Source organism: Roseibium sp. AS2, from assembly GCF_038900065.1.
In the GTDB taxonomy this organism is placed as follows: Bacteria; Pseudomonadota; Alphaproteobacteria; order Rhizobiales; family Stappiaceae; genus Roseibium.
The window spans coordinates 1-57,671 of sequence record NZ_JBBMQN010000013.1; the positions used below are offsets into that span (position 1 = coordinate 1).

General features: G+C 61.5%; 40 protein-coding genes (1 of these 40 running past the window's edge). 25 read left to right on the forward strand and 15 right to left on the reverse strand.

What is annotated here, in order from left to right:
* Both WNZ15_RS25470 and WNZ15_RS25475 read left to right on the forward strand, forming a co-directional pair.
* A partial coding sequence (locus WNZ15_RS25470; protein ID WP_342895860.1) for a hypothetical protein occupies positions 1-216 on the forward strand: 216 nt, incomplete at its 5' end.
* 103 nt (positions 217-319) lie between these two features.
* Positions 320-3,064 carry an EAL domain-containing protein gene (locus WNZ15_RS25475; protein WP_342895861.1) on the forward strand — a complete coding sequence of 915 codons (2,745 nt, stop codon included), beginning with the start codon at positions 320-322 and terminating at the stop codon, positions 3,062-3,064.
* A gap of 99 nt (positions 3,065-3,163) precedes the next feature.
* Here the strand turns inward: WNZ15_RS25475 and WNZ15_RS25480 are convergent, their stop codons facing one another.
* From WNZ15_RS25480 to WNZ15_RS25505, 6 genes are all read right to left on the reverse strand, one after another.
* Positions 3,164-4,621 (reverse strand): NAD-dependent succinate-semialdehyde dehydrogenase, encoded by a 1,458-nt coding sequence (locus tag WNZ15_RS25480; protein WP_342895862.1) that lies wholly within the window; start codon positions 4,619-4,621, stop codon positions 3,164-3,166.
* Positions 4,622-4,854: 233 nt separating this feature from the next.
* Complete coding sequence (locus WNZ15_RS25485) at positions 4,855-5,208, reverse strand: helix-turn-helix domain-containing protein (protein WP_342895863.1); 354 nt, start codon at positions 5,206-5,208, stop codon at positions 4,855-4,857.
* A 263-nt stretch (positions 5,209-5,471) separates the two neighbouring features.
* Positions 5,472-9,818 (reverse strand): translocation/assembly module TamB domain-containing protein, encoded by a 4,347-nt coding sequence (locus WNZ15_RS25490; protein WP_342895864.1) that lies wholly within the window; start codon positions 9,816-9,818, stop codon positions 5,472-5,474.
* Between the two features lie 5 nt (positions 9,819-9,823).
* Complete coding sequence (locus WNZ15_RS25495) at positions 9,824-11,680, reverse strand: autotransporter assembly complex family protein (RefSeq protein WP_342895865.1); 1,857 nt, start codon at positions 11,678-11,680, stop codon at positions 9,824-9,826.
* Between the two features lie 320 nt (positions 11,681-12,000).
* Positions 12,001-12,912, reverse strand: a complete 912-nt coding sequence (gene folD / locus WNZ15_RS25500; protein ID WP_342895866.1) for a bifunctional methylenetetrahydrofolate dehydrogenase/methenyltetrahydrofolate cyclohydrolase FolD — start codon at positions 12,910-12,912, stop codon at positions 12,001-12,003.
* A gap of 134 nt (positions 12,913-13,046) precedes the next feature.
* The gene (locus tag WNZ15_RS25505; RefSeq protein WP_342895867.1) at positions 13,047-14,231 is read right to left on the reverse strand and encodes an AGE family epimerase/isomerase; all 1,185 of its coding nucleotides are present in this window, start codon (positions 14,229-14,231) and stop codon (positions 13,047-13,049) included.
* Between the two features lie 272 nt (positions 14,232-14,503).
* Here WNZ15_RS25505 and WNZ15_RS25510 point away from each other — a divergent pair, with 272 nt between their 5' ends.
* The 5 genes from WNZ15_RS25510 (at position 14,504) to WNZ15_RS25530 (ending at position 20,896) form a co-directional block, all read left to right on the forward strand.
* Positions 14,504-15,598 carry a polysaccharide biosynthesis/export family protein gene (locus WNZ15_RS25510; protein ID WP_342895868.1) on the forward strand — a complete coding sequence of 365 codons (1,095 nt, stop codon included), beginning with the start codon at positions 14,504-14,506 and terminating at the stop codon, positions 15,596-15,598.
* A 76-nt stretch (positions 15,599-15,674) separates the two neighbouring features.
* Positions 15,675-17,024 carry a capsular biosynthesis protein gene (locus WNZ15_RS25515; protein WP_342895869.1) on the forward strand — a complete coding sequence of 450 codons (1,350 nt, stop codon included), beginning with the start codon at positions 15,675-15,677 and terminating at the stop codon, positions 17,022-17,024.
* 73 nt (positions 17,025-17,097) lie between these two features.
* Entirely contained in the window at positions 17,098-18,330 is a 1,233-nt protein-coding gene (locus tag WNZ15_RS25520; RefSeq protein WP_342895870.1) for a capsular biosynthesis protein, read from the forward strand.
* The gene (locus tag WNZ15_RS25525; protein ID WP_342895871.1) at positions 18,327-20,051 is read left to right on the forward strand and encodes a hypothetical protein; all 1,725 of its coding nucleotides are present in this window, start codon (positions 18,327-18,329) and stop codon (positions 20,049-20,051) included. Before WNZ15_RS25520 ends, WNZ15_RS25525 begins: the two co-directional genes overlap by 4 nt.
* Before the next feature lie 20 nt (positions 20,052-20,071).
* Entirely contained in the window at positions 20,072-20,896 is an 825-nt protein-coding gene (locus tag WNZ15_RS25530; RefSeq protein WP_342895872.1) for an SDR family NAD(P)-dependent oxidoreductase, read from the forward strand.
* Positions 20,897-20,967: 71 nt separating this feature from the next.
* Here the strand turns inward: WNZ15_RS25530 and WNZ15_RS25535 are convergent, their stop codons facing one another.
* From WNZ15_RS25535 to WNZ15_RS25545, 3 genes are all read right to left on the reverse strand, one after another.
* Positions 20,968-22,320, reverse strand: coding sequence for an aminotransferase class I/II-fold pyridoxal phosphate-dependent enzyme (locus WNZ15_RS25535; RefSeq protein ID WP_342895873.1), 1,353 nt, complete (start codon positions 22,318-22,320; stop codon positions 20,968-20,970).
* A gap of 27 nt (positions 22,321-22,347) precedes the next feature.
* On the reverse strand, positions 22,348-29,961 hold the full coding sequence (locus WNZ15_RS25540) for an SDR family NAD(P)-dependent oxidoreductase (protein WP_342895874.1): 7,614 nt from the start codon (positions 29,959-29,961) through the stop codon (positions 22,348-22,350).
* Positions 29,962-30,332: 371 nt separating this feature from the next.
* Positions 30,333-31,871, reverse strand: a complete 1,539-nt coding sequence (locus WNZ15_RS25545) for a trimethylamine methyltransferase family protein (protein ID WP_342895875.1) — start codon at positions 31,869-31,871, stop codon at positions 30,333-30,335.
* 337 nt (positions 31,872-32,208) lie between these two features.
* Here WNZ15_RS25545 and bmt point away from each other — a divergent pair, with 337 nt between their 5' ends.
* Positions 32,209-33,237, forward strand: a complete 1,029-nt coding sequence (gene bmt, locus WNZ15_RS25550; RefSeq protein WP_342895904.1) for a betaine--homocysteine S-methyltransferase — start codon at positions 32,209-32,211, stop codon at positions 33,235-33,237.
* Between the two features lie 48 nt (positions 33,238-33,285).
* Here the strand turns inward: bmt and WNZ15_RS25555 are convergent, their stop codons facing one another.
* Positions 33,286-33,783, reverse strand: a complete 498-nt coding sequence (locus tag WNZ15_RS25555; RefSeq protein WP_342895876.1) for a hypothetical protein — start codon at positions 33,781-33,783, stop codon at positions 33,286-33,288.
* A 174-nt stretch (positions 33,784-33,957) separates the two neighbouring features.
* Between WNZ15_RS25555 and WNZ15_RS25560 the strand changes: the two genes are divergently transcribed.
* The 4 genes from WNZ15_RS25560 to rpsI all read left to right on the forward strand — a co-directional run bounded on the left by WNZ15_RS25560 (position 33,958) and on the right by rpsI (position 36,991).
* Positions 33,958-35,301: a ferredoxin reductase family protein gene (locus WNZ15_RS25560; protein ID WP_342895877.1), complete on the forward strand. Its 1,344-nt coding sequence runs from the start codon at positions 33,958-33,960 to the stop codon at positions 35,299-35,301.
* A 94-nt stretch (positions 35,302-35,395) separates the two neighbouring features.
* Positions 35,396-35,848: a PaaI family thioesterase gene (locus WNZ15_RS25565; RefSeq protein ID WP_342895878.1), complete on the forward strand. Its 453-nt coding sequence runs from the start codon at positions 35,396-35,398 to the stop codon at positions 35,846-35,848.
* A gap of 196 nt (positions 35,849-36,044) precedes the next feature.
* Positions 36,045-36,512, forward strand: coding sequence for a 50S ribosomal protein L13 (rplM, locus tag WNZ15_RS25570; RefSeq protein WP_342895879.1), 468 nt, complete (start codon positions 36,045-36,047; stop codon positions 36,510-36,512).
* Between the two features lie 2 nt (positions 36,513-36,514).
* Entirely contained in the window at positions 36,515-36,991 is a 477-nt protein-coding gene (gene rpsI, locus WNZ15_RS25575) for a 30S ribosomal protein S9 (RefSeq protein ID WP_342895880.1), read from the forward strand.
* Between the two features lie 111 nt (positions 36,992-37,102).
* Here rpsI and WNZ15_RS25580 read toward each other — a convergent pair whose 3' ends face one another.
* Positions 37,103-37,537, reverse strand: coding sequence for a helix-turn-helix domain-containing protein (locus WNZ15_RS25580; protein ID WP_342895881.1), 435 nt, complete (start codon positions 37,535-37,537; stop codon positions 37,103-37,105).
* A gap of 104 nt (positions 37,538-37,641) precedes the next feature.
* Between WNZ15_RS25580 and WNZ15_RS25585 the strand changes: the two genes are divergently transcribed.
* Positions 37,642-38,832, forward strand: a complete 1,191-nt coding sequence (locus tag WNZ15_RS25585) for an MFS transporter (RefSeq protein ID WP_342895882.1) — start codon at positions 37,642-37,644, stop codon at positions 38,830-38,832.
* Between the two features lie 41 nt (positions 38,833-38,873).
* Here WNZ15_RS25585 and guaD read toward each other — a convergent pair whose 3' ends face one another.
* Positions 38,874-40,181: a guanine deaminase gene (gene guaD, locus WNZ15_RS25590; protein ID WP_342895883.1), complete on the reverse strand. Its 1,308-nt coding sequence runs from the start codon at positions 40,179-40,181 to the stop codon at positions 38,874-38,876.
* Between the two features lie 52 nt (positions 40,182-40,233).
* A complete protein-coding gene (locus tag WNZ15_RS25595) occupies positions 40,234-41,169 on the reverse strand; it encodes a cation diffusion facilitator family transporter (RefSeq protein WP_342895884.1) in 936 nt (311 codons plus the stop codon).
* Positions 41,170-41,392: 223 nt separating this feature from the next.
* Here WNZ15_RS25595 and speB point away from each other — a divergent pair, with 223 nt between their 5' ends.
* Positions 41,393-42,355 (forward strand): agmatinase, encoded by a 963-nt coding sequence (gene speB, locus WNZ15_RS25600; protein WP_342895885.1) that lies wholly within the window; start codon positions 41,393-41,395, stop codon positions 42,353-42,355.
* Between the two features lie 33 nt (positions 42,356-42,388).
* Here speB and WNZ15_RS25605 read toward each other — a convergent pair whose 3' ends face one another.
* Positions 42,389-43,030: a DUF6653 family protein gene (locus tag WNZ15_RS25605; RefSeq protein ID WP_342895886.1), complete on the reverse strand. Its 642-nt coding sequence runs from the start codon at positions 43,028-43,030 to the stop codon at positions 42,389-42,391.
* A gap of 285 nt (positions 43,031-43,315) precedes the next feature.
* On the opposite strand from WNZ15_RS25605, the gene WNZ15_RS25610 reads away from it, so the two are divergent.
* Positions 43,316-45,637, forward strand: coding sequence for an EAL domain-containing protein (locus WNZ15_RS25610; protein WP_342895887.1), 2,322 nt, complete (start codon positions 43,316-43,318; stop codon positions 45,635-45,637).
* A 60-nt stretch (positions 45,638-45,697) separates the two neighbouring features.
* On the opposite strand, the gene phaC is transcribed toward WNZ15_RS25610, so the two are convergent.
* A complete protein-coding gene (phaC, locus tag WNZ15_RS25615) occupies positions 45,698-47,503 on the reverse strand; it encodes a class I poly(R)-hydroxyalkanoic acid synthase (protein WP_342895888.1) in 1,806 nt (601 codons plus the stop codon).
* 337 nt (positions 47,504-47,840) lie between these two features.
* Between phaC and WNZ15_RS25620 the strand changes: the two genes are divergently transcribed.
* The 10 genes from WNZ15_RS25620 to WNZ15_RS25665 form a co-directional block, all read left to right on the forward strand.
* Positions 47,841-48,107 (forward strand): hypothetical protein, encoded by a 267-nt coding sequence (locus tag WNZ15_RS25620; RefSeq protein ID WP_342895889.1) that lies wholly within the window; start codon positions 47,841-47,843, stop codon positions 48,105-48,107.
* A 115-nt stretch (positions 48,108-48,222) separates the two neighbouring features.
* Positions 48,223-49,458, forward strand: coding sequence for a GGDEF domain-containing protein (locus tag WNZ15_RS25625; protein WP_342895890.1), 1,236 nt, complete (start codon positions 48,223-48,225; stop codon positions 49,456-49,458).
* Positions 49,459-49,714: 256 nt separating this feature from the next.
* Entirely contained in the window at positions 49,715-50,932 is a 1,218-nt protein-coding gene (locus WNZ15_RS25630) for an LL-diaminopimelate aminotransferase (RefSeq protein ID WP_342895891.1), read from the forward strand.
* Between the two features lie 22 nt (positions 50,933-50,954).
* Positions 50,955-52,277 (forward strand): homoserine dehydrogenase, encoded by a 1,323-nt coding sequence (locus tag WNZ15_RS25635; protein WP_342895892.1) that lies wholly within the window; start codon positions 50,955-50,957, stop codon positions 52,275-52,277.
* 49 nt (positions 52,278-52,326) lie between these two features.
* Positions 52,327-53,322: a class II fructose-bisphosphatase gene (gene glpX / locus WNZ15_RS25640; protein WP_342895893.1), complete on the forward strand. Its 996-nt coding sequence runs from the start codon at positions 52,327-52,329 to the stop codon at positions 53,320-53,322.
* Between the two features lie 11 nt (positions 53,323-53,333).
* Positions 53,334-55,151: a single-stranded-DNA-specific exonuclease RecJ gene (gene recJ, locus WNZ15_RS25645; RefSeq protein WP_342895894.1), complete on the forward strand. Its 1,818-nt coding sequence runs from the start codon at positions 53,334-53,336 to the stop codon at positions 55,149-55,151.
* A 106-nt stretch (positions 55,152-55,257) separates the two neighbouring features.
* Complete coding sequence (locus WNZ15_RS25650) at positions 55,258-55,449, forward strand: hypothetical protein (RefSeq protein WP_342895895.1); 192 nt, start codon at positions 55,258-55,260, stop codon at positions 55,447-55,449.
* Positions 55,450-55,565: 116 nt separating this feature from the next.
* Positions 55,566-56,456 carry a nitrilase-related carbon-nitrogen hydrolase gene (locus WNZ15_RS25655; RefSeq protein WP_342895896.1) on the forward strand — a complete coding sequence of 297 codons (891 nt, stop codon included), beginning with the start codon at positions 55,566-55,568 and terminating at the stop codon, positions 56,454-56,456.
* A 121-nt stretch (positions 56,457-56,577) separates the two neighbouring features.
* Positions 56,578-57,063 carry an NUDIX hydrolase gene (locus WNZ15_RS25660; RefSeq protein ID WP_342895897.1) on the forward strand — a complete coding sequence of 162 codons (486 nt, stop codon included), beginning with the start codon at positions 56,578-56,580 and terminating at the stop codon, positions 57,061-57,063.
* A 150-nt stretch (positions 57,064-57,213) separates the two neighbouring features.
* On the forward strand, positions 57,214-57,671 hold the start of the coding sequence (locus WNZ15_RS25665) for an inorganic phosphate transporter (protein WP_342895898.1). Its footprint extends 1,054 nt past the window's final position; only the first 458 of its 1,512 coding nucleotides appear in the window; the start codon lies at positions 57,214-57,216; the stop codon falls past the right edge of the window.

Genomic DNA, 57,671 nt, shown 5'->3' on the forward strand with positions numbered 1-57,671 from the left:
GGCAATGGCAATGGCAATTCCGGGGGCAACGGCAACGGCAATTCCGGTGGCAATGGCAATGGCAATTCCGGCGGCAATGGCAATGGCAATTCCGGGGGCAACGGCAACGGCAATTCCGGTGGCAATGGCAATGGCAATTCCGGCGGCAACGGCAATGGCAATTCCGGCGGCAATGGCAACGGCAATTCCGGTGGCAACGGCAACGGCGGCGAGTGATGACGGCCAGAGCGTGCCGCCGGCGAACTGAGGGGACGTTCTGAACGGTGCTGTTCAATACTCAAATCGGGCAGAGGGTGTGTAGGTGTTGCGGGGAGCACAGGTGAGACGTGTCCTGAACGCAGTCCTGATCGTAGTCATCGTGATTGCGGCCACGGCAATGGTGCGTTTTGCCGGCTTCGGCGCCGCGTTGGACAGGTTTCTTCTCGAAGCCCGGTTTCTGGCCGATGAACGGCCGGTAACCGGCGAAATCGTGCTTGTCGAAATTGACGCAAGGAGCCTGGAGCAACTTGGCGTCTGGCCGCTGCCCCGCAGGCTTTTTGCGGACCTGACGGACAAGCTCTCCGCAGCCGGCGCCCGCGACATCGTCTTTGACGTGGACTTCAGCGCCATCTCCAATCCGGAGAACGATGCCCTTCTGGCGGAGGCATTCGAACGCGCCGGCACTGTCAGTCTTGCGGTTTTTCGTCAATCGGCCACGGCCGGCTTCGAAACCGGGGAAGTGACCAATCAGCCGATCGACGAACTCATGAACGTCACATGGCCGGTCGTGGTCATGGTGCCCATGGAAAAGGACAGTCGAATCTGGCGCAATCTCTACGGGTTCGAGATTGACGGCACGGCCGAGTTGTCCGCGGCAGCCTTGCTGGGAGAACATACGGGCAGCACCGCCGGCGCATTCTGGCTCGACTACAGCATTGCCGTCAGCCGGCTGGAGCGCATTTCCCTGGTCGACGTTTTGCAGGGCAAGACACCACCTGGCGTTTTCTTCGAAAAGAAAGTGATCGTGGGAGCGAGCGCGCAGGAACTCCGGGACCTGTTTCCGGTGCCGGTACATGAAATCCTTCCGGGCAGCATGATTCAGGCGCTGGGGGCTGAAACCCTGTTACAGGGACGGGCTCTGGAAAAAGGCGGAGAATGGATTGCGTTCACCGCGGCGCTCGCGGTTTTCGTTCTTCTTCTTCTTCTGACCAATGTCGAAGGCTGGGCCGTCAAGACTGCAATTCTTGCGTTGTGCGCAGTCGCGCTGGAACTTGTCGCCATTTCCCTGCAGAAGTCTTTCCCGGTGATTGTGCCGACAGCGAGCGCCCATTTCGTACTGCTGATGGCTGCGGCCAGCGTCGTGTTCAGGGAACTCGGTCTCCACAAGCTCCTGTCGCATATCGCGACCATTCGACAGCGAAACAGCGAGCGCATGCTGGGTCTCGTGTTCGATGACAGCTTCGACGGGATCATTGTCGTCAAATCCGGCGGTCTGGTTTCGGCTGCGAACCAGACGGCCAGGACCCTGTTTCAATGCGACGATCTTGTCGGCAGAAATGCCCGGCAGGTTCTCCCTGCCGAACTTGTGGAGGAAGCGCTTGCGGTGCTGGCCGCACCGCCGGCGGGAAAGCCGGTTCCCAGTATCATCGAGGCAGCGCAAATTGACGGCAAACGCCGGTTTATCGAGTATGTCGTCACCCGGTCAGAACGGACAATCGCGAATTCTGCACGTTCGAAAAAGGTCAGGACGCAAGCAGTCGCCTGCCTCACCTGCAGGGATGTGACCCTTGAACGCGAATCTGTCGAACGCCTGTCCTACCTTGCCCGGTACGATGCCGTCACCGGATTGGAAAACCGCAATGGCTTTGAGGAAAAACTCGAGCAGGTTATCGTGTCTGCGCAGGCAACCGGTCAGGATTTGTGCGTAATACAGTTCGCGATCGTCAATCTCGATCAGATCATTGCGTCCTTGGGATTTTCCTATGGTGACCAGCTCCGGCACGCAATTGCGGTCCGCCTGAAAAATCATCCTGCACAAAAGGCACATTGGGCCGCGATCTCGGCAGACGTCTTCGCGTGTGTGCTGGACTGGCAACCCGACCTGGAATTCGGCGTGATCGAAACGGTGAAACAGGTTGTCGCAGAAGACTACAATATCGAGGGCGCCCGGATCTCGGTGCAGTTGAACTTCGGTTTCGTCGTTACCGACAATCCCGCGTCGGCGGAGGATCTTCTGAGAAAGTCCGGCAATGCCCTTGCGCGGGTTCGCCGTGACAGCCAGTCACAAACGCTGGCATTCCGGCCCGAACTTGATGAGCAACTGCAACGCAGGCGTCTGCTTGAGACCGAACTCTTCAAGGCAATCGGCCGTGACGAGATCCACCTGGCCTATCAACCCCTGGTGGATTTGTCCGACAATTCTGTTATCGGCGCGGAAGCCCTGATGAGGTGGCACCATCGCGAGCTCGGTCCGATATCGCCCATGGAGTTCGTGCCGATTGCGGAAGAAAACGGCTATATCGTCGAACTGGGCGCATGGGCATTGAACCGGGGGATGAAGGAAGCGCTTTCCTGGCCGTCTCCGCTCAGACTGTCCGTCAATATTTCCGCGGTTCAGTTCAGCCGGGGCAACCTGGTCGCGACCGTGAAGGAGGCATTTGAGCGAACCGGATTTCCCTCTGCGCGTCTGGACCTTGAAATAACAGAATCGCTGTTCATCGACGACGATCTGGATCTGGAATTCCGCATGCAGGAACTGAAGGCTCTCGGTTGCAGCTTCTCGCTTGACGATTTCGGAACCGGCTATTCATCGCTCGGCTACATCCCGAAATACTCCTTTTCCAAGATCAAACTCGACAAGTCCTTCGTCCGCCAGTCGATATCCAACAGACAGGATATCACCGTCATCGAGGCGGTGCTGCACCTGGCGAACGGATACGACATGTCGGTCGTCGTGGAAGGCATCGAGACTGCCGAACAGGCAGACAAGCTCAGGCAACTCGGATGCCAGATAGGCCAGGGCTATCTGTTCGGTCGCCCCATGAGCGCATCGAGCCTGTCGGCGCATCTCGCGAATGCTGCCTGACACTGCAGAGGACGGACCGGTGCCGATCCCTCCGGCGGCTTTGTTTGGCCGCCGGTTTAAAGGTTCGAAGCCGGGTCAGTGCTTTTCTGATTTTCCGTCTTACAGTCCGAGGCCGCCGATGCAGCTGTATTTGACGTTGAGATAGTCGTCCAGGCCGTATTTGGACCCTTCGTTGCCCAGGCCGCTGTCCTTGACGCCGCCGAACGGCGCGACTTCGGTGGTGATGACGCCTTCGTTGACGCCGACAAGACCGTATTGCAGCCGTTCCATGACACGGTACGTCCGTCCAAGGTCCTGCGTATAAAAATAACAGGCAAGGCCGTACTCGGTGTCATTGGCGAGCCGGACCGCCTCATCCTCGGTTTCGAACCTGAACAGGGCTGCGAGCGGGCCGAATGTCTCCTCGTGAGCAACTTTCATTTCCGCGGTCGCGCCCTTGATCAGGGTTGGTTCGTAAAAGGTTCCCGGACCCTGCGGACGTGCGCCGCCGGAGACCAGCTCGCCCCCCTTGGACAGGGCGTCCTTGACGTGATCGGCAACCTTGTCGACCGCGGCTTCGTTGATCAACGGCCCCTGGGTCACACCGGTCTCCAGTCCGCTGCCGACCTTGAGCTGATCGGCCATCGCCGCTTTCAGCTTGTCGGCGAAGGCATCATAGACCCCGGCCTGGACGTAGAACCGGTTGGCGCAGACACAGGTCTGGCCGGAATTGCGGAATTTGCTGGCAATGGCGCCGTCAACGGCGCGATCAAGATCGGCATCGTCAAACACGATGAAAGGAGCGTTTCCGCCCAGTTCCATCGAGATCTTCTTCATGTTCCTGCCGGCATTCGCGGCCAGCAGCTTGCCGACGCGTGTCGACCCGGTGAAGGTGAGTTTGCGCAGCGCCGGATTTTCGCACATCTCCTCGCCGATTGCGGGAGCATCGCCGGTGATGATGTTGATGACGCCGGCGGGAAGGCCGGATTTTTCGGCCATCACTCCGTAGACAAGAGCCGAAAACGGCGTGAATTCGGCGGGCTTCATCACCATGGTGCATCCGGAGGCGAGGGCGGCGCCGAGTTTGCGGGCGATCATGGAATTGGGAAAGTTCCAGGGCGTGATCGAACCGGCAACGCCGACAGGTTCCTTGGTCACCAGAATGCGGCGGTCGGCCCAGGGGGAGGGGATGGTGTCGCCGTAAATCCGCTTTCCTTCTTCTGCAAAGAAACGGATGTATTTCACGCCGAGCGAAATTTCCCCTTTCGCTTCCGCCACCGGTTTACCCATTTCCGTGGTCAGGAGCACGGCAAGGTCGTCCAGGTGGTCCATGATGGCGTCGCACAGGGCATGCATGTGGTTCGCGCGCGCCTCGGCGGTGAGTGCCTTCCAGCCGGCAAACGCAGTCTCAGCCGCCGCAATCGCTCGGGCCGTTTCCGGGCGGCCGCAATAGGGAACCGTTCCGATGGTTTCACCGGTGGCCGGATTGGTGACGCCGATCGTCTGGCCGCTGTCGGCATCCTGCCAGACGCCGCCGATAAACACCTTTTGCTGCAACAACGAGGGATTCACTGACATGAGGAGTTTCCTGTACCGTGGATGCGCCCGCACCGAGGGAGGGACTGGTCTGATAGTGATAAGGACGGCGGGAACGCTCTGACAAGGGCTTTTCGCCCTGGCAGAGCGTGATTGTTCCGTCTCCATTCATCCGGAACTGCCCACCGCGCCCCGGCGGGCCGCCGCCGGAAGCGGCAGCCTCGTCAATCGGGAGATACGTGGGCCATGAGCAGACAGCGCGGAGGCCGGAAGCATCACGCTCCGTCAAGGCGCTCCTGCAAGGTCGCGATTTCGTCCGCGAGCGCCTGGGCCTGGCGCTGCACACGGTCCAGAGCGACACGCATGCTGTCGAGATCCGACACCGCCGGCAGATCCGAAGCCGGCGGCGTTCCGCGACCGACGAGCAGCCAGGTCGGGCTCACATTGAGAATGCCGGCCAGCAGAACCAGCTTGTTCGACCGGGGTTCGGAGCGGTCGCTTTCCCAGCTTTGAAGCGTTGAGGTCTTGATACCGAGGCGGCGCGCAAGCTGTGCAGTTGACAGGCCGGAGGCGTCCCGCGCCTTGCAGATCCGCTCGCCGAGAGTGTAGTCGCTGCTGCTCGTGGACATCAATTCCCCCCCGTCATCTTCGGCTGTCTCCGCCGCCAGATAAACGGTCGTCTCCGGGTGAGACGGAGTGTTTCTTGTGTAGGATTTGGTCATGGGCCGCACATTCGCATGGCACGCAAGGAGACCGCAACAGCCCGAGCGGAATTTGTCGCAATAGGGCCCGGGCAGGCCGCGTTCCAGCGCGGTGCCTGTCAAAAATACGAGGTCGGTGTCATCAGGAGCGACACTGCCGCACGCGAGACGGCCTGCGTTCTACGCCGAAATCAGTATTCGCGCTCAAAGAAGATGCCGGCTTTCGAGGAACCGTCCGCGCCGACTTCGCCGCGCACTTTCAGGCCGCGATCAAGGTCGATATCGACCTTGACCCGGCTGGATCCCGAGCCGGTGCCCTGTTCCACACCGACATAGATATTGTCGTTGATGTATTTTCCGACCGCGACCGAAGGCCCGTCGTCGCCTTCCGTATTGATATCGATCGCATCGAGGCCGAGAGATTTTCGGATCGAGGCCAGTGGTCCACTGTCGCTGCCGCCGGTCAGCGTGGCAATGGCCGCGGCCAGCCGCGCCACCTGTGTCGCCGACAGATTGCCGACATTCTTGCCGAACAGCAGCAGGGCGAGCACTTCGTCCTGGGGCAGGTCCGGAGAGGACGAGAACGCAATCTGGGGATCGTCCGCCTCACCGCTCACCGTCACGGTGATGGTCGTGTCGCCGACCGATGTCGTGGCCGCGAAATCCAGGATGGGCGTCAGCGACCCTTCGAAGGTGGCGTTGCCGCGAGAGAACACGAGCCGGCGCGTCAGGATATCCAGTTGGCCGCGCCTGAGGCTGAAGGCACCGATCGCCTGAGGGGAGGCCGTCGTTCCGACAATTTTCAGATTTCCCTGAAGTTCGGCGTCAAGACCGCGTCCTCGGACGAAGATCTGGCCGGGTGCCGAGAGCAGTATGTCCAGCCGCGGCGGAACCGACTTTTGCTGGGTCTGCGCCCGGCCACTCTCACCGCCGAGCTCCGCAACCTGCTGGCGGATGGCCGCCGAGGCGTTGACGTGGTGCACGTCGACCGGCGGGATCGCGCCCGGCAGATATTCCGGTATGGAGACATCCGCCTTGTTGATCGTGATCTTTCCGTCGATCAGCGCGGCTGAAGACGTGGAGGCCAATGGGCCCGACACTTTCAGATCGGCATCGACTTCGGCGCTCACCAGTCCGGGATCGATGTAGCGGCCCTTGTCGAGCTTGAGGGCAAGGTTTGCAGGGAAATCGCCCGTCACGCCGACGGTTCCGGACGCGGCCAGAGAGCCGCCCGTGGCCAGGTCGCCGGTGATGCCGTTGATTGATGCCTGGTTCTGATCAACGGTTGCCGTCCCCCGGATGTTCTGCACCGTGAGACCCGTTGACAGGCTGGTGACCTTCAGCCCGTCAGGTGTCGCCGTGATCTCGTAGACAGGTGATGTTGCCGTGCCGCCGACAGTGCCGTCGAGCGCAACCGCGCCGTCAGCCCGGATTCCGGCGTTCAGCAGGGGCCGGCGGAGGACGGCAGCGGGCACCGTACCGCTCAGGGTCAGCGACAGGGCGTTGGGCTGATCCAGACCGACAGTGCCGGTGGACGACAGGTTCAGGCCATTGGGATCGCTGATCCCGGTGGTCTGGGAAATCTGGTTGTTCCTCAAGGTGCCCGATGACGACAGTCCGAGCGCGGCAAGCCCGTTGTTTCGCAACTCGGCTGCCGTCAGGTCCGATCCGGTAATGGTCCAGTCTGCTTGCGGATCGGAGGCACTGCCCGTGGCGGAAGCCTTGCCGCTGAGCGTGCCGCCGAGCCCGAGTGAAGGCACGAAGGCATTGGCCAGGTTGAGCGGTACCGATTTCAGTTCGGCGGTCAGGTCGAGCGTCTCGCCGGCCTTTCCGGCGAGCGCGAGCGACCCGTCCCCGAATTGCAGCTCCAGCGGTTCAATGGTGGCGACACCTTGCGCGTAGGAAATTGTTGTCGGGTCGATCAACCGGCTGGACACGCCCTGGTAGCGCATGGCCAGTTCCGCCAGGTTCACAAGATAGCTGCCGCTTTCAGGCTCGCTGACTTGAGCCTTCAGAGACAAACCGTCCTTGCCGTCGCCATCCAGTTGCATTTCCCCGTCTATCGAGGTGCCGCCATTGTCGGGCCTGGCCTGAAGGGTGACGCTGTGGATCGGTGTCGCATCTGTCAGAAGGTCGGTGATTTCAACATCGGCGGAGACGCTTTCGGGTGCATAGGGAGCTGTCAGATCCGCCTTGAGTTTGAGGCCGCCGACGCTGAGGGACGGCAGGTTGATATCGGCGCCGGTAATGTCGAGCGCCAGGCGCTTGTTGTCCGGATCGGCCGAGGCCGTGCCTTCGATGCGTCCGCTTATCTCGGTCAACAGAAGCGGGGAGAGCGAGCCAAGGTCGGGCGCATCGATCTTCAGATTGCCCATCAGTGTCTCGACGGGATTCTCAAGATCTGTAAAGGCAAGCGTACCCGAAACGCTGTTGCCGGCCAGCCGGACCGAAAGAGGATTGATCTCAGCGCCGCCATCCTTGCTGGTCAGTTCCACATCGACAGCAAGCGGCTGGCCGTTCAATGCGGCAGTGCCTTCAATTCTGGCCGTGGGCGCGGCAAGGTCCGCCGTGGCTTGCACCGACAGCTCAAGATTGTCGAGCGGCGTACCGGCAAGAAGGATTTGCTTCGACGCGGCTTCGGCCTTCACCACCAGCGCGGACAATGGTCCGGCGGTGCTGGCCTCAAGAGCGAGGCTTCCGGACAGTCGCGGATCGACCTTCGCGAGATCCTGGAGTTGTGCCGTCAGATCGGAGGTCAGACCCTCATCCCGATATCGGCCATTGCCCTTGACCGTCAGCTGTTCGTTGTCGAGGGCGAGGCTGGTCAGCGAGATGTCATTGGGCCCCGCGAGGGCCACCGTGGCATCGACGCGGGTTTCACCTGTCAGGAGTGCGTCAGCCTGCGCACTGCCGGTCGCCAGATCCCGGGTGATCAAAGCCGCGGTCATGGATCCGCTCAGATCTTCCGGGTTCAGGTCGGCCGATAGGGTCCCAGTGACGCTGCCGCCCAGATCGCGTCCGGCCAGAACAGAAAATTTCGCCAGGTCGCTCACCGCAATGCGGCCCTGTCCGTCGACCCGCGCCGGTGACAGTGTCGACTCGGTGAGGGTCAGGTTCACCGCTTCGCTCGTCAGGGCAAGTTCCCGGAAGTGCAGGTTTTCCGAGGTCGCATCGAGATCGCCGTTGCCCTCCAGCGCCACCGGGCCGGTCAGGGCCGCAGTTTCCGGCACCAGGCCCTCCAGATGGCCAATGTCGAGCTTCAGGGCGAAAGGTGAGGTCATTGCTGAAGGCGACACGTCGGCGTCCTTGCCGGACACGGTCAGACGGACGGCTTCCGTGCGCAGCTCCCTCGTCTGAAACGACGCCAGATCGACACGCGCGCTCCAGTCCGCGGCGTCCTGCTTGCCCGAGACCGAGATCTTGCTGTCAAGCGTTCCGAAGGCAATCCGCCTCTCTCCGATATCCAGGCCGATCAGTGCCCCGTCACCGGCGCTGACGGACAAGTCGGCGCTGACGTTCGCGGCGTTGTCCGCGAGGTCCGCGCGCGCGTCCAGTGACACCGTTCGGGTCCTGAGCGACACATCCGCCGAGTTTGGCTCGAAATCGTGCGAGAACTGCGCCGAGCCGGAGGCATTGGTGGTTCCGAGCACAAATGCCTGTGCCGCCGGCGGTGCCAGAGTGGCGAGATCGCCATCCAGGTCGAACGTCAGATGGCGCCCGGAAGCGGTCTCCCTGATCTGCGCCGATCCGGTCACCGTGGTCCGCCCGTCGAGCGCGAGTGACAGTTCGGCGGCCCAGTCCGTCAACGGGCCGTCTCCTTTCAAGGTGAGTTCGAGAGCTGGCAGGTCCGGCACCTCCAGCAACCGGGCGGCCAGTCCGCCGCGCGGTTCGGAGATGTCGATGTCGAACATCAGTTCTTCCGCAGCCGGCTGAAATTGCGCTTTCGCCGAAAGCCCGGCCTCGACACCGTCGATTCGTCCGACATCCAGATCCGCACTGATCAAGGCCGGGTCCAGAGCAAAGGAACCCGAGCCGGACGCGGTCAGGGAAATCGGCGCGCCAAGAAGGGCTTCGCCGAGATTGATCTCCTCAAGGGTCAGTTGTTGCACTCTCACGTCGAAGGGCAGGGGCAAGCTGTCGGTGTCGCCGGCGTCCTGCTGAGACGCGGTGTCGGCGTCCGGTTGCGGCGCGGGCACTCTCTGCAGGTCGATCTGGCCGGCGGAAATGGACGTAACGTCGATGTCGCCTGACATCAGGCGTGCCGGGCGCCAGACGGCTTCAATGTCTTCCGCCGTCAGCCAGACGCCTGTCCGGTCGGCTATTTCGACACGGCTGACGGCTGCGTTCAATCCGAAGCCGACATAAAGGCCGTCCAGGGCAATCTGCCGATCCGGTGTGGAGACCAGCGAGCTGACCATGCCCGATATCATGGCACGTCCCGAGGGAACCTGCAGCACGGCGATCAGCAGCACAGGCAAGGCGACCGCGAGGGCGATCAGGAATCCGAAGATCCGCAAGGTGAGATTGATAAAACGCATGTGCGTCAGAAAGCCTGGCTCAAACCGACATAAAGGGCGAAATCCGGGTCGTCCTGTCCCGGATCAAGCGGCACCGCTGCGTCGATGCGAAGCGGGCCTATGGGGGTAAAGTAGCGCAGACCGGCGCCGACGCCCACCTTCAGGCTTTCGGAAAAATCAGGCACGCTGTCTTCATAGGCGTTGCCCGCATCCACAAATCCGACAATTCCAATGGTGTCCGTCACCTTGACGCGCACTTCACCCGACAGTTCGATCAGCGACCTTCCGCCGGTCACTTCACCGTTCACACGCGGGCCGACATTGCGATAGGCATAGCCGCGGATCGAACCGCCGCCGCCGGCGATCAGCCGCCGGCTGGCCGGAACCGCCTCGACCGAAGGCGCGAGGATGGAACCGGCGGATACCTTGCCGGCCAGGATGAAGCGCTTGGAGTCATCCAGCGCCACATAGCTGGACACGGTTCCCTTGACAAAGCCCATGCCGTTTGAATTCAGCGTGTCGTAGGCGGGCTCCGCGAACAGCGCGGCGAAAACGCCTTTCGACGGATTGAGCTTGTCGTCCCGATTGTCGAAGGTCAGGTCGGCGGGAAGTCCGATGAGCAGGTACTCGTCTTCGCCGAAGGCATCTTCCTCGTCGGCGTAAAAGACCTCCGCTCCGGCACGTCCCTTGAACTGTTCCGTAAATTCCCGATTGAGATAGGCGTCGTAAGTGATCGTCCGGCTTTTGTAGGCGTCCGGGTTTTCCTGCCGCGCCTCCAGACTGGTGGAAAAGCTGGTCAGGGGACCGAACACGCCAGGCTTCTCGAAGGCGATCCGGGCGGAGTATTCCTGGTCTTCAAGACTTGCATTGCCGATCCGGCCGACGGACCCCTCGATGGACAGGAGCTCGCCGCGTCCGAACAGGTTGCGGCGGCGCCAATAGGCCTCAACCCCGAACCCTTCGGTGCTTGACCAGGAGGCGCCGGCGCCGATCACGTGACGCTTGCGCTCGCTGACCTCGATCGTGACGGGCATGGTTCCGTCCGGCCCGGCGATATCGCCTTCAACGAGCCGGATGGAAGAAAAGATGCCCAGGTCATTCAGCCGCTTGCGGGCGCGGGCAAGATCACCCGGAGAATAGACGCCGCCTTCGGGCAGCATGGCCTGCTGGACGACGAAGTCAGGATCCGTGATTTCTGTGCCGTTCACGGCAACCGGCCCGAAGCGGGCCTTGGGCCCTGAGGACGCAACAAGGGCGACGTCGAGCGTCTTTGTGGCATGATCGGCCGTGATGCGGCGCTCGGCAATTCTGGCTTTCGGATATCCACGGCCACGCAACACACTCACCATGCGCTTTTCGGCAGACAGGATTTTCCCGGAGGCGGCCGTGTCGCCGCTGGCCAGTCCCCAGAAAGACGGGTCGGACGACAGGTCACCCTCGCGTGTCGACACGGACACATTGCCGAACGTGAACACGGGACCCGGATGAACCAGGATCATGACCTTGACCGGTCGCTTGTCCGGCAGATTGCTCTGTTCGAGTGCCGTCTCCAGAGGAACGCCGGCCAGCTTGATCTCAACGGTGCCGCCATAGCGGCCATCCCCGTAGAGTTTCGCAATCAGGCGTTCCCTGTCGGACAGCGCCCGCGCGATGAGCCCTGGCTCGCCGGAAGGCGGTTTGGCCTGCTGCTGAACAAGCAAGGAGGCGGCGGAGAGTTCGTCTGTGAGTTCCTTCGAACCGGTCGAGACAGACAGCTCCGTTTCATAGGCAACGGGATCGGGAACCGCATCGGCCTGGTCCTTCGAGGATTCGAAAAATGTCTTGCCAAAAATCTCGAAGGCGTTCGCGGACAGCGCGGTCGTGGTCAGAAAGACGGACGCCATGCCGGCCATCAGTGGCTTGCGCGCACGCCAAAACGCGCCCGTCTCCCGAGAGGCAGACAGCGAGGTAAATGCGATTGCTCGCGTGCCGGCTGACGCACCGGACTTGCAGGACGGTAGACCCTTCACTTACTGCCGCCTGACGGATTGGCCGGGCCGACCGGTCACGGGATATGCTGACACGATCCGGCCCACTGCATCTGCAGCCCCTAAGCTCACAAGCCTAGGACGCCATGGTTAAGGTAATCACAACACGATAGATCATGGCACCCGGAGAAGCGCAAGCGCCAAGGCGGCCGGGTGCCCTGGTGCTGCCGGTTGTTCTAGAAAAGAGCTTCCTCATCGGGAAGGTTGTTCAGCCGGCGCGCGGCCGTGAGGGTGTTGACCATCAGCATGGCGATGGTCATCGGGCCGACACCGCCGGGAACCGGTGTGATCGCGCCCGCATGCGCGGCAGCCTCCTTGAAGGCAACATCGCCGACGAGCCGGGTTTTGCCATCGCCGAGTTCCGGCGCGGGGGTGCGGTTGATGCCGACATCGATCACCGTTGCGCCGGGCTTTATCCAGTCGCCCCTGACCATTTCCGGGCGCCCCACGGCGGCGACCACGATGTCCGCCGCACGCACGACGGCCGGCAGGTCCCGCGTACGGCTGTGCGCGATCGTGACCGTGCAGCTTTCCTGCAGCAACAGGCTTGCCATCGGCTTGCCGACAATGTTCGAGCGGCCGACCACCACGGCGTTCAGGCCGGAGAGCGTGTCGCCAAGCGTGCGTTTCAGCAGCACGAGGCTGCCCGCCGGCGTACACGGAACAAGCGCGTTCTTCCGGTCTCCCGATGTCAGCAGGCCGACATTGACCGGGTGGAACCCGTCGACATCCTTTTCCGGGCGGATCAGCCTCAGGACCTTGCTCTCGTCGATATGGGCCGGAAGCGGGAGCTGCACCAGAATGCCGTGAATGTCCGGGTCGTTGTTCAGGGTTTCGACAAGCGCAAGCACGTCCGCTTCGTCCGTATCGGCCGGCAGCGTGTGTTTCAGGGAATGAAATCCGCAGGCTTCCGCGGCCCTGTCCTTGTTGCGTACATAGACCTCACTGGCCGGGTCCGCGCCCACCAGGACGACGGCCAGACCCGGACGTGTCCCGCTGGTTTCAAGCAGTCTGGCTGCCCGGTCGGTGATTTCCTGCCTGACAGATCCGGCGATGGCTTTGCCGTCGATGATTTGCGCCTGGGACATTCGGCCTCGCTGATTGCTTGCGTCGTATCGGTTTGTTCGGGCTCAGCTATAGAGTGCCGTCCGTGATTGAAAAAGACCGAATACGTCTTTTCCTGCTCTGGTTTCGCCATTTCCCGTCAGCATGGCGCGGCGCTCTAAAGGCTGCTGGCGAACGCGTTCAGTTCCGCGATGGCGCACACGATGTGATAAAGCGAGCTGGCAGGGGCGGGTTCGGACACGAACGATCCGTCGGGTGAAAGCTTGTCCTGCCACAGCCCCTCGGGAGCGCTGTCCAGGAAAACCCGCAGGGCGCCGACGGCCTCGGTCAGATCGGACAGGTAGGCCGCCCGCTCGGGACCAGTGGAGACCTGTGCCAGGGCGATTGCGGCCTTGATCCATTCGGTCTGTCCCCACAGCCGGGCAAGCGGGTCCCGAACGGTGAAGTCGGAATTGAGTCCCATGAAGGCTACGCCGCGGCTCTCGTCGATGCCATAGGTCCAGGCAATGTCATAGAGCCGCCGCGCGGCGATGAGCGCGCCGGCATCGCCGCGGGACCGGCCCCATCCCGCCAGCAGCCAGGCCCATTCGAACTGGTGCCCAGGCTCCATTGTCCGGCCTTCGTCGCCGTTAAACGATGCCCAGTCCGGACCGAAATACTCCCGCAGTCCGCCGGACACCGGGTCGATGAAACGCGTCAGCGCCAGCTCGGCGATCTCGTCGGCGAGATCGCGCCATACCGGATCATCGCTGACGCCTTCCCAGGCAAGGCACGCCTCGAACAGGTGCATGTGCGGATTTGACCGCAACGGCAGCCGGTCGGGAACCGCCTCCCGGAACCCGGCCTCGCTGTGGCGAAGGGTGTCGCGCAGCCTGTTCAGAAGATCGGTCGCGTGTTTGGCCGCGATGTCTCTGCGCCCGGGAAGAGCCGCCGCCACCTGGGCGAACCCGAACAGCGAAAAGGCCTGATTGTAGAGATCGAATGTCGTGTCGGTCACCTGGTCAACCCTGTCCGCCGAAGCGGCATAGAAGCCGTCGTCCAGAAGATAGGTGTCGAGGTACCAGTCAAACAGGGCGGTCGCGATCACCGCTCCGGGACCCGTCCACCCGAGCCGTGTCCCTTCAAGGAAGGAGTAGATCTGCCTTGGAACCACGCGCGCCCGGCAGGTTGAACCGGTTCCGCTAACGGTTTCGAGGTTGATGGCTTCGAAACACGCGCCGGTCTCGGGGTCGACGCCGTGAGAGGCCCACAGGGGGAGCGCTGACCCCACAAGCCAGCCTGTTAAATCTGACGAGAGTGTTTTAATAAAATCTTCGGTGTCGGTCAGCTCTTTGTCTGTCATCGAAATCCCCGGAATTCATGCGACGGAAAGCAGGCGCAGGCCGTTAAATAGGGCTGAGTCCACGGCGGGCAAAAGGCGATAAATGGGAAATTAATCAATTCACTAGGAAAAGCGGTCTAGTGTTACAGCAAAGTCACAGCCTGGATGTTTCTCCGGGGGATAGCACCGAAGCGTCTTGGACATCCCGGTGTGAGGGTGCTACCAGACTGGCAGCGATAAGGGTGGAACGGGTTCTGATGCGGATTTTGTTAATATTGGCGGTTGCTGGGACATTGTTTGGATGCGCAGCTCTACCGGGTGATGGACCCGCTGCCATCAATATTACGTCCCAGGATGTCGAAGCCAGTGCCCAGTCGGGCGACTATACGGTCGTAACGGTTGGACCGGACAACATCGACATGATCAGGGCTTACCGGCCTCTGGCGTTTGCCAATCAGTTCCGCGGCGTCGGCAGCGGCGGGTCGCCCACGCTCCTCGGTGTGGGGGACACGCTGACCGTGACGATCTGGGAAGCGTCTCCCGACGGCCTGTTTTCCAGCGGTGAAAGTGGTTCCAGCAAGATCCCGTCCGTTGTGGACGAAAACGGCTACATATTCGTGCCCTATGCCGGGCGTATCCGTGCGGCCGGTCTGAGCATCGAGGGCTTGCGGCAGTCGGTTCAGAAAAAACTGGTCGGCAAGGCCGTGGAACCGCAGGTCCTGATTTCCCTGATGGACAAGCTGAGTTCCACTGCGGTTGTGGTCGGCGACGTCGCCAAACCCGGTGTTTACCCGCTTCCACTGCGCAATACGCGGCTTCTGGATCTGGTCGCCCAGGCCGGTGGCGCGCGCGAAGCGACCTACGAGACGGTCGTGACGCTCAAGCGCGGCAAACGCGCCGGCACGACGCGTCTGGAAGACCTGTTCGACTATCCGGAAAACAATGTCCTGATCTCGCCGAATGACAATATTCTCCTGTCGCATCGGCCGCGGACCTTTTCCGCCTTCGGTGCCGTCAAGGCCAACCAGCTGGTTCCTTTCCGGACCAAGACGGTCACCATGGCCGAAGCGCTCGCGACGGTCGGTGGATTGCGTGACGAACGCGCCGATGCAAATGGCGTGTTCCTGTTCCGCTTCGAAGACGCGGCCCTGGTCCGCCGCTTGAACCCCGCGCTGGCCGAAAAGATCCCCGGATCCGGGACCGTCCCGCTTGTCTACAAGGTGGGGCTCCGCGATCCAAAGGGCTTCTTCCTGGCGCAGCATTTCGAGATGCGGGACAAGGACATCTTGTACGTTTCAAATCACCCGACCGCGGAACTCGGAAAGTTCCTGCAAATCATCGCGCCGCTGATCAGCAACTACTCGAATGTTGCCAGAATTACCGATTAACCGGTAAGGGTCGGACCGAAATATGCCGCGGCCGAGGTCGGCCGGGGCACCCAGGCCAGCAGATTGGCAATTTGGTATGAGTTCAGTCAGCTCCTTGGTGGTGCTTTTTCTGCAAGGCCCGCCCGGTGTATTTGCACGCACGATCGCGGACAGTCTGGAACAAGCCGGTGCAACGACCCTGCGCGTCAATTTATGCGCCGGGGACTGGCTTGGCTGGCATGACAGCCGATGCGTCTCGTACCGGAAGCGCCTGACGGACTGGCCGGCCTGGCTCCGGGCCTATTGCATTGAAAAACAGGTCACGCATATCGTTTATTATGCGGACCGAGTTCCCTACCATGTGGCCGCCGCCGAAGTGGGCGCGGAACTCGGTATCACCTGCCTGACATATGAAAACGGCTATCTTCGGCCCGACTGGATCACGCTGGAGCACTGCGGCATGTCCGCTCATTCGCGTTTTCCGGAGGATCCGGACGTGATCCGCACGGTCGGAAGCGCGCTGCCGGAGATCGACCGGCAGCCGCGGTACAGGTACCCGTTCATCAATGAAGCCGTGAACGAAGTCAGCTGGAACATGGCCAACGTGATTTTCTCTCTGGCCTATCCCGGATTTTTTCGCGACAAGCTGTATCACCCGGTGATCGACTATCTGAGCAACATTCCGCGATTTGCGATGGCCAGGCGCCGCAACCGGCAAGCCAACCACCTGATCGACGACATCATCTCGACGGATCTTCCATACTACGTGTTTCCGTTGCAGCTGCAGAGCGACTACCAGCTGCGCTTCAATTCTCAATATGACCATATCGCGGATGCGGCCGAAGAGGTCATTCAGTCCTTTGCCCGCAATGCTCCGGGCGCGGCCCGGCTGGTTTTCAAGGTCCATCCGCTCGACAACGGCATCGAACCCTGGTCGCGGATCCTGCGCACGCTCGCCAGAAAACACGGCGTCAAGAAGCGCGTTGTGCTGGTCGACGGCGGAAATCTCAATCAACTTCTGACCCACGCCGCCGGTTCCCTGACCATCAACAGCACCACCGGCCTGTATTCCCTGCGCGCCGGATGCCCGACCAAGGTGCTGGGCATCGCGCTCTACGACATAGCCGGCCTGACCTGCCAGAAGTCGCTGGATGATTTCTGGCGCGACGGGTCGGCGCCCGACACGGATCTTCTGGATGCCCTGGAACGTCTGCTGGCTGCCTCGATCCAGGTCAAGGGGTGTTTCTATACGAAGGAAGGCCGGGAGGCTGCCGCGGCCCTGATCGCCGAGCGTATCATGAGCGGTCGCGTCAACCAGCCTCAGGCGCATTGCGATCGGCCGCCGCGCCTGGAAAAGGCACTCGAGCGCGGGATCGCGACAACATTTGCGGAGCAGATCGCAACGCGCGGCAAAACGGAACGGTGGACCTATGCCTGGCGTGGCTGAGAGCGGGCTGCAGGCAGAAACGAGAGTGCCGTCCGGGCGGCGTGTCCTGTTTCTCCAGGGACCGTTGTCCCCCTTGTTCAGACTGATTGGTGAGCACCTCAGGTCCGAAGGCATGTCGGTCTTCCGGATCAATTTCTGTGCGGGCGACTGGCTGCACTGGCACGGGACCGGCTGCAGCAGTTTCAAGGGGACCCCGTCCGACTGGCCCGAGTTCATCGAAAGCTTTCTGTCCTGCAACGGGATCACCGATCTTGTGCTCCATGGAGACCAGCGGATCTATCACCGGGCCGCCGTTGCAAAGGCCCGGGAGAAGGGCATCCACGTCGCGGTTACGGAGCTCGGTGCCCTGAGACCAGGCTGGATGACGCTGGAGCGCAACGGTCTGTCGACCCTCAGTCATTTTCCGGATGATCCCGATGCCATCCGGGGGATCTCGGACAGCGCGGGGCCGGTGGACCTGAGCCGGATGTTTCCGTCTTCATTCTGGCTGCAAACCGCCCCGGATGTTGTCTACAATCTGCTCAATGTGTTTCTGGCCCCCCTTTATCCCGCCTATGAGCGGCATACGATTTATCCTCCGATCTCGGAATATGCGCGCGGCGCTGTCCGGTTGTTCGGGGAAAAGGCGCGCACCACGCAGGCTGAGCAGGACATCCATCACCTGCAGGCGGCGGGCACACGGTATTTTGTACTGCCGCTGCAACTGGAAGGAGACTTTCAACTGCGCAGTCATTCGCCCTACGACAGCTTTGCGCAGGTTCTGGAAAGCGTGTTCGGATCTCTTGCCGAGGCAGCCCCCGCAGAGACGCACATTGTGCTGAAGAGCCATCCGCTCGACGTCGGTTTCGAGAACTGGGCGGCTGTCGTCGAAGAGCTGACAGCGAAATACGGACTGAACGGCAGAGTTCACTACCTGGACGGCGGAGGCCTGGCAGCTCCCTTCAGCGAAGCTGCCGGCGTGGTTACGCTCAACTCGACGGCCGGACTCGAGGCCTTGCAGGCCGGACTGCCGGTCAAGACCCTGGTCCCCGCGCATTACGACATTGAAGGCCTGACGCACCAGGGCGATCTGGCCGGGTTCTGGCATGCGCCGCACCAGCCGGATGCGGATCTGCTGAACGCCTATGTCAACGCGCTGGCCCTGACAACTCAGGTCAGGGGATCGATCCACAACAGCGACGGGGTCCGCGTTGCCGCGAGGAACATTGCTGCAAGGGTCGCAGCGCGGGCGCTCAACCCGTTCGGTGCCTATGTGGATCCTCCGCCGCGGCTTGAAAAGGCGCGCAAGCTCGGAGTGCCGTTATGAGCACCCGGGACCGTCGCAGGTCCGGAAAACTGCGGCTTGCCGATCCAGCGCTCAAGCCTCACCGGGCACGTCTGGTCGCCGCGGTCGACGCCGGTTCGCTGCCCCCACCACCTCCCGGGCACCTCTACCTGGCAGCCGGAGAGAACAGCCTGTTTCGCGCCCAGGCGCGATCGAACCGGTCAGGAACGATCCCGCTCCTGGTGCTCCAGGGGCCGACACCGGCAGAGGCGAACCGCGTTCCCGCGAGCCTCTTGCTGCTGCCTCTCGGGGCCGGTCAGTCTCCGGACGAGGCGGCCGCGGTGCTTGTCGATGCCATCTTGAAACAACAACAGCCGTCCGCGTTCGATTTTTGCGGCTTCTGGAGATCTCGTGATCTCTCCTGCCAATCGGCGGGCGAAACCGCGACGCTCGGCCAGGATGGACGCTGCCTTGAAGAGTATCTGTCCGGGAAGGCGGCGAAGCTGCCGGATCATCCGTTCTGGACCGGCGCGGCGACGGCCTGCGCGTCTGCCGGTCTGTCCGAGACGGAGTTTGTCAACCACGTCCTGACCTGGCGAACCGTCTGGTTCTCGCCTTACACGGGCACCCCTGTTTCACCGGCGGAAGCAGCCGGCATTTTCGCGACGATGCAGGATCAATGGCAATCCAATGCGCAGCCGTCCCATTGTTACGGCGCCCAGTACTGGAACCATCCGTCGATCGAGGCAACCTTCACCGGGACGGGCGGGGGCGTCCGGTTTCACGAAATCCAGGCCGGGGCGATTGAAGCCGCTAGCGAAGATGGCGGGCGCATCCTTTCCTGGGCGGGCCGAACCGATCCGGCCTTCGAGGCGGAATGCACGGCCAGGGAAGTTCCACTCCTGCGGATCGAGGACGGGTTCCTGCGGTCCGTCGGGCTCGGTGCAGGCCTCGCACGCGGCGCCATGCTCGCCGTCGACGATCTGGGCATCTACTATGATCCGTCCCGACCGAGCCGCCTGGAAAAGCTTCTCAACGATCACGATCTCACGGAGGCAGAACGGCAGCGCGGCGTCACCCTTGTGGATCTCATCAGCCGGACCCGTGTTTCGAAATACAATTTCGGCAAGGCGCGCCGGTACGATTTTCCCTCCGGTGCCACGAAGATCCTTGTGCCGGGACAGGTTGCAGATGACGCCGCGATCCGAAAGTCGCTCTCGCGGACCATCGATTGCGCCAACACGCCGAATGTCAATCTGGACCTGCTGCGACTGGCGCGGGAGCGCAATCCCGGCGCCTATCTGGTCTTCAAGCCGCATCCCGATGTCGAGACAGGCCTGCGCAAAGGCAAGGTGTCCCAGTCGGAAGCGCTGGAATACGCCGATCACGTCGCAGCGGATGCCAATATCATCGACCTCATCGAAGCCGTCGATGGTGTCGAGACCTTTTCATCCCTGTCGGGTTTCGAAGCCCTGCTCAGAGGCAGGAAGGTCGCCGTGCATGGAGCCCCGTTTTACGCCGGCTGGGGACTTTGCGAGGATCTTACCCCGATCGAGGGCAGAGGCCGGCAGCGGACGTTGCCGGAACTGGTTTTTCTCGCGCTGGTGAAATATGCCGCCACCATCGATCCGGTGACGCTGCTGCCGTGTTCTCCGGAGTTTCTGGTCTCGAGACTGGCGGCGCAGCGGACGGATCGCAAGCATCTGGTTGCGACGGCCTTGAAACGGCATGCCTCCTGGTTCGGGCGCAAGCTTGGGCTGTGACACAAACGAGGATAACGGCAATGACAAACGAGCATGACAGGGTCATCGTCCTGACGGGAGCCAGCGGCGGCATAGGGGAGGCGCTGGCCCGCGAATTCTCGGGGGCGGGGACTTATTTTGCCCTCATCGCACGTGACGAGACACGATTGTTGCCACTGCTTGCAGAGCTGAAGTCAACAGGGAGTGACGGCGAGGCAAAAGCGATCGACATTCGCGACCGGGATGCGCTCCATGCCTATCTCGGGGATCTGGACGCGCGCAAGCCGGTGGATCTGGTCATCGCCAATGCGGGGGTAACGGCAGGTCTCGGTCCGAATCGCACCCGGGAACCGGACGAGGACAGCGACCGCCAGATTGACGTAAACTACCGGGGCGTCGTCAACACCGTGACGGGCGTGATCGACGGGATGCAGAAGCGCGGGTGCGGGCAGGTCGTGCTGGTCTCTTCCCTGGCAGGCATGCGGGCCCTGCCGGACATGCCGTCCTACAGCGCGACCAAGGCGGCCCTGATCGCTTATGGACATTCCCTGCGCGGCTGGTTGAAGCCCTTTGGTGTTTCCGTGACGATCATCTGTCCGGGGTTCGTGACGTCGCCCATGTCCGCCCGGCACAAGGGAGCCAAGCCTTTCGAAATGCCCGCGGATCAGGCCGCGGTGCTGATGCACAGGGCAATCGCCAGACGGAAAGCGTTTTACGCTTTTCCGTTCCTGCTGGCACTTGGCATCCGCCTGCAGAATCTTCTGCCGACGCGTCTCGGCGACCTGTTCATGGGCGGTTTCGACGTCGAGATTGAACAGGATCCGAGATATCGGGATCAGAACAGGAAAGAGCCGGGCAAGTCATAGCCCGGCTCCCGTGGTGCGCGGCATCCGGATACCCGGACAATCTCGATACCCAGACGATCTGGGTACCCTGATTATCTCGCGGCCTTGATCAACCTGTCTACTGCGGACCCGTCTTCGCGCATCGCATCCAGTTCGGTGGCCGTGGTCTCGACGGCCCGCTTGATCTGCTCTTCGGTGTGATCGCTGGTGATGAAGAACCGGATCCGCGCCGATTTTTCCGGAACAGCCGGGAAAATGATCGGCAGTGCGTTGATTCCCTTTGCGAGCAAACGGTTGGAAAGCATTGCGGCACCGGCGGAATCCCCGACGATGACCGGCACCACTGCATATCCTGCACTCGGTCCGGTGTTCAATCCGGCAGCCTTGGCCAGTTTCAGGAACAGGGCTCCGTTTTCTTGTAGCCGCTGAACTCGCTCAGGTTCCTTTTCAAGCAACTCGGCGGATGCAATGGCCGCTCCGGCAAGGGCGGCGGACAGGCCAACGGAAAACACGAACCCGGGCGCGGAAACTTTCAGGTAATCGCACAGCACCTTGGAACCGGCGATGTAGCCACCGCAGGAGGAAAAGGTCTTGCTGAGCGTCCCCATCCAGATCTCGACTTCCTGGGGGTCAACGCCAAAATGTTCGGAGATCCCCCGACCGGTCTTTCCGAGCACGCCAATCGAATGCGCTTCGTCCACCATCAGCCAGGCATCGTAGGACTGCTTGAGCTTCACGATCCGTTTCAGGTCGGGGAAGTCTCCATCCATGGAGTACAATCCCTCGACCACGATGAGCACCTTGTCGAACTTGTGCCGGTGGTCGGCCAGCATCTTTTCAAGAGCATCCAGATCGTCATGCGGGAAGTTCATCCGGGTGGCGCCTGACAACCTGACACCTTCGGCGATCGAGTTGTGCACGAAGGCGTCCGTCAGCACCAGGTCACCCTTGTGCATCAGATGCCCAATGCTGGTCACGTTGGTCGCGTGACCGGAGACCATCACAATGGACGACTCCACGCCGTGAATGCGGGCCAGGGCTGCTTCCAGCTCGGCGTGAAACGGACGTTCGCCGGCAACGATCCGGCTTGCGGACACGCTGGTCCCATATTGATCCACGAAGGCTTTCGCCGCCGCATTGATCTGCGGATGCCCGTTCAGGCCCAGATAGTTATAGGACGCAAAATTGTCGTAGTCGCGGCCGTCGATCACGCTCGTCCCTGCCGCCAGTCCGTCATGCGGTCGGAAGAACGGGTTTTCGATGCCCATCATGTCTGCGGCAGCGCGGTGCATCTGCAACTGCTTGACCTGGGGCAATTCCTTGAAGTCGTAGACCTTGCGCTTGGGCGCTGCCACTGTGGCGGGGGTCGAAGAAGCCCGTCCGCGTGCGGAGCGCCGGTTGGCCTTCAAGCTGTCCATCAGCTTGGCGCGATCATTTGCGCCCATTCCCGATATTCCTTTATTGATCGCCGGTTACAGGAACGATCCGAGTTCCCGGCTCTTGTTTTCGACTTCCGCGGCAACGTCGGAAAGATTTTCTGTGTCCGACCGGGCGTCATCCGTGTGCAGGCTCGCCAGTTGTTGCGCATCGTCGGACATGCCCGAGGCATTTTCCTCGCCGAGAACGCGGTTGGCAACACGGCTCGACAGATCGATCAGGGTCGCGCCATTTGCCAGCGACATGAGCGGAATGTCTATTCCGAGCTGACGCTCCGCGCTCATGCGCAGTTCCAGCGCCATCAGGGAGTCCATCCCGATGTCCGACAGGGGCTTGTGCGGATCGATCTCTTCGGGAGAGATTCTCAGGATCTTGCCGATTTCCGCTGCCAAAAGCTTGGCAACCGTCTGTGCCGCTGTCACCTGGTCCATGCCGTCCAGCATGGCTGCGAGATCGATCGCACCTTCCGCACCGGCTTCGTCCTCGTCGCCGAGACCAAGAAGACTTACCAGCGGAGCGCCGACAAGGGCAAGGTCCTTGCGGGCTGCCTGCCAGTCGATCCGGGCAAATCCGAGTGCCGCATCCCGTGCTTCGCCGTCATTGGGCAGCGCCATCAGGGCCATCAGGCCGTCCAGCGCTTCCTTTGCGGTCAAGGCATGCCGGCCGAGCTTGCGGGACAGCATTTCGTTGACGTCTTCGTTGCGTGCGAGATAACCGGCGTCGGAGATCGCCCCCCAGGCCACTGAAAGCCCCGGCCGTCCGTCGGCCCGCCGCTTGCGCGCCAGTCCTTCCAGATAACCGTTCGCAGCAACGTAGTTCGCCTGACCGGGATTGCCGACAAGAGTGGTCGCGGACGAATACAGGACAAAATGATCAAGCGGATCGTCGCCTGTCAGTCTGTCCAGCAGCTCCGCGCCGCGCACTTTCGGCGCCAGCACCCGTGTCAGCCCGTCATGATCCATGTTGGCGATCAGAACGTCGTTGAGGACCATGGCGGTGTGGAACACACCCTTGAGCGGCTTTCCGGTCGAACGGATATCGGCCAGGGCCTTCTTGATCGCCGCCTCGTCGGTGATGTCGCAGGCATAGCCTTTGACCGTAATACCGCGATTTGCGAGTTGGCCGACGACCTCCCGGGCCTCGTCGCTGCCGTCACCACGGCGGCTGAGGACCGCAAGAGACCTGGCGCCGTGATCGGCAAGCCGGTTCAGCAATGCGGCGCCGAAGCCACCGAAACCGCCGGCAACCAGATAGACCGCATCGCCGTCGAAGGAGATTTCGCGGGCCGCCGGCACACTTTCGGGAACGTCCGGCGGACGGATCACGATCTTGCCGATATGCCCGGCCTGTTGCATCAACCGGAAGGCGTCGACAACGTCGGGTGCTTCGAAAACACGGTGCGGCAGAGGGCGCAGTATGCCGTCCTCGAACAGTTCGACCAGCTTGACGAAAAGATCCACCGCGAGCTGCGGCTGGCGGGTCAGCAACTGGTCCGCGTCAATGCCGAAGTAGGTCAGATTCTGGCGGAACGGCCGCAGGCCAATGCGGGTGTTGCCGTAATAGTCGCGCTTGCCGAGTTCGAGGAAGCGGCCGAACGGCTTCAGAACATCGATGCTGCGTTCCATGGCTTCGCCGAACAGCGAGTTCAGCACCACGTCCACGCCTTCGCCGCCTGTTTCTTCCATCACGGCGTCGACAAAGGCGAGGCTGCGCGAATCCAGCACAACATCCGCGCCAAGCAGTTTCAGCGTGTTGCGCTTGTCTTCAGACCCGGCAGTCGCGATGATCCGGGCGCCGCGCCATTTGGCGATCTGGAGTGCGGCCAGACCGACGCCGCCCGCACCGCCGTGGACAAGAACGGTCTCACCTTCCGAAAGCGCCGCAAGATGCACGAGTGCATAGTAGGCGGTCAGGAAGGTCACCGGAATGGTGGCAGCTTCTTCCGCCGAGACAGTGCTCGGCATCGGCGCACACCCGCTCTCGTCGACCGTGACGTGGGTGGCGAAACAGGCCGGAGCGAAAGTGATCACCTTGTCGCCCGTCTTGAAACGGGAGACGTCCGGTCCGGTTCCAACCACATGGCCGCAGCATTCCATGCCGAGCGTCGGCCCCGCGAACCCGTCTTCGAGCGCTTCTTCCGGCAGCAGTCCAAGCGCCCACATGACATCGCGGAAGTTCAGGCCGCTGGCCTCAACCGCAATTTCAACTTCCTTTCCGGCAAGCGGCTTGCGCTCGACGGCCTTCCAGGCAAGCTGGTCAAGGGAGCCCTGGCGCAGGATATCGAGCTGCATTGCAGGATTCGCACCGTCGGGAAGAACCGAATCGGACAAGACGCCGCCTTTGAGCAGACGGATGCCTGAGCGTGTCTTGCTGTCGAGAACGATTTCGCGTTCGCCGTTCGTCACCAGGATTTCATCGGCAACGCGCGCTGCCGCGATTCCGGGCTCCAGATCCGGGGATACGTCGATCAGCTTCAGCGTCGCATCCGGGTACTCGTTCATCACGACGCGGCCGAATGCCCAGATGCCGGCCTGATCCGGCGCGGGAGCCGCGCCGCCCGCGATGTCCTGAGCGCCGGCAGGGGCAATCAGCGAGACTTCGCCGCTTTCGCCGCCAAGCGCTTTCAGGATGGACATCAGGCTGTAGGCGCGTGTGTCGACGCAGGCTAGGGCGTCCCCCTGGGGCGCATAGGCACCAAGAAGGTGAACCACGCGGCCGTCATGTGCGCTCAGCAGGCCCTTGAGAGCCGGGACGCCTGTTTCGGTCTGCTTGTCCGCTTCCAGCGCGGCGCTCCAGATGTCGTCACCGAGCTGTTCGGTGACATTTCCCGGAACGAGCAGGGTTGCACGATGTCCGGTGCGCTCGAGACAGGACTTGAGCCCTTCGGCCAGACGGTGTGCAGGTCCTTCGGAATCGGTGAGCAAAAGATACGCTTTTTGCGCTTCTTCAGCCTCTTCCGCCGCGGCGCCGTCCACTGCCTGCGGCTCGCTTTTGTTTTCGGCCGCACGGGCGCAGATGAGGTCGGCTTCCACAAGACTGCTGTTCAGCGGAAGGCTCTCAACGGATCTCAGACCGGCGGTCTCCAGCACACGGGTCCAGTCGGACTGCTGCCTTGAAATCGGGAACTCGGAACTCGCGCTGCCGTCCCACCAGTCCGCTCCGATCCCCATGATCAGGTCGGTGAGCGGGTTCGGCAGCGGCTCCGCACCCAGCACGAGGCCACCTGGCGCCAGGGCGTGCGAGAACCGCTTCAGGGTGTCCGCATCCATGTCGGCAAGAGAAGTGTCGAACAGGATCAGGTCGAAATGTCTTTCGAAGGCGAATTCGGATTCCGTCGGATCGACGAATTGCGTGGCCGAACTGCCCTGCCACAGACGTTCTCCGCGGCTGACGGCCGCTGGTGACGCATCGGTAACCGAAAGCGCCATGTAGGTCGGATCAAGCGACGCATCGATCGTCGCAGCAAGACCGCCACTTGCCCCGACAAGCAGCACACGCAGGGCCTGGTCAGTCGGCCATTCGGCGACGATCTTCCCGGCAAAGGCATGAAGCGCGGCGGACAATTCCCGCTTTCCGGGCGACGAGGCACGGTAGGCTTCAAAGAGGCTCGAAGCGTACGCCTTGGCCGCGGCATCCAGCAGACCGGTTTTCAGTATTTCGGTCAGACCTGTCCACAGCCGTGCAAGCAGAGCGGCTTCCGCGATGTGTTCGCCGCCGCCGTCCGTCAATGCTTGAAGCAGTTCCGAGGCGGACGGATTTTCTGAAGGATCGCTCAGGAGGTAGCCGTTTTCGGTTTCCTCGCTCATGCCGCTTTCAGCAAGCCAGCTCAGCAGTCCGGCAGCCAGTGGCACCGCGGTCTCGTGCAGGTCGCCCGCGTCCCGCAGACCCTGCAGGAACACAGGGCCGGCCCCGTAAAGGTCATGGAGGGTCTGATGCGCGATGGTCAGCCCGAGCGCTTCCATGAGGACCCGACTGTCATCGAGCTCCTGATCCTGCGATCCTGCCAGTTCAAGCTTTCGCGCCAGCGCCGCAAGACCCTGGAAGCTGCCTTGAAGTGGCGAAACCCTGTCTCTTGCCGGCAGGACGGTTGCGATCTGGCGATAGATCAGATCGTCCGGCCTTGTGTCCTGGCCCAGCGAAACGGCCCTGAAACGGGCTTTTGTCAGGCGCGCGATGGCCTGTCCGTTGCTGTCGAGGAATTCGAAACTCGCCTCGATCGAACGGGGTGAGGCCTTTGTGACATCGATGCGAACGGAGGCAGGATGTGCTTCGGACGCAAGCAGACGCAGCGCACCGATGCGGATCGGCAGGAACGACGTGTTCTGCGGCACGTTCTCGACACCGTCGAGCAGGGCGAACAGTCCGTGGAAACCGGCATCGACAAGGGTCGGACACAGGGCAAAGGGCAGGTCTTGCAAACTGTCGTCCTGGGCGAGAAGCGCAACCGTTGCCCGGGTGTTCGAATGTTTGACGACCTTTTCGGCCCGACGGAATGAAGGCCCGTAATTGAGGCCGAAACTTCTGGTCAGTTCATAAAGGGTGTCGTGATCGAGTTCGGCAACGAACTCCGCACTTTCCTGCAGCCAGGGAGACCGCGACGTGGTCGACGGTGTCATGAAAGATCCGCGGGCGTTCAGCGACCAGTCGCTGTCGGAAAGCCGCGGCCGGGTCAGAACCTCGATGACGCGGTCGTCCGGCGATATCCGGACCTGTGTTTCCCAGACTTCATCGCCTTCGATCACCAGCGGCCGCAGGATATCGAAATCGCGCAACTCGATCTGGTCGCCGCGGGACCAGCGCAAGGCGGCCCTCAGGCACATCTCGATATAACCGGCAGCCGGAAAGACGACGCTCTCCTCGACCTTGTGGTCCTGCAGGAAAGGCAGCGAACCACTGTCGATATGGTTGAACCATTCGGCCACATCCTGGCGCAGCCGGTAACCCAGAAGCGGCCAGGTCTGACCGAACATGAAATCGACCCGCTCCTGGCTGTTTTCCGGCCGGAACTCGACGTTCTGCCAGGGATAGGAGGGCAGGGAGGCCAGCCGCGCGGGTTTCACGCCGACAAACCGGTCAAGATCCGTTTTCCCGCCGCTGGCGAGGATCGAAGCTGCAATCCTGTCAAGCGGATTGCCGGAAGTGCTCTGCGCTTTCTTGGACGGTTCCTTGAGTGTTTCCAGGAACTTGGCGTTCTTGCCCTTCGCGCGCAAGACATCGTTCACATAGGTGCCTAGAACAGGTTTGGGACCAATCTCGACCAGAACGGTGAACTCGTCGGCGGACATGTTTTCGATTGCCGCGGCGAATCTCACCGGTTGGCGCACGTTGCGCCACCAGTAATCGGCGGTCACGCTGACGTCGCTCTCGCCGGGGGTAACTGTCGAATAGAACGGCAATGCAGGTTTCGACGGATCGAGACCGTCGAGAGCTGCCAGAAGCGGCGCCTCGATCAGATCCACGAGCGCACTGTGGTACGGGTAGGCGAGATTCAGACGGCGCATCGCCCATTTGTTCTTGCGCGCGAATTTCGCGAACGCGTCAAGGCTCTCGCTGTCACCGGAAATGGTGACGCTGCGCGGGCTGTTGTCGGCGGCAAGTTCAAGCCGCGGCAGGCCGCTCTCCTCGATCGCTGCGACCGCCTGCTCGGCAGGCAGGAGCAACGCCGCCATGGAGCCGAGATCCCGAACGACTTCCTGCTCGCTGGAGCGGGCGCGGATGACACGCACGGCTTCATCCAGATCGAGGGCGCCGGAACACCAGGCTGCGGCGACTTCGCCCACGGAATGGCCTGTGGTTCCGGCCGCGGTGATGCCGCGGCTGCGAAGCGAGTCCACAATGCCCACCTGGATCGCGAACAACAGGGGCTGGGCGATTTCGGAGCGTTCCAGGTCCGATTCCAGGTCCTCTGCGAACAGTGTGGTCACGAGTGACCAGCCGCTGAGGCCCATGAAGATCTTGTCGACCTTGTCGAAGGCCTGGCGGAACTCGATGTCGGCCTGGTAGGCCTCCTGACCCATCCCGGCCCATTGCGAGCCGTTGCCGGAAAAGACAAACCCGACCTTGGCGTCCGGCCTGATGACGCTGCCCGAAACGGCGTCCTGCTGGTCGTCGTCTTCGTTTGCAAACGAACGCAGCGCCGCGAGTTTTTCCTCTTTGGACTTGCCGAGCACCACAAGGCGTTCCGAGAGCAGGTCCCTGCCGTGAACGCTGGACGCGATCACGTTGCCCGCTGCGGCGTCGTCTTCTGTTCCATCGAGCAGGTCCGCATAGCCGGCCGCGAGTTTTTTCAGAGCTTCTGCGGATCTGGCCGTCAGGACCAGAGGTGCTTCAACCGGTGCATCGGAGGAAACGGCCGGAAGCGGATCCGGGTCCCCGACGATGGCATGGGCATTGGTGCCGCCGAAACCGAACGAGTTGACACCCGCGAGACGCCTTGTCTCGCTGGGTTTCAGTTCAACCGCGTCGCCGGCCACCTTCAGGTTCAGGTCCTCGAAGGGGATGTCCGGGTTCGGGGTCAGGAAATGGAGCGATTTCGGAAACAGGTTTTCGCGCAGCGCCATGACCGATTTCAGCAGGCCGACAAGACCCGAAGCCGGCTCCAGATGGCCGATGTTGGTCTTGACCGACCCGATCGGAAGCGCGTCGGTGCGTTTCTGACCGATGACACGCCCGAGGGCATCTGCTTCCGCAGGATCGCCGACACGCGTACCGGTGCCATGCGCCTCGATAAAGGCAAGGCTCGACGGATCGATCTCCAGGCCTTCGTACATCTCGCGCAGAAGGTCGGCCTGCGCATAGGGAGAGGGCAGAGACAGGCCGACGGTCCGGCCATCGGCGTTGATGCCGGTCGCAAGCAGTTTTCCGTGGCTTTTCGTGCCCTCGGGCAGGCCCGCACGGGCCGCGCGCAAAACAACGACCGCGCCGCCTTCGGAACGGACATAACCGTCGCCATTGGCATCAAACGCCTGACACAGGCCCGTGGGCGACAACATGGTTGCCCGGGAGAAACCGACAAAGGCGAAAGGGCTGAGAAGAAGGCTTACGCCGCAGACGATGGCCGTGTCGATCTGGCCGCTTTCGATGGCCGAAACGGCCTCATGCAGAGCCACGATCGATGACGAACACGCGGTGTCGACCGTGAAACTGGGGCCGCGCAGGTCATAGATGTAGGAGATTCGGTTTGAGACGATCGACAGGGTGTTGCCCGTCATGAATTGCATGTCCGCCATCGCCGGGTCGACGAGGAACCGGTGATGGTAATCCAACGAGGAGGCGCCGACATAAACACCCGTCGACGATCCGGCCAGGTCGCTCGGACGGATGTTGGCGTGTTCGAGCGCTTCCCACACAAGCTGCAACAACAGGCGCTGCTGCGGATCCATCTGAATGGCTTCACGTGGCGAAATGCCGAAAAAGGCCGGGTCGAACCCCCAGACATCATCCAGTTGGCCGGCGGCCCAGGTGTATGTCTTGCCCGAGGTGCTCTGGCCGGGATTCTTGAACCGGGCAAGCGGCCAGCGATCATTGGAAACGGATGTGACTGCGCAGTCGCCGTTTTTCAGCAGCGACCAGAATTCAGCACTATCGTTGGCTCCGGGGAGCCGCGTAGAATAACCAAGAATATCGATGTTTGAAGTGAGCGACGCCACAGAACAACCTGTTTTTATTTGTTGAGAACGGACAAGTTATTGAGTTACCTCGAGGAAGCCTAAAATTCCAGAATGCTCATTTCAATGCTCTCCCTCAAAGTCTACTCACACCAGGAAAGCTCATCCTGAATATGTCAGATACGAGCTTATCTCATGGCCAAGACGGTTTCCACCTGAATGAAAACCACCGAGACCGGCAACCTTTATCCTAAGCTTAATAGCTGTGAAAGGCACTAAGCGCAAAAAACGTAGATCTTCCTCGCGTTATCACTAACTGCTTCAATGAATGCGAAGAAAGTGAGGCTGCAGTTGCGAATAATAAAAAAAACGCCCCGCTGCACGGCGAGGCGTTTTGCGCGATTTGACGAGGGTCACACATTGCTGTCTGGAAAAGACGCCTTGCGTTCGCTCATGTATGCCTGCAATGCCTCGTCAACACCCGGATCGAGTTCCGGTCCGGTATAGGCCCTCAGCTGCTCTTTCCAGCGGCCGTTGGCGCGCCGGGCCGCGTCCAGTTCCCCGTCGGCGAGCCATTGTTCATAGGAATTGTTGTCCGCGATCGAAGACCGGTAGAACGCGCTTTCGAAGTTTCGTTGCGTATGGGCCGCGCCAAGGAAATGCCCGCCCGGGCCAACTTCCTGAAGCGCATCCATTGCCAGGGATTCGTCGGAGAGATCGATCCCCTTGGCAAGGACATGCATCATGCCGAGCTGGTCGGCGTCCATGACGAATTTCTCGTAGGACGAACACAGCCCCCCCTCCAGCCAGCCGGCTGCATGGAGACAGAAATTCACGCCGGACTGGACAGTCGCGAGGATCGTCTGCGCCGATTCCTGCGCCGATTGGCCGTCCGGAACTTTCGATGCGGTGAAGGAACCACCGGACCGGAACGGCAGGTTGAGACGGCGGGCCAGTTTTGCCGCGCCGTTCAGGAGCAGGGAACCTTCCGGGCTGCCGAAGGTGGGGGCGCCGGACTGCATGGAAATCGAGCTGACAAATGCGCCGAACACAACGGGCGCGCCCGGTCGAATCAACTGGGTCAATGCACAGCCGGCCATTGCTTCGGCCAGAATCTGGGACAGCGTTCCCGAAACGGTCACCGGGCTCATGGCGCCGGCGAGGATGAAGGGCGAAACGATACAGGCCTGGTTGTGGCGGGCATAGACCTTCAGGGCGCCGAGCATCGTGGCGTCGAACACCAGCGGCGAGTTGGCGTTGATCAACTGGATCATGACGCAGTTCTGATCGACGAAATCCTCGCCGAAGGTGATCTGAGCCATCTTCACGGAATCTTCGGCCCGTTCCGGTGCCGTGACCGAGCCCATGAACGGCTTGTCCGAATATTTGATATGGGAATAGACCATATCGAAATGGCGCTTGTTCACCGGCAGATCGACCGGTTCGCATACCGTTCCGCCCGAATGATGCATCCAGGGCGACATGTAGGCCAGTTTCACGAAATTCCGGAAATCGTCGATCGTGCCGTAGCGCCGGCCCTGATCGAGATCGGTGACGAACGGGGGACCGTAGACGGGTGCGAAAACAAGATTGTTGCCGCCGATTTCCACATTGCGCGCCGAATTGCGGGCGTGCTGCGTGAATTGGCGCGGCGCGGTTTTCAGGATCTCGCGCAGCATGCCCTTAGGAAAACGGACCCGTTCCCCGTCAATCTCGGCGCCCGCAGCCTTCCAGATGGCGATGACTTCGGGATCTTCGCGAAACTCCAGTCCGATTTCTGCCAGGATCCGGTCGGCATTCGTCTCTATCCGTTCAGCGCCTTCGTCGCTCAGGATCTCGTAGTTCGGGATATTGCGGGAAATATAGGGAACGGCCTGACCGGCGGGGCCAGCTTGCCGGCGTTCGCGGCGGGCATTTCGTCCTCGACGGCCAGTAAGGGCGGCGTCTGACATTCTTTGGCTCCCAGGATGCGTTTTGTTACGCCTAGTCTTGATCAGGCGGTCGGGCCGCCCGGCTCCAGATCCGTCGCGCAATGCCGTAAATGCGTCATGGGGCTTTGTTGCTCCATTTTGTCCCGAAAGTCCATTGACTTCGCGGCCTTGAAAGCCTTAGAGCCGCCCGGGGATCCGCACATGCGTTCCCGGTGCGCTGCTTCTGGAACGTGAGAGCCGCACCGGGGCCGCAGTTCTCACAGGGACGCTCCTATTGGACGTACCTGCGGGGCCTGCAATGGCAGAACCACACCCGGCGGCGGGATCTGGAACGACAAACAAGACGAAAGGCGACCCGATGTCCAAGCTGGAAGACCTTCTGGCCAGAAAAGGCGCTCTTCTTGCCGATGGCGCGACCGGGACCAACCTGTTCGAGATGGGTCTCGTGTCCGGCGATGCACCGGAACTGTGGAACACGGATGAGCCGGACAAGATCCGGGCTCTGCACAAGTCCTTCGTCGACGCCGGATCCGATATCATTCTGACCAACACGTTCGGCTGTAACCGGCACCGGCTGAAATTGCACAATGCGCAGGACCGGGTGCGGGAACTGAACATGGCCGGCGTGGCCCTGGCAAGGGATGTCGCCGGCACCACGGAACGCGATGTGCTCATCGGCGGCTCCATCGGTCCGACCGGCGAGCTGTTCCAGCCGCTGGGCGCCCTGAGCTACGAGGAGGCCGTTGCCGCATTCCGGGAACAGATCGAGGGGCTCGTGGAAGGCGGCGCCGATATTCTCTGGGTCGAGACGATGTCGGCGGTGGAGGAAATGAAGGCCGCTGCCGAAGCTGCACGGGACTTCGACCTGCCGCTGGTGATCACCGCCAGTTTCGACACCGCGGGCAAGACCATGATGGGCCTGTCGCCAAAGGGACTGGGAGATCTTCAGGCGCAATTCGCCTGCACACCGGTGGCCATCGGCTCCAATTGCGGTGTCGGGGCCTCCGACCTCCTGGCGGCGATCATGGACATCACGGACGCCTACCCGGACGCGGTCGTCGTCGCCAAGGCCAATTGCGGCATCCCGCAGATCCGGGGCGACGAGGTCGTCTACACCGGCACACCGGAGCTGATGGCAAACTACGCCCACATGGCCCTGAATGCGGGCGCGCGGGTTATCGGTGGCTGTTGCGGCACCTCGCCGGTCCATCTTGCGGCCATGCGTGCGGCACTGGACGAACACTCCGCAGGACAGCGTCCGACACTGGAAGACGTGATCGCGGAAATCGGGCCTCTGGTGTCCCCGCCGAACAAGGTGGCGGATGCCGCGCGTGCCGAAGCTGCCGGTTCTGCCGGAGGCCGCCGCCGCGGGCGCCGGCGCGGCTGACGCCGGAAGGAAACGGGTGCGGTGACGGGCGGCCCTTGACCCGAAACCTCAGCAGGGACCGGGTGAGACCTTGCCGAAACTTTGATCCGTTGCGCGCAGCGAAGCCGACACGATTCCCATCGGTTGGTAGGGAGGCGCGCTCTGCATGCCCAGATTGGTCATGTGGATGGTGTAGCATCCTGTGAAGACCGTGGCGGTCCCGTCCGTTTTCCGGGCGGCGATTGCCACGGGCAGGGCCCAGTGTATCTGGCCGGCGCCGGGATCCGGTGCCGTCTCTCCGAATCTGACCTCGACGGAGCCGGTGTCCGCGTAGCCCTTCACCCATGTATCGAAATTCTTGGGCGCAGAGCCTTCCTGAAAATAGCTGTACGCTTGCGCATAGAAGCGGTTGCTGATCGCGTAATAGTAGCTTTGGACAAGTTTCTGGGGCGTGGACCGGTCGTCGAGATAGCTCCAGTCGTCCGCACGGGCCTGGGGCACCGCCTGTGCCACGATCGTCAGCAAGGCGCAAAAACCCGCGGCACCGAAGATTTTCAAGACGCTCATGTATCAAGTCCCGGTTGGTGTGATCGGCATCGTCAGGGTCCGACAGCTCAGCGGTCTCCGCAAGGTGAAACTTTCGTGACCAAAACGAATGTTTGTTGCTATTGAGACCCGGCATGATAGGCAGACGCGCAATTGGGAGCCTTGGGCAAGGCGCGCGCTGGCGGGGAGGAGCACTTGCGCATTTTCGGTTTGATCCTGATCGCACTGGCGGGCCTCGTGCCGCTTTACTGGTTCGTGCCTTTGGCCGGTTCACGGGATGCCGGCGCTCTTTTCAGCCAGTATATCGGCTCCCTGGCACTCATCCTCATGGGGATCAACCAGTTCCTTGCGACCCGCGCACCCGGACTGGAGACGGTAATCGGGCCCCTTGACCGCATCTACGTGCTGCACAAGTGGCTGGGTGTTGTTGCGATGGTCTGCCTCGGCCTGCATGACATCATCGACGCTGAAATGAACGGATTGCGGGGCGGCCCCCTGGCCGGTATCGCCGAGGATCTCGGCGAGATCAGCCTGTACGGCCTGCTGGTTCTTGTGCTGGCCTCGGTGATCACCTTCATTCCCTATCATTTGTGGAAGTGGAGCCACCGGCTGATCGGCATCTTCTTCTTTTTGGGGGCGTTTCATTTCTTCTTTATCGAAAAGCCGTTTTCGAGTTTTGATCCGCTCGGGCTTTACATCTGTGCCTTTTGCCTGCTCGGCATCGTCAGCTATGTCTGGATGTCGGTGGTCCGTCCGATGGCGCCGCGCGGCTACAGATACACAGTGGCCACGGTCCGTCATCTCGGCGGCCTGACGGAAGTGATCCTCAATCCGAAGGGCAGGGGACTGCGGCACAAGCCGGGTCAGTTCGCCTTCCTTTCGGTCGGGGGAAGCGGCCTGTCGGAAGAGCACCCGTTTACCTTGAGCGGCGCGCCGCGTGACGACGGGTCCCTGCGCTTTTCGATCAAGGATCTGGGTGACTACACCCGCCATCTGCGCCGTGAACTGAGCGAGGGGATGGAAGCCACCGTCACAGGGCCATACGGCAGGTTCTCGATGCCAGCCGGAAGGGATCCGCAGGTCTGGGTCGGCGCCGGTGTCGGTGTCACGCCGTTCCTGGCGTTCGCGGAAAGCCTGAAGGCCAGACCGACCGGGCCGGTCAAGCTCTACTACTGCGTTCGCGAACGCGACGATATCCCCTATGCGATCGAACTGGAACGGGCCGCCGAAGAAGCCGGAAATCTCGAACTGGTCATCGTCAACTCCGATGAGGGCGTTCGCCTGACGCCCGAGCGCATCGCCGCCGATCTTGGCGGCGATCTTTCCCGGGCCCATGTCTTTTTCTGCGGTCCGTCCGCCATGCGCAAGACGCTGAAGAGCGGACTGGTTCTCAAGGGGCTGCGCGCAAGCCGGTTTCATTTCGAAGAATTCGAGATGCGCACCGGCATCGGCCTTGCCACGCTGTCCGCCTGGTTGTGGGACAGAAGCATCTACACCATCGAGAAGCGCCGGGAGGACAGGAAGCAGGCCGCGGAATAAGCCGTCGTGCGGAAGGGTCCACTTGCATTCCACCCGTTCTGACCATTACGTAAGAAAGGTCGGAAAGTTGACTGTATAAGAACGCAGTAGGGAGGTGGCGATGCAGCCGGTGATGACGGATGGCGAAGTCATGGACATGCTGGACCGGGAGTTTCCGCAGATCCATGCGGGCGGCCGGGTCTATTCGATTGACAGTGTCTCGCCCGGCGAGGCTGTCGTGCGCCTGTCGGCCAATGAGCTTCATCTGCGTCCCGGCGGCACCGTTTCCGGACCGTCCATGATGGCGCTTGCCGATCTGGCTGCCTATGTGGTCATTCTCGCTCATATCGGCCCGGTCGCACTGGCCGTGACCACCAGTTTCAACATCAACTTCCTGCGCAAGCCCGAGCCGGGCGACCTGCTGGCCACCTGCCGGCTGTTGAAACTCGGCAAGCGTCTGGCCGTTGTGGACTGCGCCATTGCGGGGGAGGGACAGGAGGAACTGGTGGCGCACGCGACGGCGACTTACTCGGTGCCGCCGCGCCAGCGAACCGGGAAATCCGGATGAGTGCTGTGGTATCATAATACCGTTTTTTCAAGCTACTGATTTTATTGATAATTTTCAGACGATTGTGCGAAGAATGTAATTGACGGCAATTTCCTGCCGGCGTATAAGCTGCCTCGAACGAATTTCGGGTCCGTTCGCTGGCTTCCCTTGAAGCTGCGCGGACCCTTTCTTTAACCGACCAGTATGGATCAGACTCATGAAGACCTTCTCTGCCAAGCCGGCTGAGGTCGAGAAAAAGTGGATCTTGATTGACGCAGAAGGCATGGTTGTCGGCCGTCTCGCCGCATTCATCGCCAATCACCTGCGCGGCAAGCATCTGCCGATTTTCACGCCTCACATCGATACCGGTGACAATGTCATCGTCATCAATGCCGACAAAGTCGTGTTCACCGGCCGCAAGTACGACAACAAGAAGTACTACTGGCACACCGGTCATCCGGGCGGCATCAAGGAACGCACCGCACGGGGCATCCTGGAAGGCCGCTTCCCGGAGCGTGTTCTGGAGAAGGCTGTTCAGCGCATGATGCCGGGCGGTCCGCTGTCCAACAAGCAGCTGAAGAACCTCAAGGTTTACGCTGGTCCGACCCACCCGCATGAAGCTCAGTCGCCGGAACTCGTCGACGTGAAGGGCCTGAATGCAAAGAATGACGGCAAGAGGGCATAACCATGGCTGAGCTGCAATCCCTGGAAGAACTGGGCAGCGCGGTCGACACCGCAGCCCCCGAAGCTCCGGTCCATGTCCAGAAGCTGGACGCACAGGGCCGTGCATACGCAACCGGCAAGCGTAAGGACGCGATCGCACGCGTCTGGATCAAGCCCGGTACCGGCAAGATCATGATCAACAAGCGGGACTATACCGAGTATTTTGCTCGTCCGGTCCTTCAGATGATCCTTCAGCAGCCGATCATGCTCGCCGACCGTTCCGGCCAGTACGACGTTGTTGCGACCGTGAGCGGTGGCGGTCTGTCCGGTCAGGCTGGCGCGGTGCGTCATGGCCTGTCCAAGGCACTGACCCTTTATGAGCCGGATCTGCGTCCGGTTCTGAAGAAAAACGGCTTCCTGACCCGTGACAGCCGTGTTGTCGAGCGTAAGAAGTTCGGCCGTGCAAAAGCACGTAAGAGCTTCCAGTTCTCCAAGCGTTAATCGCTGGACGGACAGGATTTGGAAATCGGGAACCCGCCGGAGCGATCCGGCGGGTTTTTTTGTGTCCGGGGCGGGCCGGGAAGTGTCTGCAGCCATTGCTGACGCCGGCAATCAGGATCGGTCCGGTAGAGCGCGTTTTTCTTGCCGGCTCCGTTTCCGGCGCGTACTGATCCGGATCAGTTGCCGAAACTTGGCGCACTCCATATGGGACGGCGCCGGACAGTCCGCCACGTGGCGGATCATGTCCCGCAAGCCGGAAAGCCGTTCGATCTGCCGGTCGAGATCATCCGCCTTCAGATGCAGGCCCGCCCGCGAGAGCGCTGGAAGGCCGTCGGCGCCGAACATGTCCCGGATCTCATCGAGAGAAAATCCCGCGTCCCTGCCAAGCGAGATCAGGGCGAGCTGATCCAGAACGCCTGCTGCGAACAGGCGTTTCAGTCCACGCCGGCCAAGCGAGGTGATCAGACCCTTTTCCTCATAGTGTCGGATGGCGGAGGCGGCTACGCCCGTTTGTTTGGAGACTTCGGAAATATCCAGGAATTTCATATCTTGACCTCAAGTCGACTTGAATTGGTAGGCTGATCCCGTGTCGTCAAAAAGGCAAGGGAATAAAGGTGTCATCAGTTCATTACTCTCAACAAGGGCGTCCATTGTGGTTGGAAACGGCGGCGATCGCGTTGCTGTTGACGGCAACTCTCAAGATCATGGCAAACGCCACCATAAGTCCGGCTCTGCCGGGGTTGCAGGCCAGTTTCCCGGAAACGCCGCAAGCCGCATCCCTGACCAGGTTTCTGGTTGCTGCGCCGTCACTGTCAGTCGTCCTGATCGCACCGCTTGCCGGGATTTTCGTGGACCGGTTCGGGCGATCATCCCTGCTGATGGCGGGGGTTGCGCTGTTTGCCCTGAGCGGCGCCGCCGGGGCCTTTCTGCCTGGTCTCTTTTCCATCCTGGCCAGCCGCCTGGCGCTCGGGGTCGCCGTCGCGCTGATCATGACCGCCCAGTCTGCATTGGTGGGAGACCTGTTCGAAGGGCCGCGCCGGAACGCCTTCATGGGGTTGCAGACTGCGGCGATCAATTTCAGCGGCTTTGTTTACATTGCCCTGGCCGGCTGGCTCGCGGGCCTGTCGCCGCGACTGCCATTCCTGATCTATGCCCTCGCGCTGTTGCTGTTGCCTCTGTTGCTGCCGGTTCTGCGCCAGGAGCAGCGGCGCGGCCGGCCCTCTGTCAGGGACCGTCCGCAGGGGGCCATCGGACGGCGCAATGACTGGCTTGGGCCGGCCTTGTCGATTGGACTGCTGGGAACGGCGACGGTTGCGATCTTCTTTCTGATGCCGAGCCAATTGCCGTTTTATCTCGATGGGAATGGCCTGGACGGGGCCGCCGGCACGGCATTCGGCCTGGGGGCACTGACGCTCACCGGTGGCTGCATCGCCATGATGTTCCGGCGGATCAGCACATTTCTGGGACTGGCTGCGACGTTTCTGCTCGGCTTCACGGTTATGGGCGCCGGTTTCGCAATTCTGGCCATGAATGCAGCCTGGTCGTTCATTCTGGCAGGGGCCGCTCTGGTGGGCGCCGGATATGCCCTGGTGCAGCCGGCGCTCCTGCTGCTTGCTCTGGAAAAGGCGCCTGCAGACAGACGCGGAAGCGTCCTGGGCATCGTTACCACGGCGATATTTCTTGGACAGGTGGTCTCGCCGCTGGCGCTCACGCCGCTTATCCGCAGCGCCGGCTATGACACGGTTTTCCTCGGAGCCGCATGTATTCTTTGCGCGATGGGTGTGTTCGTCTCCGGTCTCCTGAAAATCCGCGGCACCCGGGATCTGCGGTCTGACCCTTGATCAACCGGTCCGGGCCGCATTTGCGGCCCGGACGGCGGGTCTCAGGTCTTGAGAGGAACACCGGCGGCATAGGTCTCGACCACGGCCCGGTCGTCGCCGAGTGTCTGCAGCACGAAGAGTTCTTCAGACAAGGTCCGGGCTGTTTCCATACGCAGCGCCATGGCTCCGGTTGCCCTGGCATCGAGCACAACGAGGTCCGCGTCCGTGCCCGGCTCAAGGGTGCCGATCCGGTCCTGAAGGGAGAGAGCTTCCGCGTTGCCGCGCGTGACCCAGTAAAAACTTGTCAGAGGATGCATGCGTTGACGCTGCAGTTGAAGGATCTTGAAGCCTTCGTCCAGTGTCCGCAGCATGGAATAGCTGGTTCCGCCGCCGACATCCGTTGCGATTGCCGTGCGCACACCGGCGCTTTCAAGACCGGCCTTGTTGAAGAGACCGCTTCCCAGGAACAGGTTTGACGTCGGGCAGAACACCGCAACGGATTGTGTCTCGCGCATGACCTGCAGTTCCCGGTTGGTCATGTGCACGCAATGACCGAGCAGGGATTTCGGGCCCAGAAGCCCGAAACTCTCATAGACGCCGAGATAGTCTGTGGCGTCCGGATAGAGCTCCAGCGTCAGGGAGATTTCGTTGTGGTTCTCGTTGATGTGCGTCTGCAGATGGCACTGCGGGTGTTCCTTCAACAGCGTGCCTGCCGCTTCGAGCTGAGCCGGTGTCGAGGTGATGGCGAATCTCGGTGTGATGACATAATGCACCCGGCCGCGGCCGTGCCATTTCTCCAGCAGCGCCTTGCTGTCGTCGTAAGCGCTTTGTGCCGTGTCGCACAGAGCGTCGGGGGCGTTGCGGTCCATCATCGTCTTGCCGCCCAGCATCAGCATGCCACGCCGTTCCGCTTCCCCGAAATAGGCCTCGACGGAGGCCGGATGGCTGGAGCAATAGGCGGAGGCGGTGGTGGTGCCATGGGCAACCAGTTGATCGTAGAAACCGGAAGCGATCCTGCGCCCGTGCTCGGGGTCGGAAAACTTCATTTCCTCGGGAAACGTGTAATCGTTCAGCCAGTCCAGCAACTGGTCGGCCCAGGACGCGATGACCTGAGCCTGCGGGAAATGGATATGGGTGTCGATGAAACCGGGCATGACCAGATGGGGCCGGTGATCCACGATCCGTGTCGTGGCCGCGTCACAGGCGGCCTGCATGTCGGGGTAGCGGCCCCGGGCGACGATCTTGCCGTCCCGGATCAGCAGGGCGCCGTCGTCCTCGTAGGAGTAGGCACCCTTGTCGTCAGGACTGTCCGGAATAGCAGAAAAACTCAGCAACCGGCCGCGCAGGAGTATCTGGTCTTGGTCTGGCACAGCTTGTGGCCCCTGTTGCGCGCGCGAATCTTCGCGCACCTCCGGATTGTTTTTAGTCGGGTGAGGGCGAGGCGACAACGGGGCACCGGGACGGCGAAGAGGATTCAATGGTGACATGGTCGATGCCATGTCGGTCGGTCAGCCGGTTGCGCACTTGCCGCAAGACGAGGTCGGCGTCCTTTCCCGGGCGCAGAACGGCATGCATCGTGGCGTTGACCTTTCCTTCGGACAGCGACCAAAGATGAATGTGAAAGACGTCGGCAAGGCCGGGCACTTCCGCCAGAAGATCCGCCTTCAGGGCGTTCCGGTCTATGCCGGGTGGCGCACCCTCCAGGAGTATATGGCCTGCCTGCCGCAGCACGGAGACCGCGGAGCGCACGATCAGCAAGGCCACGAAGACGGACAGGATCGGATCGATCGGAAACCAGCCGGTCAGGTAGATCACGATCGCGGCGGCGATTGCCGCGACGGATCCCAGAAGGTCGCCGAGCACATGCAGGATGGCCGAGCGCATGTTGAGGGACCCGTCGCCGCCACGCTGCAGGATCAGGAAGGCGCCGATATTCACCAGAAGGCCGAGGACCGCGATGATCAACATCGGTCCGGCAAGAACGGTTTCCGGTGTCAGGAACCGGCCGACCGCCTCCACGCAGATCCAGGCGGTGACAATGAGCAGGAATATCGCATTGGCGAAGGCAATCAGGACCGGCAGGCGGTCGCGGCCATAGGTGAGCCGGTCATCCGCCGGCTTCTTCGATTGCTGGAACGCCCACCAGGCAAGACCCAGGGAAGCTGCATCCGTGACCATGTGTACGGCATCGGCCATCAGGGCCAGCGAGCCGGACAGCCAGCCGCCAATCAGCTCCGCGAGCATGAAGCTGGCAATCAGAAGTCCTGCCCAGGCCACCGCCCGCGCATTTCTGTCCGTGACTTCCGTGGCATGGGCGTGGTCGTGGCCACTGTGGTCTGAATGGGAAGGCTCGGTCATTGAGCGGTCGTCTCTTGTGTCTCAAGGTGTTGTCATCCTGAGGACTTTGCCGCTCATGAGGCTGGCGGATCAAGTCCCCACAAACGCGTACTGGCAGGGTGCGGCGTTGACGGCCCCGGGATTTCGGGTTTACACGCCAACGATTGCCGGAAACATTTTCCCGAACGTGGTATTTGGTCGGATTATGTCATGCGCATTGCCACGCGAGCCGAGGATACCGAACATGTCATCAGATCTGCCGCGCCCGACCGACAACGCCTTTCTTGGCAAGGACATAAAGTGCGGATCTCACGAGCCGACCTATGCAGGCGCGCTGTCCTTCATGCGCCGCCGCTACAGCAGGGACCTGAACGGGGTCGATCTGGCCGTCTGGGGCATTCCCTTCGATGCTTCGGTCTCCAACCGGCCCGGTGCCCGGTTCGGGCCGCAAGGGGTGCGCCGGGCCTCCGCCATTTTTGACGGCGACCCGCAATATCCCTTCCACATGGATCCGTTCGAGACCCTTGCCTGCGTCGACTACGGCGATTGTGTCTTTGACTATGGCCGGAACGCGGATATTCCAGGCCACATCCAGAGCCAGGCTGCACAGATCCTGGAAGCGGGCGCGCATCTGTTTTCCATCGGCGGCGACCACTTCATCACCTATCCGTTGCTGAGGGCCCATGTCGCCAGACACGGACCGCTTGGTCTGGTCCAGTTCGATGCCCATCAGGACACCTGGCCGGATCAGGGGGACCGTATCGATCACGGCACCTTCACCGGCCGGGCGGTGCGCGAGGGGCTGATCGATCCCGAAAGATCCATTCAGGTCGGCATTCGCACCCATGCACCCGAAACCTGCGGGCTGGAGATCATCTTCGGGCACGAGATGGACAGTCTGGGCATTGACAGCGTGATCGAGCGGATCCGCTCCAGGGTCGGAACCGGCCCTGCCTACATGACCTTCGATATCGATTGCCTTGATCCTGCTTTCGCACCGGGGACGGGCACGCCGGTCGCCGGAGGGCTCTCGTCCCGGGAGGCGCTGTCGGTTCTGCGCGGGCTTGGCTCACTGGATTTTGTCGGCGGAGACGTGGTCGAGGTCGCACCGGCCTATGATCATGCCGATATCACGTCGATTGCCGGCGCGAGCGTTGCGTTGACCTATATCGGCCTGCTTGCCGAAAGACGGGCCCGTTCGGCCTGATCTGCTGCTCGTGGTCCGGCGCGGGGTGGCCGGTCATGCAGACCGGCTGCTGTCGGAGCGGGTCGGCCTGTTGTCGTTCACCGGCAGGACCGACCAGAACCGGTAAAGCGGATGTCGTTCCCGCATGATTGCGTAAAGGCGGATCAGCTTGCCGAGACACACCGCTTGCGCGCTGTAGGCGACGACGAGCCCGGAGGCAGACAAGATCGGAAGCTTCGCGAATCCCCCCCAGATCGCGACCAGGGCTCCCAACCAGAACACGAAGTAGAGAATTGTCAGCCGGTGGTTCAGGTCCCTTGGCACGGGTATCAGAAGCCTGTTCAGCCAGATCCTCTCGCCGTATCCCGCCAGACGCGCCCAGGTGACTCTGTTGGCGGCCTTGCTGAAGATCTGGGGTCCAAACAGCAAGAGCAAGCAAACCCCGAGCGTCAGGAGCACGACTTCGGTCATGCCCAACCAGGACCTGGTCCAGAGGCACGCGGTCAAGACGCCGGGAGCGAGCAGCTTGGCCAGGATTGTCGATGCAGCCGTAGGGCTGCTCGCGGTGCCATTTTTCAGGGCAACAGGCGGACGAAACCCGGAGGGGGGATGATTTCCGGATTCATCTCCCGGTGTTTTGTGACGTTGCGGCTTGTGCATGAATTCGGGCCGGAAATTGAGACAACGCGTGATCATAGCCGCTGAAAAGGGACCTTGGCAAACCACTTTGTTGTCCGGGACTGATAATCTGCGGACAGGTTTGTCGGTCAATATTCCGCGGTCTGAATTGAAAAATTCGTCCGCAATGGAATGAGAAGTATACTGGAAATATCATTCAGACCGTGGCGGCGTGAATTTTACTCTAGGCATTTTTGCCGATAGTCTTGCGGTAGCAAGAACGAATACGTTGTTTTCAAGCAGGGAATCTGTGAAAATAATCAACTACCTGTTGGTAAATTAACCTGAGAGCCGGGCAAGAAAATGGTCTTGAGCAGAGGTCGCCACGTAGGAGGCGTCAGTGAAAATTCCGATGTCATGCTGCTGGCAGCGGAACTGGATCGGCTCAATGGTCTCGAACATCTCAGCGCGGCCGACAAGCTGAGCCTGAGCGGGGACTGGCTTCAGACCCTGCTCAACGAGGTATCCGACTATATCCTGATCAAGGACCGCGGTTCGCGCATTGTCATGGCAAACAGGCAGGTTGCCCTCGATGTCGGACTGGAAGACGCTGCCCAGTTGATCGGCAAGACGGATCTTGACCTGCATCCATTGGAAACCGCCCGGAAATTCCAGGCGATCGAGCAGGAGATCATGTCCACGAACCTGCCGCGGATTGATTTCGAGGAACCCTCCATTCTGGTGAACGGACGCCGCAAGTGGTTTGCGTCTTCCAAGTTCCCCGTGAGCGATAGCGACGGCAAGGTGGTGGGCCTGATCGGACTGTCGCGCGACATCACGGACCGCAAACGGGCTGCCCTGCTGCAGGAGGGGCAGAACAAGGTCCTGCAGGATCTGGCGTCGGGCCGGCCGCTGGAGCAGGTTCTGGATACGCTGGTGCTGAGCATCGAGAAGCAACTTGATGGGGTGCTCGGGTCCGTCATGCTGGTGGAGGAATGCGGAACGCGGCTCCGTGCCGGCGCAGCGCCGAACCTGCCCGGGGACTATGTCGCGTTGACCGACGGACTCAAGGTAGGACCAAGGACCGGGTCATGCGGCACGGCTGTCCACCGGAGCGAAAGCGTCATTGTCGAGGACATTTTCAAGGACCCGCTCTGGGAAGATTTCCGTGAGGTGGTCAAGCCGTTCGATTTGCGTTCCTGCTGGTCGGTGCCGTTCTTCGGCAAGGATGGTGGCGTGCTTGGCACATTCGGGCTTTACACTGCGGAGGTCCGCAGTCCCACCGACCACGACCTGAAGCTCGCGCTTGAGGCGGCCCGTCTGGCGGCGGTGGCCGTTGAGCGTGAGCTGGATGAACAAAAGATCCGCTATCTCGCCAATCACGACGCCCTGACCGGATTGCCCAACCGTCAGGAGTTTGAATCGAGACTGAACGACAAGGTCACCGCAAGCCGGGACTCGGGCGCACCGGTTGCCGTCGTCTTTGTCGATCTCGACAACTTCAAATTCGTCAATGACAGTTTCGGCCACGCCATTGGCGACCAGGTGCTGAAGATTGCCGCCGAACGGATCGTGTCCGTCGTTGACGGCAAGTGCCAGGCCATTCGATTTGGCGGAGACGAATTTGTCCTGATTGTCGAAGGAAACGCCGCGCACAAGTCCCGACTGAAGCAGCTCATGGCGCAGTTGAGGAAGGAAATCGGCAGGACAATCCGGATCGGAGACCTTTCGTTTCATGTGACCTGCAGTCTCGGAGCGGCCCGCTATCCGCAAGAAGCGGAAGATGCAGACCAACTTCTGCGGAATGCGGACAAGGCGATGTTCGAGGCCAAATCCCTGGGCCGGAACGGTTTTCACATCTATCAGCATACCCGGCCGGAAATGTCGCTGAACAAGATGACACTGCTGGAAGACATGCGATCCGGGATCGGGGCCGATCAGTTTTTTTTGGAGTATCAACCCCAGTACAACCTTGATACCGGCCGGATTACCGGCGCCGAGGCGCTGGTGCGATGGCAACACCCGGACCTGGGCCGTCTGATGCCCGGAGAGTTCATCACGCTCGCCGAGGAAAGCGGACTGATCGTGCCCCTTGGACGGTGGGTGATCAAGGAGGCCTGTCGGCAGAACAAGGAATGGCAGGACGGCGGGCTGGTGCCGGTCACAATCGGGGTCAATGTCTCTGCGCGACAGTTCCGCGAGACCGGGTTGATTGCCGACGTCTGCGCGGCGCTCGACGAAAGCGGTCTGCCGGCCGGGTCCCTGGAGTTGGAACTCACGGAAAGCCTGTTGATCCAGGACGCGGAACACGCGGTCAGTCTGATGAATGATTTCCGCGGCATCGGCCTGAAACTGGCGATCGACGATTTCGGCATCGGCTATTCAAGTCTGGTGGCGCTCAAGAGCTTTCCGCTGACCCGATTGAAGATCGATCGCAGCTTTATCCATGACCTGGACTACGACGAGAACGATCGTTGCATTGCCCGCGCAATTATCTCGCTGGGACGCGAACTGGGCCTGAGCGTGGTTGCCGAAGGTGTCGAAACCGCGAAGCAGCAGGCCTTCCTGGCCGGCTGTAAGTGTGAAGTGGCGCAGGGGTTTCATTTCGGCAGGCCGATGAGCGCGGAAAAATTCGGCAAGCTGCTCGCCATGACCCTGACGCCGCTGGACGCGCATTCCCGCTAAGCGGGCTCTTTTCCTGCCGGCGGCCGGTCCCGAAGACAATCCCTGTCCCGGCCCCGGAAGTCAGACCTTGGTCATCACGTAGGATCCGGGCGCATCTTCCAGGAGTTTCATCCGGTAGGCACCCGGTTTGCGGGCCTTGGCCATCGTGTCGTCATTGGAGCGGATCCACTGATCCCAGTAGGGCCACCAGGATCCGGGATGTTCCTCGGCATTGTAAAGCCAGTTTTCCAAAGTTCCCTTGGGGTCGGCGCCGGTCCAGTACTGGTACTTGTTCTTTGCGGGCGGATTGACGACACCGGCGATATGGCCGGAGCCTGCAAGCACATAGTCGACAGGTCCGCCGAAACAGCCGGACCCGAGGAAGACGGATTTCGGCGGCGCGATGTGGTCCTCGCGGGTGGCAAGGTTGAAGACGGGGATCGTGACCTTGGAAAGGTCGAGCCTCTCGCCGGCAATTTCCATTTCGCCCTTGGACAGCCGGTTCTCAAGATAGCAGCTGCGCAGATAGAAGGAATGGTTCGCCGCCGGCATACGCGTAGAATCGGAGTTCCAGTAGAGCAGATCGAACGGGAAGGGCTCCTTGCCCTTCAGGTAGTTGTTGACCACGTAGCTCCAGATCAGATCGTTGGATCGCAGCATGTTGAAAGCCGAGGACATCTTCGATCCGTCCAGATAGCCCTGTTCCGCCATCCGTTTTTCAAGGGAAGATATCTGTTCCTCGTCGACGAAGACCTTCAGATCGCCGGCGAACGTGAAGTCCACCTGGGTGGTGAAGAAGGTTGCGGTCTTGATCCGCTCGTCGCCCTTCCGGGCCATGTAGGCCAGCGTAACCGCGAGCAGCGTGCCGCCCACGCAGTAACCGATCGCATTGACCTCGCTCTGGCGCGTCGCCCGCTTGATCACATTGAGCGTGTTGAGGATGCCTTCCTTCATGTAGTGCTCGAAGTTCTTGAGCGCCTGGCGTTCGTCCGGATTGACCCAGGAGATCACGAACACCGTGTGCCCCTGATCAACAGCCCACTTTATGAACGATTTCTCGGGATTGAGGTCCAGGATGTAGAACTTGTTGATCCAGGGGGGGACGATCAGAAGCGGGCGCTTGAGCACGTTTTCCGTTGTCGGCGCGTACTGGATGACCTGGCAGACATCGTTCTGGGAGATCACCTTGCCCGGGGTGTTGCCCATGTTCTCGCCGAGCTTGAATTTCGTCGGGTCCGTCTGCCGGATCTTGAGTTCACCCTTGCCGGTTTTCAGGTCCTCGACAAGATGCTGCATGCCCTTGACGAGGTTTTCGCCGTTGCTTTCCAGGGTCAGGCGCAGCAGTTCCGGATTGGTCAGCACGAAGTTCGAAGGGGAAACCGCATTTGCGATCTGGGTGACATAGAACTCCGCCTTGTGACGGGTGTGCTCGTCGAGCCCCTGGGCGTCGTGGACCATGTCCTCGGCCCATTTGCTGGTGATCAGATAGAGCTGCTTGATGAAATCGAAGAACTGGTTGTCTTCCCACTCCGGGTCGGCAAACCGCTTGTCTTTGTGCGGCGTCTGCACCGCCGGTGTCGAAGGCTCGCCCATCATCCGTTTGAGGGACGAGTTCCAGAGGTCGATATATCCGCCCCACAGGCGGGACTGGGCCTCGACGGCGCGTTGAGGATCGGAGGCCCAGTATTCGCCCACCTGCGCCAGGGTCTTGACGATGCCTGTCAGCTCGTCCGTCGACTCATGGGTGATCTTGCCCTGTTCCCGCGGCTCGATATAAGCGGCGAGGGCCTTGCCGGCGTGCTCCAGCGTCTTGGCCAGGTTCTGGGCAAAGGCCTCAGGGTTGTTGATGATAAACTGCAACATGGGATGCTGGCGGTCATCAGCCATAGGCAGGTGTTTCCTCCGGTTTACGCAGCCTCGTCAGGCCGTGGAACGGTCTGAGAGCCCTGTCAGTCCATTCGCCTTATCTTGTTCTGTTTTCGCCGGTATTTAGAACTGACGGTTATTTATGACACAAGGTTCCGCTGCCGTCGATTGGATTTCAACGTGTTTTGAACTTCGCCGGTGCGGGTGGCCACGGTTCAATTAAATTGCAGACAGCATGGCCGAACACTCTTAAATAGATCAACTTGCGGATGTCCGATCGGTCCGGACCGGGTGTCCATGACTAGAGTGAATTTGTGTCGATCAGATGGATGCCGCCGTCGTTGTCGAGGAGGAGCGGATGACTAGATTGCAAAAGGTTCGCGTCGGTCTGACGGGAACGGCGGTTCTGCTGTTCTTGTCGGGGTGCGCTGTTGGTCCCGGAACGCCGTTGCTGGCCGCCCTGAAAACCGAACCGGGCCTGGTCAGCACCAATGTCCCCTCGTCACAGGCATTTGGTCCACCTGTCGGAGCCGGCGTTGCATCCGGTCTGATCAACCCGCACGACCGGCGCGCGACGGAAGCCTATCTGGAAACGCTCGCGCCGCGGCAGAGTCCTGCCAGGTAGGACCGGTCCGGTCTGCCGGAAGGCGCGCGGCGCGATTGCGGGTTGGTGAAATACGCATTCTTTTAAGGGTTGGTGACCTAGGGTTCTTTCAGGACTTTTTCAGGGCATTTCTTTGATGCAACTCGATACGCCGACACTGTTTGCCTGTCTCACCGTCGCCGGTTTCGCCGGCAGCGCGATTCTGCTGCTGTTTTACCGGTTCTGGCCTGTGAAAAGCCTTGCGGGATCGCGCAGTCTTGCCTTGTGGGCGGCCGGTCTGTTCCTGGCGGGCTGCGGAACGCTGCTGATTGGCCTTCGCGGCACGATACCGGACGGTCTGAGCATCATCGGCGCGAATTTCCTGATCATTCTGGCAATCGGATTGAGGCGCGCCGGCCTCGCGGTGCTTCTGGGCCTGCGCGGGCACCTGTGGGTGTTTGCGATTGTCGCAACCGGTTGGCTGGTCATGTGCCTGTTCCCGCCGTTCTTGGACAGTTTCCTTTTCCGTGTGAATTACGTGCAGAGCTGCCTGATCCTGGGAGGTCTGTGGATGGCCGCCATGGTGTTTTTCGAAAACACGGACAAGCTGCATTCCGCCAGGCTGCTGGGAATGACCATCCTGGTCGAATGCGCTGCATTCGCCTGGTTCATGCTGAACCAGAACCTGCTGCAATTCCCGACGTTCCTGTCCGCATTCCCGGAAGGGTTCATGACCGTTTATCTGGTCGTGCTGCTGTTTTCCACGGTCATGACCATCGTTCTGCCCCCGTCGATGCTCGTCGAGAAATCCCGGGAGCTTTCGCGGGAAGAGAATGCGCGCAATGACGTGACCGGCTTGTCGACCCGCGGTGCATTTTGCGATGACGCGCAGGCCTGGATCCGGGAGAACCGGGAAAACGGATCGGGTTACAGCCTGATTCTCTTTGATCTGGATGAACTGAAGACCGTCGGCGAGAAATACAGCCCGGCAATGAGCGACGCCCTGTTGCAGCTGTTCGCCCGTATCCTCAAGGACACGGTCGGGGAAACCGCCGTGGCCGGCCACATCGGGAAAAACGAATTCGCCGTTTTCCTGCCGGAAACAGATCATGAGCGTACCCGTCTGACCGCGCAAAGCCTGTGCCGGCAATTCGGCCTGGGATGCGAGGAGGCGTCGGCAGGCAAGCTGATGATCTCGGTCAGCGTCGGATTCGTCACTGCAAGCGCCGTCACGCGCCTCGGGCGGGTGATGGAAACCGCGGAACGCGGCCTTGAAAAGGCCGGCAGGCAGGGCAAGGCCCAGATCGTCGCGGTCGACCTGACCACCAGCGGTTCGGCAAGAAACTCCGCTTGGAAGCCTGCTTTCACCACCCAGCACAAAAACGCGGCCTGATCCAATCGGACAAGCCGTCACCTGACGCCGGCGCTGGGCGACGGTCACGGTCCGGGAGTTATCGCGCCCAGGGCCCGGGGAACGGGGCTGTTGCACGCCCTGAACGGCATCGATTCGGACATCGCGGCAAATTTAGTCGGCTTGCGACGCAAAGACGGGTGTGCATTTTTTTCCGGGCTGCTAAAAGGGCCCCGCTGGGCTGCCGCCGCGCCGGGTGATCGGCGCAGTCAACTGTTAACTCGCAAGGATTCGCGTCATGGAGGAATTCCACAAGGTCAAACGGCTGCCGCCGTACGTCTTCGAACAGGTCAATCGCCTGAAAGCCAAGGCGCGCGCGGATGGAGCGGACATCATTGATCTTGGCATGGGCAATCCGGATCTGCCGACGCCGCAACATATCGTCGACAAGCTGACCGAAGCCGTGAAGGACCCGCGCACGCACCGCTATTCGGCCTCAAAAGGCATCCAGGGTCTGCGCAAGGCGCAGGCCGCATATTACGGTCGCCGGTTCGGCGTCAAGCTCGATCCGGACACCCAGGTCATCGCGACACTCGGGTCCAAGGAAGGCTTCGCCAACATGGCGCAGGCCATCTCGGCGCCGGGCGACGTGATCCTGAGCCCGAACCCGAGCTACCCGATCCACACCTTCGGCTTTCTGATGGCAGGGGCTTCGATCCGCAACATTCCCGCAGAGCCGGGAGCGGAGTTTTTCGACGCGCTGGAACGGGCGGTGATCCACTCGGTGCCCAAGCCGATCGCGATCATTCTGTGTTATCCCTCGAACCCGACCGCCTGTTGCGCCGATCTCGACTTCTACCGCGATGTTGTGGCCTTTGCGCGCAAGCACAACATCTTCATCCTGTCCGATCTGGCCTATTCGGAAATCTATTTTGACGCGGCACCGCCGCCGTCGGTCCTGCAGGTTCCCGGCGCGATGGATGTTGCCGTCGAGTTCACCTCCCTGTCCAAGACCTTTTCCATGCCCGGCTGGCGCATGGGGTTTGCGGTCGGGAACGAACGGCTGGTCGCGGCTTTGGCACGGGTCAAATCCTATCTCGACTACGGTGCCTTCACCCCGATCCAGGTGGCGGCGACCGCGGCGCTCAACGGGCCTGACGATTGCATTCGTGAAATCCGGGAAACCTACAAGGGCCGCCGCGACGTGGTCGTGGAAAGCTTCGGCCGGGCCGGCTGGGACATTCCCGCGCCTCAGGCCAGCATGTTCTGCTGGGCTCCCATCCCGGAGAAGTTCCGCGCTCTGGGCAGTCTCGAATATTCCAAGCTTCTTCTGGAGCGGGCGGAGGTTGCGGTGGCTCCCGGCATCGGCTTTGGCGAACATGGCGACGGCTATGTGCGCATAGGACTGGTGGAAAACGAACAGCGGCTGCGTCAGGCCGCGAGAAATATCCGACGCTTCCTTGAAACAGCGGACCAAAAGCTGCACAACGTCATCCCGCTCGGAACCTCTGGCTGATTAGAACTGGACTTTTTTCCGCATGGCTGAAGCATTGAAAGTTGGCGTTGCAGGGCTTGGCACCGTGGGGGCCTCCGTTCTGCAACTCCTGTCGCAGCATGGCGGACAGATCGCCCGCAAATCCGGTCGCGCGGCAACTGTCACTGCGGTGAGCGCCCGGGACAGGACCCGGGACCGCGGCTTCGACGTGTCCGGTCTGACCTGGTTCACCGATCCGGTCGAGATGGCGGAAAAGGCCGACATAGACATTTTCGTCGAGTTGATCGGCGGTGACAGCGGGCCCGCGGAGGACAGCGTTCGCGCTGCGCTCAAGAGGGGCATCCATGTCGTCACCGCCAACAAGGCACTGCTTGCCAGACACGGCGTCGACCTTGCGATCCTGGCGGAAGCAGGCAACGTCTGCCTGAACTATGAGGCAGCGGTCGCCGGCGGCATTCCGATCGTCAAGACCTTGCGCGAGTCGATGGCCGGAAACGACATCAGCCGCGTTTACGGGATCCTCAACGGCACCTGCAACTACATCCTGACCCGCATGGAAACCGACGGCATCGGCTTCGAGGAATGCCTCGCCGATGCGCAGCGACTGGGCTATGCCGAGGCCGATCCGGGATTTGATATCGAGGGCAACGACACCGCGCACAAGCTTGCCATCCTGACAAGCCTGGCCTTCGGAACGAAGATTGCCTGCGACGATATCTATATGGAAGGGATCACTTCGATCGCGACCGCGGATATCCAGGCCGCCGACGAACTGGGGTTCCGCATCAAGCTGCTGGGCGTCGCGCAGCGCACGGAAACGGGCATCGAACAGCGCGTGCATCCGACCATGGTCCCCAAGGCATCCGCGATCGCGCGGATTGACGGTGTCCTCAACGCGGTTGCCGTGGATGGTGACTTTGTCGGCGAGATCGTTCTGGCCGGACCCGGAGCCGGCGGCAAGGCAACGGCATCTGCCGTCGTTTCGGACATCGCCGACATCGCGCGTGGCGACGGGACCCCGGTTCTGGGCACGCCCGCGGCGGACCTGAAGGACTACACCCGGGCGCGCATGCGCCTGCACGAGGGCGGCTACTACATTCGGCTGTCCGTGTTCGACCGGCCGGGCGCATTCGCGGAGATTGCCCGCTGCATGGGAGAAGCGGGGATATCTTTGGAGTCCATCGTTCAAAAGCGGAACGCGGAGGCCGATGCGCCCGTGAAGGGCGACGTCGAAGTGCCTCAACCTGTCATCTTGATCACGTATGAAACCACCGAGGTGGCAATCAAGCAGGCACTGGACGTCGTCATGTCCAAGGGCGTCGTCGCAGAGAAGCCGCAGATGATCCGTATCGAAAAACTGAATTGACACGTGAGTGCCCGCCCAGGCGTCTTGCGGGGAGAGACTGGAGAAGTTGATGTCCAAAACTGAAAAACAGCCGGCGAGCGGACTGGACCGTATTCTGACGCTTGAACTGGCCCGTGTCAGCGAGAGAGCGGCTGTTTCGGCCGCCCGGTTGCGGGGCCATGGTGACGAGATGGCGGCGGACCAGGCGGCTGTGGACGCGATGCGGCGCGAGCTCAACCGCTTGCCGATCGACGGGACGGTCGTGATCGGCGAAGGTGAGCGGGACGAGGCGCCGATGCTTTATATCGGCGAGAACGTCGGCACCAAGCAGGGTCCCAAGGTGGACATTGCGCTCGATCCGCTGGAAGGCACCACCATCTGCGCCAAGAACCTGCCGAATTCCCTGGCGGTCATTGCCCTTGCTCCCGAAGGGGACTTGCTGAACGCCCCTGACAGCTATATGGACAAGATCGCCATCGGGCCGGGCTATCCGGCCGGCCTGATCGATCTCGACGCACCGATCGCCGACAACATCGCCGCCGTGGCAAGGGAGAAGGGCGTCAAGGTCAATGAAGTCACCGCCTGTGTCCTGGACCGCCCGCGTCATGCGCGGCTGATCGAAGACATCCGCGCGACCGGTGCAGCCATCCGCCTGATCGGCGACGGCGACGTGGCCGGCATCATTCACACGACGGATCCGGACGAGACCGGCATCGACCTGTATATCGGCATCGGTGGTGCGCCCGAGGGCGTGCTGGCAGCCGCGGCGCTGCGGTGCATCGGTGGCCAGATGCAGACCCGGCTGGTCATCACCCGTGAGGAGCAGGTCGAACGTGCCCACCGCATGGGCATCGAGGACATCAAGAAGAAGTACACGCTCGAGGAAATGGCCGGGCCGGACGTTCTGTTCGCGGCGACCGGTGTGACTGACGGCAACTTTCTGCAAGGCGTCCGGTTCGGCCGCCATCATGTCACCACGCATACCGTCGTCATGCGGTCATCCACAGGCACGGTGCGTTACATCAAGGCCCAGCACACGGATCTTGAAAAATTCCATATGGACTAAGATGGCGCTGAATGCTGGGAACATCCGGGGAAGATGACAGGAGGCTCGTACTGGGGGTCTCCCGTTCCGCAAATGACAATGCCTGGCGCGAACGCCTGAGCGTCGCCGACGCACGCGCCGCGATGGCCATTTCGCAGACGCACGGTTTGCCCGACGTTCTGGCCCGGGTGCTGGCGGCGCGCGGCGTTCTGCCCGACGATGCACCGGCTTTCCTGGATCCCGCTCTCAAGCTGCTCATGCCCGATCCCTCCAGGCTCGTGGACATGGATGCCGCCGTCGAAAGGGTCGCGGATGCCGTCGAGGCGGGCCGCAAGATCGCGATCTTCGGCGACTATGACGTCGACGGCGCGACCTCCTCCGCAATTCTGGCCAAATATCTCCAGTGGCTCGGTCTCGAACCGGTGATCCATATTCCGGACCGGATCATCGAGGGTTACGGACCGAATGGACCTGCCATCGAGGCCCTGCACCAGGGCGGCGCCGAACTGCTGGTGACGCTGGACTGCGGCAGCACGTCCTTCGAGGCCTTCGAGACGGCCGGCCGGCTGTCACTCGATGTCGTGGTCATCGATCATCACCAGGTTGGTGAGACGCTTCCGGACGTTCGCGCGCTGGTCAATCCCAACCGTCAGGACGACCTTTCCGGGCAGGGACATCTGGCGGCGGTCGGCGTGACCTTCCTGTTTCTGGTTGGGTTGAACAGGGAATTGCGCCGGCGTGGTGCCTTTGCAAGCCGGCCACAGCCGGATCTGATGGCATTGCTCGATCTGGTGGCACTGGGAACGGTATGCGATGTCGTGCCGCTTCAGGGCCTCAACAGGGCGTATGTCACCCGCGGTCTGGCGGTCATGCATCAGCGGCGCAACCACGGTCTGACGGCACTGGCGGATGCCGCCCGCGTCAGCGGCCGGCCAGCGCCCTACCATCTTGGATTTCTGGTCGGGCCCAGGATCAATGCGGGCGGCCGGATCGGGGATGCAGCGCTCGGAGCACGGCTGCTGACCACCGAGGACCCGCATGAAGCCCGCGCCATCGCTGAACGTCTCGACCAGCTCAACAGCGAGCGTCAGACAATGGAAGCGGTGATGCTCGAACAGGCTGGCGCGGAAGCTGCCTACGCCATCGAGACAAGAGATCCCGCGGTTCTTCTGACCGGCTCGCCGGACTGGCATCCAGGCATTGTCGGCCTGATCGCCTCACGGCTCAAGGAAGCCCATCGCAGGCCGGCCTTCGCGGTCGCTTTCGACGAAACAGGCAAGGGGACCGGCTCCGGCCGATCGATACCGGGGGTCGATCTCGGCAAGGCGGTTCGCCAGGCCGTCGACGACGGATTGCTGGAAAAGGGCGGTGGGCATGCCATGGCTGCCGGGCTCACGGTCCGCCGGGAAAAGATCGCTGATCTGGAAGCCTATTTCAACGAGTCGCTGCAGGCTGATGTCGAGGCCGCCACCGCCAGCCGGGAATTGTCGGTCGATGCGGCGCTGACGGCGACAGGAGCAACGCTTGAGCTTCTGGAACTGCTGGAAAAGGCAGGTCCTTACGGCGCCGGTCATTCCGAGCCGGTTTTTGCATTCCCGGCGCACCGCATCTCCTATGCGGATGTTGTCGGCAAGGGCCATGTGCGCGCGACCATCGCCGCCGGCGACGGCGCCGGCCTGAAAGCCATCTGTTTCAAGGCTGAGGACAAGCCGCACGGAAAAATGCTGCTTGAGGGCCGGGGGCGGGGCCTCCATGTTGCCGGAACCCTGTCCATCGACACCTGGCAGGGCTCTCCGAAAGTGCAGCTCCGCATTCTGGATGTTGCAGACCCGCAGAAAAGCCGTCTTTGATGGTCTGCTGAGTGCCTTGATGGCGTGTTGATTGATTGTGCCGTTAACCAAACCCTAAGCACCCGCGCCTAGTTTTGTCCACGCGAAGGAATCGTGAGGATCAGGCATGCACGCTCAGAATGAGCTTTCGCCCTATTTTGCGGAAATAGACCGGCGTGCCGACAGGGCGCTGAAGGGCATTCGTGAGGTCCGGCGGTCGGCCAAGTTCAAGACCTTGCCCGCGCAGCCCAGGTCCGCAGCGCTTGCAACCGGTCTGCTGGTTGTACTGGCCCTGTTTGCCGGCATGTTCCTCGATTGATCCCTTGATCATCGAGGCAGGATCAACATAGTTTTCCGTTCCGCCTTCCTGAGGCCTGATACGGTCAGGGTCAGGCCTTGTTTCTGTCGTCTTTCTGAAAGACAAAACGGCAACAGATGTCCCATTATCCAATTGCTCTCTGGTCCTTCAATCTCGGCCGCGCGCCTGAAAGCGTGGGCGCGTTCGCGGCGCAGATCGGGGAGGGGCTTGCCCGGGCTTCCGCGGCAGGTGCCAGGCTCCTTGTCCTGCCGGAATACCTGATCGAATGCTGCCTTGCCTTCAAGCCGGAAGGCTTGCAGCCCGAAGAGGAAATGGCCTTTCTCGCGGAGGTCGGCCAGGATCTGCAGCCCCTTCTGGCGGACCTGCCGAGGCAGCACGGCGTCTCGCTTCTTGCCGGCTCGATGCCGGTCAGGACGCCTGCGGGCATCACCAACACGGCCGTTCTCCTGACGGCCGACGGCCGGCAGATCCGGCAGGACAAGCTCTGTCTGACGCCGTTCGAACAGAGCCCGGACACCTGGCACCTCACGCCCGGTACGGACTTGAAGGTGTTTGACCTCGACGGGCTGAAAATGGCGATCCTGATCTGTCTGGATGTGGAGATGCCTGCGCTGAGCAATCTTCTGGCCCGCCAGGAACTGGATCTGCTGCTGGTTCCCTCCATGACGGAAAAACTCTCCGGATATCACCGCGTGTTCGGCTGTGCAAAAGCCCGGGCCGTGGAACTTCTGTGTGCCGTCGCCGTTTGCGGGGTGGTCGGCACAGCGAAGGGAACCACTCAGAACGACACCAATGTGTCCGGAGCCGCGCTGTATCTGCCATGCGAAGAAGAGTTCGGGTTTTCCGGAGTTGCCGCCGAAATTCCGCCAACATCCGGCGCCAATGGTGAAGACCCGTTCCTGATTGCCGACGTGCCGGTTCGGATGTTGCGTGACCTGAAGTCGGGAAATGCCGAAGTCTGGCCCGGAGCGTGGTCCGCCGACCATGTCAGGATTTCCTGTGTCTGAATGCAGGTCCGTGATCACTGCGGACCGGCAGCAATAGCAATGTGCACAGTGTGCACTTTTGACTGGACGGAAAATTCTTTTGCCTCTATATAACGTGCACCCCGGAACAGTCGGTATAGAGATGAGTGTCGCAAAGGCTTTAACAGTACAGAACATATCGTGGTTGCACGGTTTCAGTGGTTTGTTCGTCAGACCGCGCCGCTTGCAGATCGCCGCGCTGTGCTGTCGCCCGGGCGACAACGAACCCGAGATTCTGCTTGTATCGACGCGCGGGACAGGCCGTTTGATCCTGCCGAAAGGATGGCCGGAGAAAGACAAGCCGGCCTACGAGACCGCGGTTATCGAAGCCTATGAAGAAGCCGGCGTTGTCGGCGAACCTGATTCGCGCGCCATGGGCAGTTTCCGGTCCTTCAAGGGCCTGTCGGACGGGCTCAGGATCCGGACCAAGGTCCTGGTTTTCAGGATCCGGTTCAAAAAGCAGTTGCAGAGCTTCCCGGAAATCGGCCAGCGGAAACTGTTCTGGCTGCCCCTGTCCGAGGCCATCGAGGCCGTCGATGAGCCGGCACTGGGGCGTTTCTTGCGAAAGCACCGCTCTGACCTCGTCTGAAAACCCGTTCCAATCCAGTTCAGTTACTATGAACGACGCAAGGGTGTCGCGCGGGCGTGCGATCAATGACGGCATGATTTTCAACCGGGACGCCGGTGGCTGGGCTTCTCGTGCCGGCTCCCGCAGTTCTCTCGAGATTGGGCCGCGGGCTTGCTGACAAACAGAGACCTCAAAGCGAAAGATCTGGACAAGGATCTCGACAGGCTCGGATTCGTCGGCGAAGCGGCGGAGGCGATGGGCCGCCGCCTGACCGGGACTGGTCTTGCCGTGATTTTTCTGGGCCTGTGTGCGGCGGTAGCCGCTTCCCAGATCGTTTCCGGCGACATGTCGAACGCGCTCATTCTCGTGGCCGCAAGCGCGATTGCCGGTTACATGGCCCTCAACATCGGTGCAAACGATGTTGCCAACAATGTCGCTCCTGCGGTCGGCGCCCGCGTGATCAGCCTGACCGGCGCCCTCGTTCTCGCCGCGATCTGTGAAAGCGCCGGAGCGCTTCTTGGCGGGGCGGATGTGGTCTCCACGGTCTCCAGTCAGATCCTGAGCCCGGACGATGTCCAGCATAATTTCACGTTCATGCAGGCAATGCTGACCGCCATGGCCGCCGCCGC

What these genes read in the sequence shown, in the direction of transcription:
- WNZ15_RS25580 (WP_342895881.1), bottom strand. Translation starts at nt 37,537, where the DNA reads ATGAAATTCCTGGATATTTCCGAAGTCTCCAAACAAACGGGCGTAGCC.
- bmt (WP_342895904.1), top strand. Translation starts at nt 32,209, where the DNA reads ATGTCCAAGCTGGAAGACCTTCTGGCCAGAAAAGGCGCTCTTCTTGCC.
- WNZ15_RS25650 (WP_342895895.1), top strand. Translation starts at nt 55,258, where the DNA reads ATGCACGCTCAGAATGAGCTTTCGCCCTATTTTGCGGAAATAGACCGG.
- WNZ15_RS25555 (WP_342895876.1), bottom strand. Translation starts at nt 33,783, where the DNA reads ATGAGCGTCTTGAAAATCTTCGGTGCCGCGGGTTTTTGCGCCTTGCTG.
- rpsI (WP_342895880.1), top strand. Translation starts at nt 36,515, where the DNA reads ATGGCTGAGCTGCAATCCCTGGAAGAACTGGGCAGCGCGGTCGACACC.
- WNZ15_RS25480 (WP_342895862.1), bottom strand. Translation starts at nt 4,621, where the DNA reads ATGTCAGTGAATCCCTCGTTGTTGCAGCAAAAGGTGTTTATCGGCGGC.
- folD (WP_342895866.1), bottom strand. Translation starts at nt 12,912, where the DNA reads ATGTCCCAGGCGCAAATCATCGACGGCAAAGCCATCGCCGGATCTGTC.
- WNZ15_RS25545 (WP_342895875.1), bottom strand. Translation starts at nt 31,871, where the DNA reads ATGTCAGACGCCGCCCTTACTGGCCGTCGAGGACGAAATGCCCGCCGC.
- WNZ15_RS25620 (WP_342895889.1), top strand. Translation starts at nt 47,841, where the DNA reads ATGACTAGATTGCAAAAGGTTCGCGTCGGTCTGACGGGAACGGCGGTT.
- WNZ15_RS25605 (WP_342895886.1), bottom strand. Translation starts at nt 43,030, where the DNA reads ATGATCACGCGTTGTCTCAATTTCCGGCCCGAATTCATGCACAAGCCG.
- recJ (WP_342895894.1), top strand. Translation starts at nt 53,334, where the DNA reads ATGCTGGGAACATCCGGGGAAGATGACAGGAGGCTCGTACTGGGGGTC.
- WNZ15_RS25525 (WP_342895871.1), top strand. Translation starts at nt 18,327, where the DNA reads ATGAGCACCCGGGACCGTCGCAGGTCCGGAAAACTGCGGCTTGCCGAT.
- rplM (WP_342895879.1), top strand. Translation starts at nt 36,045, where the DNA reads ATGAAGACCTTCTCTGCCAAGCCGGCTGAGGTCGAGAAAAAGTGGATC.
- speB (WP_342895885.1), top strand. Translation starts at nt 41,393, where the DNA reads ATGTCATCAGATCTGCCGCGCCCGACCGACAACGCCTTTCTTGGCAAG.
- WNZ15_RS25535 (WP_342895873.1), bottom strand. Translation starts at nt 22,320, where the DNA reads ATGGGCGCAAATGATCGCGCCAAGCTGATGGACAGCTTGAAGGCCAAC.
- WNZ15_RS25610 (WP_342895887.1), top strand. Translation starts at nt 43,316, where the DNA reads ATGGTCTTGAGCAGAGGTCGCCACGTAGGAGGCGTCAGTGAAAATTCC.
- WNZ15_RS25490 (WP_342895864.1), bottom strand. Translation starts at nt 9,818, where the DNA reads ATGCGTTTTATCAATCTCACCTTGCGGATCTTCGGATTCCTGATCGCC.
- WNZ15_RS25630 (WP_342895891.1), top strand. Translation starts at nt 49,715, where the DNA reads ATGGAGGAATTCCACAAGGTCAAACGGCTGCCGCCGTACGTCTTCGAA.
- phaC (WP_342895888.1), bottom strand. Translation starts at nt 47,503, where the DNA reads ATGGCTGATGACCGCCAGCATCCCATGTTGCAGTTTATCATCAACAAC.
- WNZ15_RS25505 (WP_342895867.1), bottom strand. Translation starts at nt 14,231, where the DNA reads ATGACAGACAAAGAGCTGACCGACACCGAAGATTTTATTAAAACACTC.
- WNZ15_RS25655 (WP_342895896.1), top strand. Translation starts at nt 55,566, where the DNA reads ATGTCCCATTATCCAATTGCTCTCTGGTCCTTCAATCTCGGCCGCGCG.
- glpX (WP_342895893.1), top strand. Translation starts at nt 52,327, where the DNA reads ATGTCCAAAACTGAAAAACAGCCGGCGAGCGGACTGGACCGTATTCTG.
- WNZ15_RS25660 (WP_342895897.1), top strand. Translation starts at nt 56,578, where the DNA reads ATGAGTGTCGCAAAGGCTTTAACAGTACAGAACATATCGTGGTTGCAC.
- WNZ15_RS25495 (WP_342895865.1), bottom strand. Translation starts at nt 11,680, where the DNA reads ATGGCGTCCGTCTTTCTGACCACGACCGCGCTGTCCGCGAACGCCTTC.
- WNZ15_RS25515 (WP_342895869.1), top strand. Translation starts at nt 15,675, where the DNA reads ATGAGTTCAGTCAGCTCCTTGGTGGTGCTTTTTCTGCAAGGCCCGCCC.
- WNZ15_RS25625 (WP_342895890.1), top strand. Translation starts at nt 48,223, where the DNA reads ATGCAACTCGATACGCCGACACTGTTTGCCTGTCTCACCGTCGCCGGT.
- WNZ15_RS25485 (WP_342895863.1), bottom strand. Translation starts at nt 5,208, where the DNA reads ATGTCCACGAGCAGCAGCGACTACACTCTCGGCGAGCGGATCTGCAAG.
- WNZ15_RS25635 (WP_342895892.1), top strand. Translation starts at nt 50,955, where the DNA reads ATGGCTGAAGCATTGAAAGTTGGCGTTGCAGGGCTTGGCACCGTGGGG.
- WNZ15_RS25595 (WP_342895884.1), bottom strand. Translation starts at nt 41,169, where the DNA reads ATGACCGAGCCTTCCCATTCAGACCACAGTGGCCACGACCACGCCCAT.
- WNZ15_RS25530 (WP_342895872.1), top strand. Translation starts at nt 20,072, where the DNA reads ATGACAAACGAGCATGACAGGGTCATCGTCCTGACGGGAGCCAGCGGC.